Here is a 56,108-nt window from a genome sequence, read left to right as displayed (position 1 = left end):
ACACGGGCTGGTCACCAAGTGGCGGGTCATACCGCGCTGTTACGGCGCCTACAGCGTGCTCGGCGAGGAGGTGCGGGCAGCCGAGGTGGACGAGGTGTGCGTCACAGTCCCCGACATGCCGTACGAGGACTACCGGGAATGCCGGGTGATGAACCTGTTCCTGGCCTCGCTCTACAACGGTGGTGTCTTCGCCGTACTGCTGGCTCTCCTGCGAGCGCACGGCGTGTCACCCATGCGCTGGCTGGAGCTCGCACGGTCGATGGACCACGGCCCGACGCTGACGGCCGTACTGAAGGAGTTCGAGGCGGAAACCGACGAACAGCTGTGGGACGACCGCACCGCGCTGCTCACGCACGCGACCGAGCACATCGACCAGTACATCGAAGGCCACCTGGGCAACAACCTGCTCTACACCTACCGGACCCGCATCATCTCCGAGGCCCTGCAGGACACCACGGACCTGGCCGCCCGCGCCTGTCTGGCCGCCCTGCGCGAGGCGGGCGTCGGCATGGGCGGCGGCAGCCTGATCGAAGCGCTGGTGCACGAGGGTGCGGAGTACCACCGCCTGACGCTCTCCGAGATCTTCCGCGTCGACCCACCGGAGGTCCTGCGCCAGACTGCGGGCTTCAACCTCGCTCTCTTCCTCGCGGCCGCGCGCCGACGGGAGGACGTACGCGATCTTCGCCGCTTCCGACGTGCGGTAGAAGGCGTACGGGAGTTCGTCCTCACCCTCGCCCAGCAGCGCACCTTGAACACGTACCTCCGCCAATTCGGCGCTACTCCCTGGGGCGTTGGACGGCTCCTCACGAAGGTCCGCCTGCCTGATATCGTCCGGCAAGTCCGAATGTCTCCCGGCCCGGGCAGCGCCCCGGCGCCCGCCGGAACGGAACCCCCACAACGTGACCAGCGCTGACCTCGACCGCCGCCTCGCCACCCTCGGCCGACCCTTCCGGCTGATCGTCACGGGCGGCGGGACCGGCGGCCACACGTACCCCGCGCTCACCGCGATCCGCACGACCAGCGCACGGCTCGCCCGCCTGGGCATCGGCCTGGAAGTGCTGTGGGTCGGCACGGCCACGGGTCTGGAGGCGCGCGTCGCCGAGCGTGAGGGCATCCCGTTCAAGACGGTCGCGACCGGCAAGATCCGCCGCTCCAGCAACCCGCTCAAGCTGGCCTCACCGGCCAACATCAAGGACATGGGACGCGTCCCGCTCGGCGCCGCGCAGGCTCGTACGGTCGTCTCCGACTTCAAGCCGGATGTGGTGCTGTCGACCGGGGGTTACGTGGCCGTGCCGGTCGGCTTGGCCGCCAGGTTCTGCCGGCGCCCGCTGGTCATCCACGAGCAGACGGTCCGGCTGGGCCTGGCCAACCGTGCCTTGGCCCGCGCCGCCACCCGCATCGCTGTTTCCTCCGAGTCGACGCTGCCGCTACTGCCGGACTCGGTGCGCGACTCGGCGGTCGTCACTGGCAACCCCGTACGCCCCGAGGTCCTGACCGGCCAGCCGGACAAGGCGATCAGCACGCTCGGCCTTGTCGGCTTCGACCGGACACTTCCGACGGTGTACATCACGGGCGGCGCCCAGGGTTCGGTCCAGATCAACACCGTGGTCCGCGCGGTTCTCCCGTGGCTGCTCACCCAGGCCAACGTCATCCACCAGTGCGGCGCCACCTCCATCGAGGAATCCCGCAAGTACGCCGCCGAACTCCCGGACGCCGTCCGGCACCGCTACCTGGTCACCGACTTCGTCGGCCCGGAACTCCCCGACGTCCTGGCCCTCGCTGACGTCGTCATCTCGCGCAGCGGCGCGGGCACGATCGCTGAACTCACCGCACTCGGCAAGCCGTCCGTCCTCATTCCGCTCGCGACATCGGCTGGCAACGAGCAGGAGCACAACGCGCTCCACCTCCAACAGGCGGGAGCCGCGGTCGCCTTGCTGAAGGATGCGGTTACCCCGGAAGGTCTCCGCGCGGCGGTCGGTCCGATCCTCTCCTCCGCCGAGCAGCGCCAGCACATGGCCCAGCAGGCCCGCGCCCTGGGCCGTCCGGACGCAGCGGATCGCCTTACCGACGTCCTGCTCGGTGTGGCCGTCTGACGATTGCGCCTCAAGACAGGGCTGCTTCGCATTCCTGGCATCGCTTGATCGCGCGTCGCGAGGTATTGCCCTGCGTCGCGACTGCCGGACAGCTGATGCCGAGACGGTCCCAGAGTCCGGGCGCCGGATCAGGAATCCAGCCCCAGCGCGGCGGCGTCACCAACTCCTCGGTGAGGTGGCCGCACGCGCCCGGCAGGTGCGCGTACTGCGTGGGCGAGATGAGGATGGTGTCGGCCGGGAACCGCTGCCACTCCTGTCGCGTATGAGGCGCCGGTTGTGCCTTCGGTACAGCCCCAGCCGCGGGACAGGCACACCCCAGTCCGATGATGAAGTCGCACCGCTCACAACGCTCTTCCTTCGCGGCCTTGCTCATTCTCAGGCTGCTCCGACGTCGACCCGATAGATGATCTTCCCGTCGAACTCGGAGAAACCAAGTGACTTGTAGAAGGACCGAGCCACTGGGTTGTCGCGGTCGGTCATCCACTCGACGCGGCTGCACCCGGGGCGTGCGGCGGCCAGGGCGCGGAGCTTGTCCATGAGGCGGGCTCCCACGCCTTGCCGGCGGAGGGTGTCGCGGACGTAGAGCTCCTTGAGGAACAGGGAGTGTGAGGATCCCGCAGCCGGCCAGAGGAAGGAGTAGGAGGCGAGGCCGACGATGTCGCCGTCCTCGTCCTCGACCACGAGGGCGGACGCGAGAGGCTGCGAGCTGAAGAGCGCCTCCTCCACTTGCGGACGACGCTCTTCGAGCGGCTGGATCTCGGTCGATCCGTAGAACCGCTCGATCTCCTCGATCAGCTCGGCCAGGGCCGCGGTGTCCCGTTTCTCAGCGGCTCGGATCGTCACACCCATCTGCTTCTCCTGTTGCTGTTCAGCGACTTCACTTGATTGCTCCAACGCGTGGTTTCTCGTATCGGCACGGCTGTAGGCAGCTACGGTGCTGGGGCGACCGACTCGTGCAGGTTCCAGCCGTACTCGCGCAGGGACCCTTGGACGTGCCGGATCAGGTGCTGCAGGTCCGCGCAGTAGACGGAGGGATTCCGGTAGCCGCGCCCGGTGCTGAAACGGTGCGGGAGATAGCCGCCGCCGCATACCTCCAGCAGCGGGCACCTTTGACACTCCGCGGCCAGGGAATTCACCACGTCCTGGCGGTGCAGGAGCTTCGGGTGATTGAGCACCTGGTCGAAGGAGTAGCCGGCGAGGTGACGCCCGAGCGCGGACTCACCCTCTTCGACGGCCCGCAGGGTGTCGACACCTTCGATCGCGCCGTCGGATTCGATCACGACGCTGGTCGGCGGGGCCAAGCCCAGCGTTTCCACGGAACTCCGCACTCCGGAGCTGAGCGCCACGATGTCCTCGAGCATCCGAACGCTGTGCTGGTACTCGGGGTGAGCGAGCCAGGCGTCGTACACCCGGCTCATCCAGAGCCCGTACTCGGGAACGTCCGGGTCGGTGCGGTACGGCGGGTCGTCGTGCGTGCCGTGCGGGAGGTTGAAGTCGATCGCCGGTGGCTCGAACGAGGCCAGGTAGTCATGCACCTCTACCGGGTCGTTGGCCAGGTCCACGACGGCCAGCAGACCCGCGAAGAGGTGCGGCCGGGTGCGGAGGAGCTCGATGCCATGTACGGCCGATGCGGCGCTGGAGCGACCGGCGAGTGTCAGCCGGTGCCGGTCGTTCGCGGTCGGCGGACCGTCGAGACTGACGCCCACGGCTACCTCGTACTGCTCGAAGAGGTCCAGCCACGTCTCGGACAGCAGCGTGCCGTTGGTCTGAAGTTCGAAGCGGACCTCCGTGTCCGCCGGGATCCCGTCCCGGATGATGCCCAAAATGTCGGCTATATGCCGGATGCCGGCGAGCAACGGCTCACCTCCATGCAGCACGACGTGCACGGCCGACAGCCTGTGCACGCGAGCGTGCTCACCGATCCGGCGCGCGGCGACTCGGGCGACGTCAACATCCATCCGGGCGGGCAGGTGCCGCGCCACTTGGTCCTTGGAGTTGAAGACGAAGCAATAGTCGCAATCGATGTTGCAGCGGTTGGCGACCTTGAGGATGAACGTGCGGAAGGGAACGACGCCTTCGTGACGAGTCATCGAGCGTGAGCGCTCACAGCGGCCAAGGCAAGATGAGGGAGGCGGAGTGGGAGCCGTCGCCGGTGCGGCTCGCAGCGGTCTGCTCGGCCGCAAGCCGCTGCTGTACGCGGGCGGCAACTCGGTCCAGAACCGCGGTGGTTGGAGTGGTCTCCGTACTGACCGGGCTGGTGTGGTCCATGACGTGCGACGTGGGAACGGGTGTGCGTAACTGCATTCGACGCTCCTCGTGATCAACGTGCCCCAGGACCGGTTCGCGATAGTTCAAGCGAAAACCGTAGCCACAACGTAGCAGCAGTGCCACATTCCGCGACACGGCGGAATGAGCCATGCCGACTGTTCATCCCGCCCGTGACGCCAGGAGCCGTTCGACTTCGTCGGCCGAGGCGCCCGCGCCCAAACTCCGATAGACGGAGACTGCTTCCCGCAGCACCTCAGCAGCCCCTGTTGCCCCATCGACCACCCAGTCACAGCGGCCGACGCCTTCCAGCGCCCGCGCTTCTTCCAGAGGGCAGCGAACATCTCGCGCCAGCCTCAGCGCTCGCTCGAAATGGCCGCGCGCCTCCGCAGGATTGCCGGAGTTGCGCAGCAGAGCTCCCCAGTGGTTCAGGACTTCTGCCTCGGCACAGCGATCACCCAGCTCCCGAAGAATCTCCAGGCTCCGCTGGAACGCTTCGACGGCGCTGTCCTGCTCACCGGCCATTCCGCGCGCCGCGCCCAACTCGCTGAGCGTGGCGGCTTCTCCGCCGCGGCTGCCGAGATCGCGGTACGCGTCCAGGGCCTCCTGCAGGGTGCGGATCGCGTTCGGCGCGTCCCCGGACAGACGGTCCAGGGTTCCGAGGTGGCGAACGCTGTTGGCGCGGCCGAACCGGTCGCCGAGCTCGGTGTAGTACTCCAACGCCCGGTTGTGGGCATCTCGTGCACCTTCGAGATCACCGGTCAGCCGCCGTACGACGCCCAACTCGTTCAGGGCGTACGCCTGATGTACGCGATCGTCCAGCTCGACGTAGATGTCGTATGCGTCCTGGTGGTGCTGTGCGGCCAGGTCGTACGCGCCCATGAGGCAGTGCACGACGCCCAGGTCCCGGAGGGAGTTCCCCTCCCCGTATCGGTCGCCGAGCTCGCGGTAGATCGACAGGGCTTCGCTCTGTGCCTCCACGGCCGCGTCGAAGTTGCTCATCTGCCGACGCACCATGCCGAGGTCAGCGAGCGCGTTCGCCTGGCCGAGTCGGTCTCCGACCTCACGGTAGAGGGCAAGGGCTTCGGTCTGGGCGCGGGCCGCGTCTTCGTTGTCGGCGGTCAGGTACCAGACGATGCCGGCCTGGTTCAGGGCGTCCGCCTTGCCGCGACGGTCGCCGACCGCGTCGTACTGCGTCACCGCCATGTTCAGGGCCTCGGTCGCTTCGGGGTACGCGGCCATGAAACGGCGTACGACGCCCAGCTCGGCGAGAGCATCGGCCAGGGCCTGGTGGTCGCCGGTCTGGCGGGCGGCCTCGGCGGCGGTCCGATGAAGCCCGACGGCCTGGTCCCAGGGGCCGGACTGGCGCAGGAAGGGCGCCATGGCCGCGGCCAGGCGGATCACAGCGTCGTGCAGGGCGAGGCCGTTCGCACGCCGGATGCAGGCCAGAACGTTGGGCCGCTCGTTCTCTAACCAGCTGAGGGCATCCGCACGCGATTCCAGGGGAGGAGTCTCCACCTGTGCAGCACCGTCCGGTGCAGGCGGCACCGCGGCGCCGCTGCGCACGATGTGTCCATTCGCGACGGCGAGAACGGCCAGGTAGTAGGTGCACACGCGCTGGACGGCGTGTACGTGATCCATGCTGTCTCCCTCCGCAGCAAGACCGCGAGCGTAGTCGCGCAGGAGATCATGAAGCCGGTACCGGCTCCCTGGATGTTCCTCGATCAGGTGGTTGTCGTAGAGGGCGTCAAGGTGCTGGCGAGCCGCTGCAACCGAGACCGCGCCGAGGGCGGCCCCGACGTAGGCATCGAGATCGGTACCGGGGTAGAAGCCGAGATGCTGGAAGAAGCGCTGCCGTTCCGACGTGAGGTCGCGATAGGAGAGATCGAACGTCGCGGTAACAGCACGCTCCCCGGCACGCAGTTCCCCCAGGCGATCCCGGGCAGCCAACAGCCGCTCACGCAAATCCTCGGCGCTCCAGGACGGGTGGTGCCGCAGCCGCGCGGCAAGCAGCGAGACTCCCAGCGGCAGGTACCCGCACAGCCCCACCAGCTCCTGCAGCACTTCCCGGTCGAGCGTGTCCGTCGGCCGCCCACTGAGCCGTACGAACAGGTCGACCGCATGATCCGGTGGTAGTGCCTCCACGGGCAGGACCACCTCCTCGTGCGCCGCCAACCGCTTGCGACTCGTCACCAGCACCAGGCACCCGCTTCCGCCAGGAAGCAGAGGCTCCAACTGCCGGTAGCTGGCCGCATTGTCGAGTATGAGCAGTGCTTTCTTACCCGCCAGTCTGCTGCGCCAAATGGCGGCCCGGGCCTCCGCGACGGCGCTGGCGTCGTCGCCGACCGGTATCTGTTGCGTCGGCACTCCGGCAGCCGCGAGCAGCGAGGCTAACGCCTCGCTGGCCTGCACCGGGCTGCGCCCCGGCGTGTGCCCGTTGAGGTTCACGAAGAGCTGGCCGTCGGGAAACCGCTCCGAGAGCATGTGGCCGGCGTGCACGGCGAAGGCGGTCTTTCCGACGCCGGGCATCCCATCGATCACATGAACCGGCAGTGCCTCGCCACGATCCTGCGAGTCCCGCACCGACCCCACGAGCTGCTCCAGCTCCGCGGCCCGATCGGTGAACGCAGCGGTGTCCCGCGGCAACGACCGCAGCACCAGAGCCGCCTCGGGCGGCTCCGCTCCATCCTCTGACCGCCCCGGTAACAAGGGAGACCGCGCAGGAGTCCGCGTCTCGGACAGCGCGGCGAGCAAGGCCGTCAGCCCTGCCATCGTCAGGCCCAGCACGACCAACGACACCCAGGCGTGCTCCTGTAACCACCCCAGCCAGCCGGGCCACTGCGACGCATCGGAAGCAGCGTTCGTTACGAGCCCGACCAGCAGCGTGGTTACGGCGGCGCCTCCGGAAATGGCGGCGATGGCGATGCCGCGCCGGAGTCTCATGCGCGGGCGTCCGCACCGACCACCGGACCGACCACCGGCGCGAGCGCTTCCGCTCGGCTACTCCTGACGACACACCACGCACCGACAACCGACCTGGTCACGAAGCCCCCCGCGTTCGACAACTCAACTTCCTAAGCGGAACAGCCTTCATAGACCCTGGTCAAGGTCGCCTCTGCGCCATCGAGTGTCGTACGGTTCCAACCTGCCCAGGCCCTGTCAGCGAGTCGGCAGCGGACCCTTCCACGGCCTACTGATATTTGGGTGATCGCCCGGCGGGGGCGTTCAGCCCCCACTACTCTGCCACCGTCCCGACTTCGCCGGCTGCGAGGACGTCATGCAGCAGACCTGGAACAGCGAACGCCGCCTCACTGCAATCGGACGGGCTGCGCTCTCCGTCCCTGCTCGCCAGGCTCTGGCAGACAGACAGCTCGTTCCGGAACGGACGATCCTCGACTACGGCTGCGGACGAGGCCACGACGTCCGCGCACTCGAGCGGCTCGATTGTCGAATTACGGGTTGGGATCCGTACTACCGGCCAGAGACAAAGCTGGAGCCGACCGACGTCGTACTCCTCACTTACGTGCTCAATGTCATCGAAGATCCGGCAGAGCGCCGCCAAACCCTGATGCAGGCATGGGAATTGGCCAACACGGTGCTCATCGTCTCCGCACGACTCACCTGGGAGAAGTCCAAGGTTCGTGGGCAGGAGTTCGGCGATGGCCTCATCACCAGTCGGCAGACCTTCCAGCACCTCTTCGGAGCCAGCGAGCTGCGCGACTACGTCGAGGAAGTCACCGGCACGCGCTGCGTCTCAGCGTCACCCGGCATCGTTTACGCCTTCAAAGACGAATCAGCGCGGCTCGGCTACCTTGCACAGCGCATTGTCCCGGACGCTGAATGGCTGGCTTCAGAGGACACGACCTCGGCCATCGCCGCCGTCATCGATCACGCAGAGCACCGGGGGCGCCAGCCTCGCGTCGAGGAGATGCCACGACCGGTGGCGGAACTCCTGGCCCACTTGAAGCCGAACGAGCTCAAGCGGCTCGTCCGCGACTCCGCCAATCCGGAGAAGGTCTCGGAAGGGGCCAAGCGCACAACCCTCAATACCCTGCTCTTCCTCGCCGTCGAATTGTTCAACGGACGTGGCCCCTTCAGCGGTCTCCCTTTCAGCGTTCAGCTCGACGTCCGCACCTTCTTCTCGTCGTACAAAGAAGCCTGCCAGCGTTCGGACCGACTGCTACTCAAGCTCCGCGACGACGGTTACGTGCGCGGCGCGATGAATGCGTCGCAGGTCGGGAAGATGACGCCAACAGCTCTGTACGTGCACAGGCGCGCGCTCGACCAAATGCCCACCGTGCTACGGCTGTACGAACACTGCGCATCGATCGCCGCCGGCCGCCCGCAGGAATGGACGGTAGCCAAATTGAAGCACCAGGGGCGTGCCGTCTCCTGGCTCGACTACCCCGACTTCGACAAGGACCCGCACCCGCGCATCCAGTCCTCGTACATCGTGGATCTCCAGTCGTTGGAGACGTCGCACATGTCGTACGCGAACTCCACGAACCGGCCACTGCTGCACCGCAAGCACGAGTTCCTCGCACCCGACGACCCTGACGTGCCCCGCTACCGCCGCCTCACCGAGTCCGAGCTCAAAGCGGGGCTCTATGCGAATCCCCACCTCATCGGCACCGAGAAGGGCTGGGAAGCCGAGCTCGTCAGATGCGGACGCGAGCTGCGTGGGCACCGGCTGGTTCGCCGCGCAGCAGACTGACCGTCACCTCGACGTTGTCAGGAGGCAGTCGGCTGCATCCGTACGATCGTCGACACGAACTCCTCCGGGTCAAAGTCGGCGACCTGGCTGGGAAACCACGAAAAGCGCAGCCCGTTGGTGGCTACCTGCTCCGGCAGGCCCATAGCCATCAGGACGTGACTAGGCGTGTACGAGGCGCTGGTGCACGCCGAGCCCGTTGCCACGGCGACCTGCTCCTTGAGCCGTACGATCAACGCTTCTGCGTTCAGGCCATCGAAAGTCACATTCAAGATGTGGGGGACGCTGTGATCCGCGTCACCGTTGACGTGAAAACGGGTCTTACTGAGGGCGGTTAGCATGCGTTCACGCATGGCACGGGCATCTCGCGCCCAACGCTCCTGCCCCTCTTGAAAGATCTTCGCCGCCTCATAGAGCCCCATGATCAGCGGCACAGGGAGCGTGCCAGGCCGGAGCTTCCGCTCCTGGCCGCCTCCGAACATGATCGGCTCCAGCGGAACCTTGTCCCAGCCGCGGCGACGAGTGACCAGAGCACCCACCCCCTTCGGGGCTCCGACCTTGTGGCCGCTGATGCTGATCATGTCGATCGGGGCCTTGAGGTCCTGAGGGACCTTCCCGTAGCCCTGCGCAGCGTCCACGTGAAGCAAGGTAGGCGTCTTGCGTAGCTCCTCGGCGAGTTCGGCCACGGGCTGGATGACGCCGGTCTCGTTGTTCACATGCATCAAGGAGACCAAGAGCGTGTCTGGGCGCAGCTTGTCGAGCACGGCCTCCGTGGTGATCCGGCCGGACGGTCCGGGTTCCAGGAAGTCGACCTCAAAGCCCTTGCTCTGCAGGTGCACGAGGGGCTCGATGACTGCCTTGTGCTCGATGGCAGAGGTGATGATGTGCCGACGCTGGTGCTTCTCGCCATACGGTGCGATGCCAAGGAGGGCGATGTTGTTGGACTCGGTCGCTCCGCTGGTGAAGATGACCTCTTCCGTCTTCGCACCAACGCTCGCCGCCAGGAACGACCGGGCTTCCTGGACTGCCTTCTTGGCGCGCGCCCCGTACTCATGGGTACGACTGCCGGCGTTCCCGAAGTCTTCGGTCATCCAGTGGAGTACCACGTCCGCCACTCTCGGGTCGACGCGAGTCGTCGCCGCCACATCGAGGTACGCCACCACAACTGCCACCCAACCTTTGAGACGTTTCCCTGACACCGTTTACGTTAAGCAGTTAACGTACACGTGCGACGTGTTAACGCGCAGGGGGACGCCGATACGTGCGTCAACACCGATGTGCCGTACGTCATTCCGCGATGGGCAACACGGCGGAAACATCCTGAGAGGCGCGTTGCATGCCGTGCGCTGCCTTCAGCCGGGACCCGTACGTTAAGGGGGAGTCTTGTTACGTCAGGCGAGGGACGCCAGTCAGCGTGAGTACGTTAAAGTTGCCGAAGTGGAGAGCGAAGCCGTGGCACCTGCGACCGGACTCGTCGCCTCGCGTACATCCACAGGGTTCGAGTACACCTTCCCTGCGATCCGCGGTGTCCAGGCAGGTCGAGAGTTCTACGTCTCGATGTGCCCCTTGCGCCTGATCCCCAAGATCTTCATCTTCGATGAGGACGAGTTGCCTCCCGAGCTGCGGGCTCAGCGCATCCTCAACAAGGGGCGTCTCCCTGCACTCACTAAGTACATTCTGGACAATCCAGACGATTACGTCTTCAGTGCTCTTACTGCCTCTGTCGATGGCCAGATGGACTTCGACAGTCATAGTCTCGATGGCGCTGGCTTCCGGACCGGGCAACTGCGCATCTCGATGGACTCTCGGTTCTTGATCAACGATGGTCAGCACCGCCGCGCCGCCATCGAGCTAGCCCTCAAGGAGAACCCAGACCTCGGTGAGGAGACGATCGCCGTCGTCTTCTTCTATGACGCTGGTTTGGCCCGCTCGCAGCAGATGTTCGCCGATCTCAACCGGCACGCAGTCCGTCCTGCTCGCTCTATCGGTGTTCTCTATGACCATCGCGACAACACCGCTCAAATCGTGCGCGTTATGGCTGGCCGGTCGGCCGTCTTCAAGGGCTGCGTGGAGATGGAGAAAAGCAACCTCTCGGCCCGCTCCCGGATGATGTTTACCTTGAGTGCCCTCTACTACGGAACCCAGGCACTTCTCCAGGGGCTGGAGATCGATCGAGGCGAGGCGACTGACCTGGCCCAGTCGTACTGGGAGACGATCGATAAGACGCTCCCAGAGTGGGCGATGGTCCGAAACCGGACACTCTCCGCCGCCGAGATGCGCCGGGACTTCATCCATAGTCACGGGATCGCCCTGCACGCCCTGGGACGCATTGGGAACTCCCTCCTTAAAGAGTCCACCGCACCATCGAAGTGGAAGAAGCGGCTTACTCCGCTCAAGAAGGTGGACTGGAGTCGTTCCAACGTCGATTGGGAGGGGCGCGCCATCGTCGGCGGCCGCGTATCCAAAAGCCACCAAAACGTCACATTGACCGTGAACTACCTGCGTAACCACCTTGGCCTCGGACTCAGTGACGAGGAACAGCGAGTGGAAGACGCATATTTGCGAGGCGATGCATGAACACCCCTCTGCCTCTTGGCATCCCTTCTGTCCGGCGGCTGCCGTTTGACGGCCGCTCGCTGGACGAGGTTGTCACCGAGCTCACCGATGAGGTCCGCGAGCTCTACACCGCGGATGAGGTCCCCTGGGTCATCGGCTACAGCGGCGGTAAGGACTCCACCGCCGTCCTTCAACTGGTCTGGACAGCGCTCAAAGGGCTGCCAGCCGAGAAGCTCATCAAGCCGGTTCATGTCATCAGCACGGACACTCTGGTTGAGAACCCTGTTGTTGCCGCGTGGGTGACCACATCGCTGGAGACCATGGAAAAGGCCGCGGCCGAGCAAGGTCTGCCCGTTCAGCCCCACCGCCTGACTCCAGAAATCAAGGATACGTTCTGGGTCAACCTCATCGGCCGCGGCTACCCTGCTCCTCGCCCGAAATTCCGCTGGTGCACCGAGCGGCTGAAGATCAAGCCCTCGAACGCCTTTATCCGTAACGTCGTTGCCGCCCACGGCGAGGCCATCATGGTTCTCGGAATCCGCAAGACCGAGAGCCAGGCTCGCGCCCGCGCGATGGAAAAGCACGAGAAGCGACGCGTTCGCGACCGTCTCTCTCCGAACGCAAACCTCCCCAACTCTCTCGTCTACAGCCCCGTTGAGGACTGGACCAACGACGACGTGTGGGAGTACCTGATGCAAAAGCCCAACCCCTGGGGCTACAACAATCAGGATCTGCTCACCATGTACCAGGGTGCCTCCGCCGACGGTGAATGCCCGCTGGTTGTCGACTCGACCACTCCGTCGTGCGGCTCCAGCCGCTTCGGGTGCTGGACGTGCACTCTGGTCGAGCAGGACAAGTCCATGACCGCAATGATCCAGAACGATGAAGAGAAGGAGTGGATGACTCCGCTCCTGCAATTGCGGGACAAGCTCGACTCCCCATTCGGGTTTGTTGAGGACAAGGAAGATCCTGATTACCAGCCCGGCAAGAAACTGCCCCACCCTCGACCCGATAGGCCCGCTCGGGACTTCCGCCGCATGAACGGCCAGGTGAATCTCTTCACACGTCGCAGTGATGGCAAGGACGTCGCTGTTCACGGTCCCTATCTTCAGAAATACCGGCAGGAGTGGCTCGAGGAACTGCTCTCCGCGCAAACTTGGATCAGAGCTAACGCCCCCGAGCACGTCCGCAACATCGAGTTGATCACCCTCGACGAGCTGCACGAGATCCGACGTATCTGGGTCTTCGATAAGCACGAGGTCGAGGACACGCTGCCGCAGATCTACAAGAAGGTCACCGGTGAGGAATTTCCGGGCGGGCCGCTTGACGAGCAGCTCGTCATGGGCGCTGACGAGATGGACCTCCTCAAGGAGGTCTGTGACGGGGACGAGTTGCACTACGACATGGTGCGCGAGCTGCTGTCTGTGGAGCGCAGGTACCGCACAATGACGCGGCGTTCCGGTCTCTTCAAGGCACTCGAAGTCGCTGTCCAGAAGGGTTTCTACGAGGACCGTGACGACGCCGTCTCATTCGCGCAGCGCAAGAAAAAGTGGCGCGATGACGTAGTAACAAACCCGACTTTCGACGAAGAGACCAACATCGATGCTCCTGCGTAAGATCACCCTCGAAGAGTTCGGGGCCTACCGGGGTAAGCAGTCGCTGGACCTCACAGTGAAGAAGAACAAGCCGATCATCCTGATCGGCGGTCTCAATGGCTCCGGAAAGACGACCCTGCTCGATGCTATCCAGCTGGCCCTCTATGGTCCGCGTGCCAGATGCAGTGGCCGGGGTACCAAGTCGTACGAGACCTACCTGCGCGAGAGCATCAATCGGCAGCAGGACGCCAGCCGCGGCGCCTCGGTGGCCCTGGAGTTCACTGTCACCGTGGATGCCACGGAGCACTACTACAAGATCGTTCGGAGTTGGCATACCAGTGGCAAGACGCTGAAGGAGTTCCTCAACGTCTTTGTCGACGAGGAGTACGGCGACAAAACCAAGCCAGGCCGCCGTACTCAACCGAACACCAGGTTCAGCAAGCTACTCAGCGAGGGCTGGGCAGACTACGTGGAGGACCTGCTCCCGTTGGAGGTCGCCTCGCTGTCTTTCTTCGACGGCGAGAAGATCGAATCCCTCGCCGATCCCGACCGGGCTGCCTCAGTCATCGAATCCGCGGTGCACTCTTTGCTTGGTGTGAGCACCGTGCAGCAGCTCCGTACCGACCTGCTTGCACTCCAACGGCGCCAGAAGCTGTCCGACGAGGAACAGCACCTGATGGACAACATCCGCGCGCAGGAGAAGGAGCGCGACTTCGTCAAAGAGGAGTTGGAGACCGCCGGCCAGCAGCTGGATCAGCGCGAGACCGAACTGCGCGAAGTGCAACGCACGCTCAGGTCTCTTGAGCGCAAGTTCGAGAAAGAAGGCGGCGGTCTCTTCGAGCGTCGCATTGAGATCGAGCAGGAACGCAAGCGAGCAGCCGAGCGCCTCGCTGAGCTCCGCTCGTCCTTGACTCAGATCGCGGCTGGCCCGCTCCCCTTGCTGATGTTGAAGCCGCAGCTGAAAGACGTTCGCAAGCAGGCCAAACGCGAGCAATCGGCCGCCGAAGCCGATCAGGTCCTCAACGTCTTGGAAGAGCGCGACCAGTGGCTACTCGACTTTCTCCCGGAGGACGCACGAGACACGGTCATAAAGAAACTGGAGGAAGACCGGGCTAAGCGTTCCAAGTACACCACCCTGGAGGTCGACTTCGGACTTCCCCACGATGCTCTGGCCCAGCTCGCGGTGCTGGATGAAGCTCTCGTACGGGACAAGAATCGGGCTGCTGAACTCCTGACACTTGCCACAGCCGCTGCCGAGGAGCTTGATCAGCTGGACCGTCAGCTGGCTGGTGTCCCGGAGCAAAGCAAGGTGGAGGCCATTCAGATCGCGCGTGAGGAACAGCTCCAGGTATTCGCCAGTGTCCAAGCTGCGGTCTCCCGCGACGCCGAGCGAGTAAGAGAGCTGGAGCGGCGCAGCGAGTATGTGTCAGCCGCCCTCGAGCGGGCCCACAACGACTTCGTACGGACGAAGGTCAAAGCTGAAGAAGTCGAGCGGATCATCAAATACTCGGAAAAGGCCCGCCGTACGCTTGAGCGCTTCGGCGAAGCACTACTGCAGCGGCACATCAGCCGACTCGAAGTCGCCATGCTCCAAAGCTTCAAGGAGCTCATGCGAAAGCAGGGCCTGGTCCAGGACCTCCGCATCGACACCGACAACTTCGCGCTGACCTTGACCTCCTCTGAGGGCGAACCAATCGACCCGGGTCGTCTCAGCGCCGGCGAGCGCCAACTCCTGGCGGTCTCCCTCCTCTGGGGGTTGATGAAAGTCGCGGGCAACCGCTTGCCCAGCGTCATCGACACTCCGCTCGGTCGCTTGGACAGCCGCCACCGCGAACATCTCGTGGAGCGCTACTTCCCGCACGCCAGCGATCAGGTCCTCCTCCTGTCCACCGACGAGGAGATCGACGAGTACCTCCTGGGCCGCCTGAAAAAGTCCGTGGCCCGCACTTACACGCTGGTGCACGACGATGCGAACTTCACCACTAGCGTCGTTGAGGACTACTGGTGGAATGCAGGAGCCCCGAATGTCGCTTGATAGTGTCCGCCTCTCGCAGCCGGCCAAGGACCGCTTGAGCCGGTTGAAGCGCACCACAGGCATCACGCAGTGGAATGTCCTATGCCGCTGGGCCCTCGCGCTATCCCTCAAGGATCCATCGACGCCCCTCGTGAAGGACATCGTCACGGACTCCAATGTTGAGATGTCTTGGAAGACCTTCGCCGGCCAGTACCAGGACATCTACCTGGCGCTCCTCAAGCAGCGATGCGTCGCTGACGGGGAAGAGCCGACGGACGAAAACGTCGCCAAGGTGCTGACGGTGCATCTACACCGTGGCATCGGTTACCTCGGTGGGCAAAGAGAGTTGGCGACCGTCGAGGGCATGGTGGCTGCGGTCACAGCTTGAATTGTATGCACATAGGGGGTGTGGGGGACCGCCAGATCCACGGTAGTCACCTCACACCCCACTTGTGGACTGCAAGCTTGCGCAGTGCTGGAGGCGCTGCTTACCAGAGCTCAGGACCAGTCAGGGCGAGGCCGGATCATCTTCCGAATGTCGCTCGGTACCTTGCTCGTCCTGTCGCGATCAGCGACGCAGGCATCCCTCACCAAGTCGATCAGGATTTCAGCGACAGGTGAACGACTGGTGTTGAGTTCTCCCTGCAAGATTGCGAGTCCGCCGTTTGCGTACTCCTCGAAGATCCGGATCCGATCGAGTGCCCTACTATCGCTGAGGATCTCAGTATCGCCCGGTGAGACCATCACTGCCAGAGCCTCGATAAACGCGTCCGCTGTCGGCATCTTCTTGAAGACATCGAACCTGATGGGCTCACCGTACTTGTCGAGAGGAACTTTACCGTCGTTGCCTCGCGACCACCCCAATGCAGCGGCAAAGAGGAGAACTTCGGCCATCGATGAGAAGATCCCATCGTTCTCCACCAAGAGCTGCTGGATGAGCAATTCCTTGTCCTTCGGCCTGCGTACACGCAGCTCGCCTGGCGGGGCAATCTCGGTTGTCATCCCTCTACCTCCGTGAGAATGGCACCATCAAATGAGGAGTTCACGACCTGATAAGAGCGGTCAGTTCCATTCACGTTGATCGTTTCTGTCACGTCCTCGACCTTCGCCTTCCGAGTGTGAGTTGTGATCACATACTGGCGGCCAATCGCCGGAGCCAAAGTCTCCTCAGCAGCCCCTTCAGCCTGTGCCTTGCTCGTCAGAACGACGACCTGCGAAGCCATCTTCGGCAGGAAGTCAGCAACCCTACGACGGTAGTCGGTATCCATGTTGCCGAATGCAGCGTCCAGCACTACCGGAAAGTCACTCATATCGCTCATTGCATGAGTGTCCTTTTGCGCTACGCTACGGCACTCCTCGGCCAAAGCTGCCACAAAAGAGAGAGACAGCAACATGTTCTCGCCCGTTGACTTAGGGGCACGCCGTCTCTCATCCCCAGCGCCAGTCCATAGCTGGAGTTCGAACTCTGAAGTGAGCTCAGGCACGTAGTCCTTGACGGCGGATTTCTCGAAAACCTTCCGGATCCGGCTGTCGAGGCTCCTACGGGTTCGTTCTGAGATGAGGTCACGAGTCTTTGTGAGGGCTTCTTCAGCCTCTCGGAGCACGGCAATTCGCTGCTGCACCCGTTTGTTGGCAGCATTCTTGACCTCAAGTCTCTCGACCAGCGAAGACTTCTGTTTCAAGAGCGAGTCCAGTTCAGCGATACGCTCCTGCACTACCCCAAGTCGCTTGGTCTTCGTATCGATTTCAGAGAGCAGCCTATCTCGGGTAGCTTCGAGCTTTGCAGGGTCCTCACCGGGAGCCTTTTTGATCTTTGAAGAGATCTCGTCCACTTGAGCCCGGTGTTCCTGCAGCGTCTTCCTGCTCATTGCAATCTGTTCGTCCAGATTTTCAAGCTCCTGTATTGCGGACTTCCGCTGGTCCGATAGCCCGCCCATCGCTCCCTCCAGCATCATCCATGAGCGTTCTTCGGCGAGCCCTGCGCGCTCCAGCCAATTCTTAATTCTCTGCCGCTGCGGACTTCCTTCTTCGAGATGAGTGCCACAGATGCATTCCGCTTCGCGTAGTAGATCCTCTACAAACGTTCGCTTCAGCGGAGCCGGTAGTTGCCCCTGCTCATGGAGTGACTTACACACTGCGGAGATCTGCTCCGGAAGGTCGGACAGGAAGACCATGTAACCTCGTTGACGAACGAGCTGATTTCGGGATTCCAGTAGCCCCTTTAGGAGGTCTTCAGCATCATCTCGTAGGCTTTCAAAGCGGGCTCGCTCCTTCTGGAGCTCTGCGATCCCTTCCAGTGAGCGAAGACGTTCATTCACGACCTCCAATTCGGTTTTGAAGTGTGGGATCTCGGATTTCAGTAGATCGAGTTCATCATTCGCCTCCTCCTGCCGATTTTCAAGGTCATCGATTTCCTCGTTTACCCTATCGATCGCAATTTCGCCATCCTCTTCCGACTTCAGCTTGTGCCGGATTTGGTTTCGGGCCTTGGGAAGGTGCTTCAGAGCTCTCTCGAGGGGTTCGATTCCCACTACGGTCTTGATTGCGGACTGAATCTCTGAATAAGCTTCAGGCTTGGCGAGATTCTCGATTCGCTCGCCGTTGATGAAGAAGAACCCGCTGAGTCGGCTGGGGAGGATTTTCTCGATTGCACCCGAAGGGTTCGGGATCTTGTGGGAGACGCCGTCTTGACCTGTTACACGGACGTTGAACTCAACCTTACCGAGTTCTTGGTCCAGCCCCCTTTTGACAGCGGTTTGCTCCCTTGTGACGCGATAGTGCTTTCCGTCGTGTTCGAAAACCACAGTGACGGAGACCGAGAGCCTTTCGCCGGCACTTGCTGCCGACCAGGCTTCCAGATTGATCAGTGTTTCTGGATCTTCGAGATCAGGACTCAGCTTCCCATAAAGAGCCCAGGTGAAGGCATTGAGCAGCGTTGTCTTGCCTCCGCCATTCGTTCCGTAGATGAGGGTGACGTTCTTTTCGGCAAAAGTTGTGAAAACTGCCTTTTGCCTCCCTCTATAGTTGCGGAAGTCCTGCAGCTCAATCTCGGTGATCTTCACTTAACGATCCCTTCAATCTTTGCGACAATCTTCTCGACGATGCCTTCTGGCTTGTTGTAGTGGAGGTTCTCACGTTCCACCCTGAGAACGTCAGCCAAGAGCTCCTGTGCTTCATCGCTCAGGTTCTCCCAGATCTTTTCGATTTCTTTGTCTTCTTCCACGAATATCTCCTCCTAAAGATCCATCAGGTCGTAGTGCTCGCGGAGCTCCCGAAGGCAGGACAGGGCATACCCTTGATTCTCTGCATATCGGGCAAATTCAACACATCTTTCAAGTTCGCGGCGAAATAGGTTTCTCTCGGTGTCGAACAGATCTTCCGATCCTGGTGGAACAGCAACGAAATCAATGATGTCGGCACGCTTCTTTCCAGGAGCCCTGCGCAATACCCTGCCTCTGCGCTGGATGAATTGGCGGGGGTTGGCGCCACTCGCAAGCATGTAGGCGATTCGGGCATCAGGGATATCGACCCCTTCATCCAAGCAGCGCATTGATGCCAGCATTCGAATCGCCTTCCCTGATCCGAAATCTGCGAGAACTTCGCGACGGACGCTGGGGCTTTCCTTGGCGGTGTACGGGTGCGTTGGGATGCCAAGTTCTCCGCCGGATAGCGCCATGGCTTCGTCCAGTTGTCGGATCCCGGAACCACCCCTCTGGGTTGGACGTTCCCCTGGGGCGCAATAGATAAGCTGAAAGGGTTCATCTCTGCGTTGTGTCAATGCGTCTCGTAGCGCCGGGATCTTTCCTTCTGCATGCCCTAGCACGTTTGCACGCTTGCGAAGTAGATGCCCCAGCCGCTCTTCGGAAGCTGCGTCGCTGGCGGCTCGGACATACAGTCGACCGATCTGCTTAGTTAGCTGGTTGTACAGCTCAGATTCTTCATCGCTGAGAGGAACGAGTACAGGGTAATACCGGTATGGTGTCAGAGCGTCGAGGCGAATTGCGTCTTCAATTCCGAGTTCGATGAGGATGTCGCCGAAATAATCAACCAGCTTCTGGGTTCCCTCTGGATCCAAATGTCGATCAGGCGTGGCGGACAGTCCCAGCCGAAAGACAGCATTCTCCGGAAGTTGGCTCTGCAGCTTCTCAGATCCCAGATTGTGTACTTCGTCTGCTACGAGAAGCATTGGGATCGTGATTTTTGATAGCAGGCGCTGGAATCGTGGTGTGGTGAAAGTTTGGTTAGTCACCACTGCGGCGAGGTGTTTTGGATTGTCGTTCCCCATGGAAGCAAGGGCGTCACGCAACGGAGGCTCCCAGTTCTGCCAATCATCTCTGCACTGGATAGGAGTGACTCCGAATCGCTGCAGCTCTTCCGTCCATTGATCAGCAAGAGTGAGCAGGGGTACAACAATGATGGTCACCAAAGGGCTTCCAGCAGATCTCAGCTGACGTCCTAGCTGATCGGCAGCGCTCAGCCCGGTGATTGTCTTGCCGGTACCAGTTGCCATCTGGAAGATACCGTGACCGCGAGCTTCAAGCCACGCAGTCACGGCTTTCATTTGGTACTCGCGCAGGGCAATGCTCTCGGGGAGAGTGGGCCAACCGTAGGAATCCGTACTACCACCAGGGGCTTTTGCATAGCCGCGTTGGGCGGCAATCTCAATCAACTTATGTCGTGCTGCTGTTGGAAATTCTAGAACCTCCAGGTTTGGGGTCCTGCCTTCCCATAGATCGTCGAAGTCTTGCTGGATGTCTGTTGCGCGCCGAGCATCCTCTTCTTTCCAGGAAAAGAAGACCTGGATTGATTCGAAATTATCCAAGAACGCTGACGCTGTCTCGTTCAGGGATCCCGTAAAGGCTACGAAGTCACCGCGACTATCGCGGATAGTTCCGATCTTTTCGTGGTAAATGCCGGTACCGCGCTGGGATCGCATGACTGCAATCTTCACATCAAGCTGTCCGTGGGCGATGAGGCGTCCAACTCGTCCGAGCTGATCGAGTTTTTCATCTGAAAGCAACGAAATCGCTTCCACTTCTCGAACGATGGCACGTTCTACGACTTGCCGAAGCTCATATCCGCGAGCGATATCTTCGACGTCGTCTGAGCGAAGGTTCGGGCTAGCGATGAGACGCATCTTCCCACCTGTGCGCTCGAACTCATCGATTCCTTCCGAGGCTACCGCCAAAGAACCGCTCGTGAAATAACCAACCGCGCGGTCGTACCGGACTCCTGCTCTCAAGCAAGGGACGTAGAAGTCCTTAACGATGTTATTCAGACTGTTACGATACCTCCCCGCCAGGCGAAGGGTGCGTAGCTTGCTCATTTAGACATTCCTCCGCCCGCGAATCGCCGCCATAAAACCTTGCACCGTCAGAGGAACGCTCTCTTCGATGATGGGTCGATAGTTCGATAGAACTTCCTCATCGTCGATTGGCAAGTGCTCATGTATGGCGGGTGAGGTTAGGGCTACAAGGAGACTGGCGAGGATTTCTTCAACGCTCCGCGGTCCACAATTTCGCAAATCAAGAAGCTGCGAAACCGAACTTTCCAGCAATGTTCGACTGTTCCACATGCCGTTGGTAGTGAGGGCACGGCGCGCGCGTGCAGAGAGGCAGTGCGGGCGCACGTCGGATGAAGGGGGAACATCGACGCCTAGGAGAGTGGACAATTTTTCGTTGCTGTCCGCTGCGACAGAGACCAGTTGTTGAGCAAGGGCGAGAGCAGAAGATTCTCGGGCTTGCAAAGTGTTCCCACGGGCGATGGCGGCGATTGGCGATGCATTGGATCCCTCGTGCCGTCCCATGCCTAATCCCCCCTGACCGCCAGTGTGCTGACAATGCTCGTGCGCAGCACGAAGTCGTCGGCTCGCTCCCTACCCCGAACTGGCCTTCATCCTAACGGCTGGTCAGCTGTTTTGCTGAGCACCGCTTTTTGCTGGACAGTAAACGTTTCCATGATGGATCATTGGAAGTTTTTCTCGAGGTCGGGAGCCACTCGGTGTTAGCGAGCCGATCGACGGCGGAGCGGCGTTGGGGCGACGCAGGGGTGTCGGGCCTCCGTCGTTACTTCAAGGTCTGTGATTTGACGCTCTAGAGCCTTTACGTTCTCGGCGTTGTTCACCGTCGCGACCCCTTGGACCGTGATGGTCAGGGGGTCGGAGACCAAAGCAGCCTTGCGTTCGCGAAGGATCTCAATGGCTACGGCATTGACGGAACCGAGACGCTGGTGGCGGGCATTGAGGTCGCTTCGCTCGACCTCGCCGATCTGGGAGCGGAGGTAGGCATACTCGGCGTCGGTGAGGCTCACGCCGCCTCAGCCTTCCCGCGCCGGTACTGACGAGGCGGCTCCGGTGCCCAAGCGTCCGGGTGCGTGATCTGCTCGGTGATCGCTGGATCGCTCACCTCGGAACCGGGCTGGAGGAGCAGCGTCTCGCGCGTCTTCGGGTCGGTGACGAAGACCGCGGTGGCGAGCGTGCGTGTGGCGGCGGGCATCAGAGGACCTTCGCGGTGATGTGGATGTCGGGGACGTACATGACCGGCATCGCGACCGCGGCGCCCTTCGTCCAGACCTGGACCGGGTCGTCCTGGTAGTCGGCGGTGATGACGATGCCGGGGGCGTCCTGGCGGGTGATGGCCGGCTTGGTGCCGGAGGAGAGGACCAGGGACTCGGCGGTGATGCCGTACTGGGTTTCCGCCCAGGATTCGGGGTTGGGTGGGAGGAGGATCCAGCGGTCCTCGGGGATGACGCGCTGGTACTGGTCGTCGACGGAGATCTGGACGTCGTAGACCGTGATCGGCGGAAGGTTGTAGCGGGCGCGGACGACCTCGACCTCGTTGGGGGCGAGGACTGCGGTGGGGGTGGTGGAGCCGTTGACGCTGCCGTAGTACGCGGCGCGGTAGGCGTTGTTCGCGGCCAGGGTGGCGCGGGCCTTGTAGGAGGTGAGGACGCGGGCCGGGAGTGGGGCGCCGATGGAGCGGAGGTATTCGATCCAGCGGAGTTCGTCGGCGATGGGGTCGCTGGTGGGGTCGGACCAGGGCTTGGCGGCGGTGGGCATGTTGGCGGCTGGGACGCCGAAGTCGGCTTCCAGGGTGAGGCCGTTCTCGCCGTTCAGGCTGAACTTGCCGTCTACCAGGAGGTCGCCGGCGGCCAGTTCCATGCGGTTGTGGATGGACTCGACGTGGCGCTCGATGTCGTCGTAGAGCAGCTCGATGAACTCGGAGGCGTCGGCGCCGCGGGCGGTGTCGAGGAGGATCTGCTCCAGTTCACCGACGATCAGCTTCTGGCCGAGGGGCGGCAGCATGCCCTCGGTGATGATCTTCTCGGCCTGGCGGCGGGCGACGGCGGTCTGGGCGTCGTACGCGCGGAACTTGGCCGCGTTCACGCGGCGCTTGCTGCTCCTGATGCGGAACTTGACGGAGTTCAGGCGGCGTTCGGGGATGACCGTGCGGGTCAGTTCGAAGTCGGCTGGGGTGGTGATGGTGCGGGCGAAGACGTTGAGGTCGGCCGCGTCGATGTCGCGCAGCAGGGTTTCGAGCATGATGGGCGGGGCTCCTTGAGCGGATCAGCGATCGGCGATCGGCGGCGGGTCAGATGAAGTGGAGCTGCGCGGTCGAGGCGGTGATGGTGGAGACGTCGAGGCCGCCGGGGATGTGGACGGCGGCGACCACGCCGTGCCAGAACAGGGCCGCGCCGGCGCGAGGGCTGCCGGGGGTGAAGGGCACGTCGGCGAGGAGTACGCCGGTGAAGGTGGCGCGGCCGTCGGTGGCGGCCGCGTCCCAGGGGCCGTACAAGCCGGTGGTGGTGACGCGGCCGAGGGGGATGCCGGCCTGCATGACGTTGCGGGGCTGGTTCAGGGAGGGGGGTGTGTAGTGGGTGCCCTGCTTGAACAGGGCCGTGTCGAGGGTGATGGTGAGTGGGGTGTCGAGTCCGTGCGTCGACGCCAGCCAGGGGCGGTCGGCGGTGGCGGACTCGGAGTAGGTGATCGGCTGGAGGTCCATGCCGGGTGCCGGGTTCCTTCGGGCAGGCCGTGTTGGCGGCGAGTCCGTACGGTCACCGGGTGGTGCCGTCGTCCGCGGTGGTGCGGCTGTGCCAGCAGGGCGCGGTCCCTGTGGGTGAGTGCGGTGCAGGTCAGGGGTTCTTCAGGTGGCCCCGGCGTCGGGCGATGTCCAGGCCGAACTGGCCCGGCCGGGGTGGCGTGTTGCCGGAGCGGGCCGGGACGTTGGACGGGCTACCGGAAGGCGGGGGCGTCGGAGTCTGCGCGGTGCGGGCGCCGAAGAGTTCGGGGCGGCGCTGTTTCAGGTCCTCGGCTGCCTGGGTCAAGGCGGCGTCGTCGGCGTCCGGTTCGAGTTCGCGGGCGAGTAGCACGACCGCGTCTTCCAGCTCCGTACCGGTGGCTCCCAGGCCGACCAGTACGGCTCGGCGTGCCGCCTCCCTCTCGCGCGCTGTGGCTGCCGATTCCCGTTCCTGAGCTTGCCGTTCGCGTTCGGCGGCGGCCTGCTCGCGGCGCTCCACCTCGGAGAGGCGCGCCTGTTCGGCGTCCTTCTGCTGTTGTTCGGCCTGGCGCTGGCTTTCGATGTACTCCGTCAGGGCCTTCGCGGACTCGAAGCCGAGTTGGCCAAGCAGGTCGCGTACGCCGGCGCGTCGGCCCTGGTCCTTCTCGCGGGCGAAGCGGCGGGACAGTTCGTCCTGGGGGATGGTGACAGTTGCTGAGCCCGTCTCCTCGGCCGCCGTCTGGGTGTCCGACCCGGCGCCAGGGGCGTCGGAGGAGGTTCCGGGGTTCGGGTGGCCGTCGTGGCCCTGCGTTCGTACGGTCATGGGCTACTCCTCGCCCAGACGCCCCCGCGTCGGCGCGGAGCTTAACCCGAAGCGGCCCTCCTCTGCGGCTGATGGGCGCGCCCATTCAGGCGGCTGTCGTGTTGTCTCCTTCCTCGTCCTCCGCGCTGTCGGAGTCTTGCCGATCCGGTGTGGGTGATGAGGCCCGCGACTGGATGCGCTCCACCTCCAGTGCGGCGTCCTCGATCGGGAAGCCGGCATCCACTAGCAGTCGTACACCCGTCTCCAGCGAGAGCACCTCCGCCTGCACCCCGTGTGCCACCAGGTCCAGTGCGGCGGCCAGATCGGTGGGCAGGTAGGCACCGAAGGCGATCGTGGCCTGGGGGTTGTCGCCGGGAGGCAGCACGCCGCCGAGCTGGTAGAGGCGCTGGACCATCTTCAGCAGCAGCGGATATTTCGCTTCCCGGGCAAGCCGCATGGAGCGGACCATGGCGTCGAGCGGGCCGAAGCTGAGCTGCAGTGCGTACCCGGACGGCACTTCCGAGGGGCGGACCGTACCGAGCACGCTGCCCGGCAGCCGGGTCACCACCGAGAGGCGGTCGCGCAACGTCTCGACGTACGCGCGGAGTTCGGCGAGCTGCGCCGAGGTGTCGACCGTACTGAGCTGGCCGGTGTCGCCGAGCGGCCAGACCATGCCGGGCTCGACCTGGACCGGGAGCGGCTGCCCGGTCTTCCGGTCGACCGGCAGCCGCGCCCCGGACAGGCCGATGATCGGTGAGCCGGTGGTCGCCGAGGCGCGCTGGCTGTCGGTGTCGGCCGCGGCGAGGTCGTCGAGGAGTTGCGCGGCGGACAGGAGACTGGACTGGCCGTAGTGCTCAGCGCCGTTGATCGTGTTCGGGACGTGGATGACCGGGATGAAGTCCAGTTGGAGGTCGAGGCGGTTGAGGAGCTCGCCGTCGGCGTTGGTGCGGAAGCGGGCGCGGGACAGGGAGAGTGCGTCGAGGTCGCCGGTCTGGTCGAGCTGGTCCAGGTCCCATTCGGCGTCGGTCAGGTAGCAGGTGACGCTGCTCGGCTCGCGCGACCACGGGTACGTACGCCGCGTGCCGTCATCGTCAATGGGGCCCAGCTCGTACGTCACCCGGCGCAGGGTCCCCTTCCGGCCGGTGGCCGGGTCCCCCGGCACCTCCCACGCCAAGTGGACGCGCTCCGGGTACTCGTCGGCGTCGAGTGCCCCGTCCGGCAGTACGGGGAAGTAGAAGCCGGGGTCGATCGTCTTGAGCACGGGGCGGTTCTTCGCGCGGGACCAGGCGAGCAGGTAGACGGTGTCGCCGAGCAGTACGGCGGTCCGCTCGGCGTGCTGCATCCGCATCCGTAACTGCTCGGCCTGCGCCCACTCCCGTAGCAGTGCCTCCCGCTCCTGGGCGGTCGTGTTGTCCTCGGCGCCCTCGACCACGACCTGCTGGGTCTCGCCGAGCAGGTGGCTGAGTGTCTGGTCGACGATCAGGGACGCGTCACCGTACTCGCGACGGTCGTCGCCGTCTTCGCCGAGCAGGGCGGCGGCCTGGTTGCTGTCGTAGGCGGCGAGCACGGTATAGGCGGCAAGACGGCGACGCTCCGTTTCAGGCACCCAAGACGAGGCCGTTGGGCTGGGCAGCTTTGCCGACCGTCCTTCAGCTGCCGCTTGGAAAGCCGGCTTGTAGGCCAGTGCTCCCCAGGTATCGATGATCAATCTGCGCCAACGTCGCATCCGTTACTCCCCGTCAAAACTGAGCGGCGCAGTCTAAGACCTGTGGGCAGGGTTCTTGGAGCGGTGACGGCATCCTGTGTCACACTCGCTTGTTCTGCTGTCTGCTCTACACTAGAGTGGAGCGCAGACAGCAGAGTTGGCTTCAGGCCAACGAGCGGAGGAGGGGATTTACATCGCAACACTCACTATCCACTTCGACCCGGAAGTGCTGGCGCACATCGCTGCGGTTGGCGCGGAAGGGGCCGTCGAGGTCAACGTGTCGCTCGGCGGAGGCGCAGGTGCCGCCAAGGCCACTTCAGCACCTCCGATTGGGCCCCTTGCCCCGCTCATGGCGGCAGGACTGCTCAGAGCCAACGATGTGCTGACGTTCCGCCAGACCCGTGCCAAGCGGTCCGCCAAGGCGATCGTCCAGCCGGATGGGCAGCTGATCGTTGAGGGGAAGGCGACGCCTTTCCAGTCTCCTTCCAAGGCCGCCAGCGCTGTGACCGGAAGTGCCATCAACGGCTGGACGCTCTGGCGGCTGCCCGACGGGCGGACGCTGGACGATCTCCGCGACAAGCTGATGTCTGACGAGGGCTGACGCCGCCCTGGTCCCGGTTGCGCGCGTTGGCAGCCGGGACCATCGGACGCTCAGCGCCTCCCACTGAGTCGCCTGTCTGCGGTCGCTGTCGGCGCCCCGGGCACCGTGGGGTCCAGGAACAGATCGGTCAGGGCCCAGACACAGGAGTCCAGGAGGTCCGGAGACTTCTCCTCGGCTTCCGTGGCACCAACGTAGGTTGTCATCTGCTCCTCGAGGACTGCGAACGTGCGGGGCGGGCCAGCGTGGCTGATGCGGGACTGCTCGTACAGCATCGCGACCGGGGCCGCGCGGGCCCGTTTGCCGCGGGTGGCGTGTACGACACGGCTCGGCACCGTCGGGTCCACCTCTGCCAGGAGGGCGGGTAGGTAGTCGCCGCCGTTGTTGGCCTCGATGACCACGCAGTCCGCCTGGTGCTCGTGGTACAGCGCCGCGGCTCGGCGCATCGCCGCGGTGGGGGTGTAGCGGTCCTGTTCAGCGTGGAGGACGTAGCCGCGGGGGCGGCGGTCGCCGTACATCTGCTCCAGCGGGTAGGAGCGGCCGGCCACCGTGAAGGCGGTCAGGTCCGCGTCGTCCGTCGTCGTGACCGCCGGGTCGACGGCGACAACGAGGCGGTCGAGCGGCGGGACCGCGGGGTGCGCGATGCGGAAACCCTCGACCTCGAACATCCACTGCTTCCACAGGGCGCCCTCGACGTCTTCGAGGAGGACGCCGTCGAGTTCCTGGCGGCCGAGGCGGGTGCCGCCGTACTCGGAGTCGAGTTCGGCGAGGGCGGCGGCCGAGAGGTTGGCCCGGTTGTCTTCGGTGCGGCCGGTGGTCAGCACGACGGTGGAGCCGGGCCTTCGGCCGCGCTCTACGAGCCGTTTGACGTGCGGCAGTGGCTTGGGGGTGGTGGAGATGACCACCTGCGGGCTCGGTGCCTCGCGCAGGCAGAACCACAGCATGTCGTACACCGATTGGGCGGTGTGGCGGTTCCAGGCGGCGTACTCGTCGAGCCAGCCCTTGTCGAAGGCGAAGCCGCGGAGGTTGTCCGGGGTCTCCGCGCCGAAGCCGTAGATCGCCGAGCCGTTCTTCAGGCGGAGGGTGGTCAGGCCGTTGCCGGGGCTGTAGCGGCGGATGTCCTCGGGCGGGATCACCGCCAGGAGGCCGGACTTGGGGGACTCGAAGCAGATCTCCTTGACCAGCGTGGCGTTCTTCGCGACGACCGCGATCATCGTGCCGGGAGTGGCCGCCCACGCTCGTACGGCCTCCGCGGCGGACTTCGTCTTGCCCCAGCCGCGGCCGGTGAGCATCATCCACGCTGTCCAGTCCCCTTCAGGCAGGCGCTGCGTGGCGCGGGCGTGGTGGTGCAGCCAGCCCTCGTGGGGCAAGCCGTCGCAGCCGGGGCGGTCGCAGGACCAGCGGCGGGCCGATGCGGTGTCGGCTTCAAGCAGGGCGGTGATCTCAGTGTGCAGCTGGGCGTCGGACATGCCGGCCGGGTCCGGCAGAGCGGGGAAGGAGTCGGCGGTCACTGCTGGTCGCCGCCCAAGGTGCCGATGCGGGCCTCGAGTTCGCGGCGCAGCTGTTCCATGCGGGCTCGACGTTCCTCGTCCGTCAGCCCGGACACATCTGCCGCATCATCCGAGCCCCCACGGGCGGTAGAGGCAACCTCGGCCAGGTCCATCCCGTACGCCTGGCGCTCGATGCGGATCGTCACCTCCAGCCAGCGGATCACGTCCGACGGACTGAGCCGGGACGGATCGAGCTGCTGGAGCTGGGCCACGATCTTCGACTGGGCGGCGGAGGCGAGGCGGGCGTGCCGACGGGCGACCTCACGGGAGGCGTGTTGGCGTTCGGCGCGCCAGAGGCGGTCCTGTTCGCGGTCCCATGCCTCGGCGCGCAGTACCCAGCGGTGGGCTGTCGACCAACGCTCGATGAGCGTGCGGGACTTGGCCAGCCGTTCCGCGACCTTGCCGATGCTGCGGGAAAGACCGAGGTCGCGGTAGCAGGCAAACGCCTCCCAGGCGGCGGCCGATTCGCCCGGCTGCCGCTCCCATGCCTCGGCGACGTCCGCCATCCGACCGGTGTGCTCCTACCTGGTGTCTCGTGTCCTCTCGTACGCGGCCAGCTCCTCCGCCGTACCGACGAAGGCTGGACCACAGCCCGGCGGTAGCCGCTCGATGACCATCGCCACGGCGCCCTGCGCGTCGTCCGTCTCGCCGATCCGCTGCATGCGAAGCGGCCCCTCCACGTAGTACCGGCCGTCCTTCCGCGTGCCGACGTAGGGGATGTCCCAGGTGGGGCGGAACTCCGTGCACCTGCTGAAGTGCAACTCCCACATGCCTGTCCACGGGAACAGCTGCCGCAGCAGCGGCTCGGCATACGCGACCCGCACCAGCTCGGTGAACGGCTCCAAGAGCGGCACGCCCACCGGCCGAGTGGGTTCACCCGCCGTGGTCAGGATCTTGTGCCAGGCCGCTTCCACGATGTCGGTCATACCGCGATTGTGCGCAGCGCCGGGTCACGGAGTCCCAGGTGTTCCAGCAGATCGACGCAGTCGGCCGGGCCCGTCGACCGCGCCGCAACCGTGACGGCGGCCTTGCGGCGTACGGAGTCGGGCAGCGGTGTCACAGAGACGGTGCGCTCCCATGATGAGGAGTCCTTCGCCAGGTTCACGGCTCGTTCCCTTCACGTACATCATCGGGCTCCAACTCGCCCTCGAGGAGGCGGGCCAGCTGGTCGGCGAGGCGGAACGGCTCGCCCGCGAGGTGCTCGGTCAGGGCCCGGGTCATGCCGGCGGCGGTGCGGTGGATGGTGGTCAGGTGGTCGATCTCGGCGTGGAGCCGGTTCAGTTCGTCGGTGTGCGGGGCGGTCATGGGGTCGGTCTCCGGAAGTTCGGGGGGAGGGTGGCCCGTTGCCGGGCGGGGCCGAGCACCTGCAGCACGGTGGGCAGGTCGCGCGGGCGCCATACGGCGACCTCGAAGCCGCTGTCGGCCAGATGTGCCAGCCACTCGCGTTGTGCTGGGCGGATCCGGCCGGTGTCGGTCTTGAACTCGACGAAGAGCGTGCGGCGTTGGCCGAGGTGCCCGAAGACCTCGTCCGGCCAGCCGGGATCGGAACGGCGGGAGTCCGCCGTGTGGTACTGGAGCCGCCAGCCGTAGCGGGCTGCGATCTCGCGGACTTGGCGGCGCCACTGCTCCTCGTTCACCCCGGCCGCCCGTTCCACCGAGGCATGGATCGCCGGAAACCTCTCGGCCTCCAGTCGGCCCGGTGGGCCGTACCGCTCGGCGAGCAGCTTGCGGTACAGCTCCTCGTCCGCCTCCGACACCGCCGTCACTGCGCACCCGCCAAGTAGTCGGCAGCCCACAACTCCAGGGCCCGCCACCGCTGCCCGGCCTCGATGTCACCGTCCCGCTCCATGCGGTCGATGGCCCGCTGTACGACCGCCGCGGCGTCCGCCGGCATAGTGCGCGTCGCGAGCACCGTCTCGATCGGAGCACTACCCTTGCGCTTCGCCGTCTGCTCGTCCGGGTCGTACCAGCCCTCCGCCAACTCACCGAGATGCCGTTCAACAACGGCGAGGATGATCGCGAACGCGGCAGCGACGTTCCCGATGTTGTGCGCGCCCTTCGTCGTGTCGAGGGTGTCCAGCACGCTCTCGTACTGCTCGATACGCGCCACCCAACGGGCATCGGCCGAGGCCGCCTTCCGCGCGGCCTCCAGGGCCTTCTCCGCAGCCTCCTTCTCGTCCGGCAGGAACACGATCTGCACCGTCGCGAAGTCCAGGTTCGCCTCCGCGAGGCTCGGCACACTCACCTCCTCCAGCAGCTCGAGCGTCTTGTCGTCCAGCCCCGAGTACAGGCGCATGGAGACGTCCTCCAACTCCTCGTACAGCGCCTTGAGGGTGGCCGGATCGTCCTCGCCCGTGATCGCGTTGTGGGACAGCTGCAGCGCGATCTGCTTCTGGCGGGGCAGCGGGTCCGTGACCTCCAGCCAGAAGATCGAAGTCAGCCCGGCCTCGATGGCGGCCTTCGTACGGTGGTTGCCGGACAGGACGATGCGGCGCCCGGAGTCGGCGTCGTGCCACACCAACGGCGTCGACGTCAGATGCCCGTCCTCACGGATGTTCGCCACCAGGCGCTGGAACTGCTCGTGCCGCATGAAGCGGGCGTTCACGTCGAGCAGCGTCAGGTCGCGCGGGTCGCCCTCGACGATGCGGGGCTTGCTGAGCTGGGTCACCGGGCCGTGTCCTCCTGGAGTGTGTTGAGCCCTTCGGCGCGTCCGTGCTTGCGGCTCCACTCGGCGAACCCCTCGGCCAGCGACCAGCGGCCCAACTCCGAGCCGTAGTCGAGCTGGTAGCGGTAGGCGGGATCGGTGGAGTCCTTGCGGGAGTTCAGGCGCAGCAGCCCGCGGTACTTCATCGACACCGGCCGCTGCGTGAACGCCGTCGTGTTCAGCCGGGTCAGGCGGGTGTTCATGGTGCGCTGCGCCAGGAACTGGGCCTCGGTCGACAGCGCCGCGTACAGCACGAGCTTCGCCAGCCGCCCGTACGACGTCGGCGCGACCGGGAAGTCCGACAGCAGGTAGACGTTGTGCGGGTCGTACTTCGGCGTCGAGAACGCGAAGGCGCCCACCACGACCCCGTCGACCAGGACCGCGAGCGCCATCGTCGGGGTGCCCGGGCGGATGTTGTGGTTCATGTACTGCGAGCGCAGCGTCGCGAACTGGCCCATCGACAGCGGGGCCAGCGTCAACGTCCCGCCGAGCCGCTGCCCCGGTACGAGCCGCGGGGCACGCACCGGCTCCAGGCGCTGGTGGGGCCGTACGATCCGCGAACGCGGCACCGACGAGTACACGTTGATCGGCAGCCCGCGGTTGGCCGTCTGCACCTGACCGCGCAGATGCCCGGCCAGCTCCTCGACGTCGAAGTGCAGCCCGAGCACCCAGTGCGGCCGGTCGGTGATCCGCTCGATCAGCGTCTGCTTCGCCGCGTCGTCCAGCGTCGGGTACTCCGGCGCCGGCCACTCCAAGTGCTTGTCCAGCGCCGCGAACTGACCCTCGTAGTCCCCTGCATAGAACGGCGGGAAGGCGACCACCGGCGCATCGGCCGGGACCTGTTCGGCGAGCCACTGGTTCACGTCCATCGGCGCGTACGAAGCGAGCCGCAGCGGCAGCGCCTCGATCTTCGCGACCGTCTTCGCGTGCAGCTCGGGGAACTGTTGGCGGTACGCGGCCAGCATCCGCCCGTAGTACGGGTGGTTGCCGCGCCCGATCCACTGGAAGAAACGCGAGCCGAGGAGCACCACCGCGAGCGTTCCCGCCCGGCCGTCCATGTACGGGGCCAGCCAGTCGAGTTCGCCGGCTGACTCGGGGCGGATCGTGATGGGCAGCTCCTGCCCGGCCAGGTACCAGCCGATCGCCGACGAGTACAGCTGCACGTCACAGCCATGGAGCCGGAACCCGGAGTCGTGCAGAACCCGTTCGATGGTGAAGTTGCCGGAGCAGCCGACGTAGATGTCCTCGGCCTGGCCGCGCCAGGTGGCGGTGTGCTCGTGGATGACCGCGCGAAGGTCGGCGGGGATCGAGCCGTGGAACAACGCTGCCTCCCCTGCACCGAGTTGACCGAGAAGGACGCGGGCCTGGAGGGGCAGGGGGCTGGTCCTGCCGTGCCAGGCCGCCGGGGAACCAGGAGGCGCGGGGGACGCCTGGAGGGGGGATGGTTCCTTGGCTGATCGGCTCCGCACCACGTGCCTGTGCGGACGCGTCCTCGAGCGCCGGGCCCGACTCGAACGGGCTCCTCCCCACCGGGGGCGGGGCGTGCTGCCAGGTGCACCACCGACGCGCGGCGGGGCTCGATCGGAAGATCACCCCGCCACGAAAGGAACCGTATCAGACTAATGACTGCCACAACATATGTGGTGGGCACGATTCCGCGCCCACCACATGCTCAAAGCCCCGGCACCCCAGGGGCGATCGGAACTACTCGTCCACGCCCGAGAGGTCGAGCAGGCTCAACGTCCCCGCCGGGCACTCCTCGGGCGGTTTCGACTTCGCCTTCACCTTCCCCGGCCCAGGCTCGAACAGCTCCATCTGACCAGGTGGCGCCGGCTTCGGATCCGGCGGCGCCTCGAAGTCCTCACGGCTCATCTCCACCCAATTGGGCCTTTGACTCTCACTCACAGCAGCGTCCCCTGCTCGTACTCCGGTCCCAGCGGCCCGAGTTCCCGCACTTTCGCCCCCGTCTTCTCCTGCCACCAGGCGGCGAACATCCGCCGGTGACACCACTGCTCCGGCTGCGCCAGATCCTCAAAGCAGAGCAGGACCAGCCGTGGATCGCCGGCCGCCACGGCGATCTCCTGAAAGCGTGAGGCGAAGAACTCGGCCCCATGTCGGTCGAGCTGAGCAAGATACGCCGCCTCATACACCGGCCGCGCGGCCCCGAAGTACTCGCGACTCGGCGCGACCTCCCGCACCTGATGCTCCAGCGCGTACGGCAACGTCCACCGGGGCGCACCCAGAGTGATGCGCACGGGCACTCCCATCGAGGGCTCGAAACCCTGGTATCTCTGCGTGAACAGTTCGAACATGCTCCTCCTGTCGTGGCTCGCCACCCTGCACGAACATGCAAAGGTGTCGATAAAATTCTATTTCACAACGGGGTGACCCTCAAGTCCAATACATGCTTGGCTTGCTGGCGGGACGTATACCGCGGCACCCCATTCCCGCCCCACAATCACCTCACCCATCTATCGCCACCGAGGGTCCGATGCACCAGACCGGCCTGAAGTCGTACTGGAATACGAACGTCGCCCGGCATCCGGGCATCCTCCGCTCCGTTCCACAGGCGTGCGGTGACGCACTGGACGTTGGCTGCGGGGACGGCCTTCTGGCGCGGAAGCTGACCGGGCGGGCAAAGCGCGTTACCGGGATCGACAAATTGCGGCAGATGATCAGCCGCGCCCGTGAGCTCTCGGGCGGCCATCCCGGTCTGACATTCATCGAGGGCGACTTCCTCACCACCGGCCTCCCCACCGCGGGCTACGACTTCATCTGCTCCGTGGCCACGGTCCATCACATGGACTTCCAAGCGGCCCTTATCCGCATGCACGAGCTGCTGCGGCCCGGCGGCACGCTGGTGGTGGTCGGTCTGGCTCGCGAGACGACACCGGCCGAGTGGGCGGCGACGATCACGGCTGCCCCCATCGTGCGGATCGCCAAGGTGCTGCGCCGCGCGAACGACCCAGGAGGGATGCCGACCGCCGACCCGCAGATGAGCTACGGGCAGGCGCGAGCCGAGGCGCAGCGGCTGCTGCCCGGCATGCACTACCGCCGACACGTGCTCCGCCGATACTCGCTGACCTGGGAAAAGCCCGCCCCATAACGCACATGCCACCCACGACACGGAAGAGCGGCCGGGGTCCCGCTCGGACTCCCGACCGCTACCGCGCTCCCGCGCGCCGACTCAGGCCGCGGCTGCGAGCTCAACCTCCGAAGGCTCCTCCGCCGCGACCTCGGCGATCTCGGCCTCGCCGGGCCCCTCCCCGCCCTCGGGCTCGACCTCCAGCTCCGGCCGCACCGTCAGCTGCTTCGCCTCGGACATCGCCTTGGCCTTGCGCAGCTTCTTCGTCGCGTCGGCCGCCGCCTTCCGTACGCGCTCCACGGCGTCCAGGTGCTTGCCGACCTCGCCCTCGAACAGCTCGGCCAGCTCGGTGGGCGTCAGCTTCGCCAGCTCCTCGATCAGGGCACCGGCTCGCTCGACCTGGTCCACCTTGGACTTGGCCTGCTTCCGCTCCTTCGACTTCTCTTCCTTCTCCTTGTCCGACAGTTCCTTCTCGGAGAAGAAGCCCTCCTGGTTCTCCTTCATCCGCAGGGCCTGCGCGAACGTGGAAGCGTCCGTCTCCGTCTTGAAGTCGCCCTTCATGTACCGGGTGACCGCCACCTTCTGGTTCGCCGGCGAGAGCTTCGAGAGGTACCAGGCGAAGTCCGCCTTGATCTTGCCCTCGGCGACCAGCTCCGCGATGTCCGTGGTGAGGTTGAGCAGGTCCATCCGCCACCTCACGTAGTCGGTGGTCTTGCCGAACATCTCCGCGATGCGCTCCGCGCTGTACCCGAACCCGACCAGGTCCGCGTACGCCTGTGCCTCCTCCATCAGCGTCATGTCCGCGCGGCCGATGTTCTCGGAGATCCCCATGATGAAGGCGTTCTCGTCGTCGACGCTCGAGACGACCTTGGCCTCGATCGTGGTGGCGTCCTCCACCAGGTGCATCGCCCGCCAGCGGCGCTCGCCCATCACGATCTGGAACTTGTCGCCGGCCGGCCGGACCACGATCGGCTGAAGCTGGCCAACCGAGCGGAACTGAGCCGCCAGCTCCTCCAACTTGGCCTCGTCGAAGAACTTGCGGGGCTGGTCCGGGTTGGGCTCGATGTCCGCGAGCGGGATCGCGATGACCTGGATGTTCGCCTCGGTGACGTTCATGTCGCTGACTCCTTGCAGCCTTGGTCTCGCAGGAGGGGTTCCTGTGAGGTGATGACTAAATACTATGGTCAATCGATCTTGAACGTCAAGTGTTATTGATATTGATTACCGGGCCAGCAATCTTCTCCTTCGACACATGTGTGCTCCAGGAAACCTGCATCCAAGTCGACGTCCGCCCCCATGAGGACCTTCAGAATCTCCAGGTCTCTCCAGGCGCACTCCCGCGTCGGTTCGTGTTCTCGCGCCCTGGTGTGACGCACCTCGTCCGCCGTCCCCTCCATGCCCGATGAGACGTGCCCCTTCATGCCACTCCTCCGTCGCACGCAATGACCCTCTGTGTTCCAGCGCTCTCCATCCTGAACCTGTCCGGCGGCGGTATCTGCGGGGAATGCAGGCCCGACCCCCGCTCCGCGAATGCGGAGCGCGCGAGGCAGGGCAATCCGGATGACCAAACGAAAGAGTTGTCGGCGGCAGCCATCAAGAGATCCCTCTGGTGACAGACATCGTCAGTAGGGCGCCACGCGACCAGAGTGGCGCCGCGTCCCCACGTTCAGGAGGCGACCGAAGAGGCCGCACGACTCCGACCCGCTCTACACGGCGGAGCCGAACGTGAAGGATGCGTGATGATCCTGTGCGTGACAGGTGCCTCTGTCAACTATTTCCCGCATCCACTCGAAAGATCGTCCAGTTTGCGCGCTATGCACGCCTCAAGTTCCAATTTCTTGCGCCTTTTCACTCGAGGATCCTCAACTCCCCTTAAGATCCGCAGACATGTCGTCACCACAGCAGGGGCAGGGCGCGGCAGACGGCGAGGATCAGCGGGAAGACCGTGCAGTCCGCGCGGACCGCAGCGACGCAAGCGGCTCCGAAGACTTCGACGCGGCCCAGCGCTTCGGGCGGCGTTTCAAGCGCCTGAACCAGGTCATCTACCCCGCCGAGCAAGGAAGGCCCTACCGGGAGCGGGAGATCGCGGACGAGATCGGCATGTCTGTCAGTCAGGTCAGCAACCTGCTCAACGGCCGCTCCGTCCCGAGGGCAGACCGGGCCGTCGCCTTGGCGCAGCGCCTGTACGGCGTACGCGTCGAGTACTTCTTCCTGCCCGACGACGACGCCTATGTGCAAGCTGTCGAAGGCGACCTACGGGCCATCGAGCAACAGCGCCGTGGCGAACCGCTCAGCCGCAGCCACCGTACGGCCGGCACCGCCGCGGAGGCCGATGCACTGCTCCTCGGTGACGAACAGGTCCGATCCATAGCCGAGGGCGTCGCCGAACTGCCCCTGGACATGCGGGAGACAGTCGGCGCCCTGGTGGACCAACTGCGCCGGGCTGTCGGCTTCCATCCCAAGGACGGACGCGGGAGGCCCCGATGAACGAGCAAGGCAGTGCACCCATAACAACCTCATGGGAGCTGCCCGGAGAGGAGGACCCCAGCGTGGGCATGCGAAATGAGAGACGCAGAGTCAGAGCTCTGCTGAAGAAGTTCGGGTTACCCGCGCACCCGACGCTCGACCAACTGGTCACTGCCTACGAGGCTCAGACCGGCCGCGAGCTGCTGTTCATCGAGCGCGAGTTACAGCCGGGTGAGCCGTCCGGCCTGTACGAGCGGTACCTGACGCAGGACCGCATCTACTACCCACGGCACACGAGTCCCGCCCACCAGAACCTGGTGAAGTGCCATGAACTCGCCCACCTTCTGCTGGACCACCAGCCTCGGGCCACGACCATCGCCCCCGATGTCGTACGCCGCGTGCTGGGACGCTCCCACTACGACGATCCCGCCGAGCATGAGGCCGAGACGATCGGCAGGGTGCTGTACCTCGAACTGAACCTCGCACCCGACGAGGGATCCGCTCCGCACGTCGCATCCTCCCTCGTCCACCGGGAGGGGCGCCATGTCTGAGATGGAGGCGCCGTTCACAGCGACCTACCTCTCCGTCGGCACCCTCATGTACGTGCTGGCCGCGTACAAGACGCTGGCCTGGACCCGCGAGCGAATACCCGGCCTGCTACTCATGGCCAGCGCCGCCTTCGCGGTCGGGACCGGCTTCATCTCCGCAGCACCGGACATCTACCGATGGATCGGGCGGACCAGCGGCATCTCCAACCTCGCGACGCTGGTCGTCTACAGCTCGGTCATCGTCTGCTGCGCGTTCTTCCTCGTACTGGTGCTGCTCTGGTCACCAACCTCCGCAGCGGAAAACGGCGGCAGCGGAGCGGCCCCACCAGCGAGGGCCCGGGCTGCGCTACGACGCGTCATGCCTCCGTACGCCGCGGTGGTCGTCCTCATGGCGGCCCTGTTCTTCTCCGCCGACCTGCCCGACGGAGAGGTGCCGCTGACGTTCGACACCACCTTCGCCGACAGGCCCATCGTCTTCGCCTACCTGCTCGTCTACCTGGCCGGGTTCACTGTCGCCTTGTGGTCCATGGGGTACGTGTCGTGGCGACGGTCCAAGGACTACAAAGACCCGGTCGTCCATGGGAACCTGCTGCGCCTCGCGGTCGGCTGCTTTGTCTGTTCCGGATACAGCCTGTTCAAGATCATCGCTGTGAGCGGCAGAGCCCTCGGCACCTCCGCACTCGATGCGCTCAGCACCGCCGTCGGGCCCGCGTCGTCCTCCCTGGGCTGCCTGATCATCGCCAGTGGCTGGGTGGCCGGTGCCGTACGGCTACGCCGTCAGCGTCGCCGCGACTTCCGCGCGCTCGAGACGCTGTGGCGTACTGTCACGCGCGCCGATCCGGGCGTCGTCCTGACCAGTCCGCCAGCAGGATCCAGTTGGGACTTCCATGCCCTCGGGCGGGTCGGGGAGATCCGCGACGGGCAACTCGCGCTCCGCCCCTGGACCTCTCAGGATGTCGTCGACACCGCGAAGCGTCTCGGCGAGGCCGAGGGCCTTGCCCCACCCGAGCAGGATGCCGTGGCCGCGGCGGCCGCCCTGCACAGCGCGCTGCTGGCGCTGGAGTCGGGGCAGGCTCCGCAACGTCCCTGCGAGCGACCGCCCGGGATCGACGTGCCCCCGCACGCGGAGCGACAACACCTCGTCACGGTCGCCCGGCACCTGGACGGTCCGCTCGTGCGCCGGGTTCTGGCGGAGGTAACCAGCACATGACCGGCGCAGACGTAGCGCGACGTACGCCGGCCGGCCGCTCTGAGCACCCGCACGCGGCCTATCAGCGGCTGGCGTTGGCCGACTGCCCCAAAGACCTGAAGCTGGGTCTGAACCTCGGCTTCTACCGCGTGTTCGGGATTCCCAGCATCGCCCGCGTACTTGCGGGCACCGGGAAGCTGACCAGCCAGCCGGCCGTACGCGCCAAGGCCACCGGCACGCTGATGTACACGCTAATCGAGCACGGCCTGGAGGATCCGGCCGGTCGCGACGCGGTGGCCCGGCTGAACCGGCTCCACGAACGCCTCTCCGTTGGCAACGACGAGTTCGTGTACGTCCTGGGGGCGTTCTGCGTCACGCCGATGCGCTGGATCGATCACCACGGCATACGGCGCACCACCGGGCGGGAGAAGATCTCGGCCCACGCCTTCTATTTCGACTTGGCGGAGCGGATGGGCATCAAGGCCGTCCCGGCCTCCTACCTCGAGCTGGCCCGCTGGATGGACGACTTCGAGCGCCACCACATGGCGCCGAGTCCCGAAGGGGAAACGCTCATGGAGGCGACTCGGAACCTGCTCTCCGACCGATTCCCACCCGTGGTCGGCCCTTTGGTGCAAACCGCCGCCAGTGCTCTTCTCGACGACCGCCTCCGCCAGGCCGTGGGGATTTCCGCCCCGCCGCCCGTCATCCGGCTCATGGTCACCACGGCCCTACGCCTCCGGACGGAACACACGAGGAGGCGTAGGGCCGGTGGTCCATCCACTCCGCGCGCTGAATTACCTGTGCGGGAGCAGTTGCCGAAAGGGTAGGCAGCCAAGCAGAAGCGCACGCAGCCCGCTACCGCCAGAAGATCTCGAACCGAGCCTCGTCGAACTTCCGTGAACCGCGCACCGTCGCCGGACCCACCCGCACCTCCCGCACGGCCAACTGCACCAGGTTCCGGCGCTGCTCACGGCCCGCGGTCTCGTTCCACCAGGGCTCGACACCCTGCGGAGTCAACTCCGGCAGCTCCTCGAGGGACTTGCCTCGGCGCACGGCCGCCATCGCCTCACCCCGCCGCTGCTCCAGCGCGGCCTTCGCCGCCCGGAACTCGCCCAGGTTCAGCTCCTTGCCCCCGTACGCCTGCGCCAACTCCTCCTTGTGACCCCGCAGTTCCTTCTGGAACCGCTCCGCCTCCCGCGCCTCCGCAGCGAACCGGTCCCGGATCGCGGCGAGCCGCTTGAGCTGCGCCGGGCTCGCCAGCCGGGCGACGACCCGCTCGCCGATGTACTCGTCCAACGGCTCGGCGGAGATCCGTACCTTGCCGCAGCCCTCGCTCTCGCAGACGTATCCGCGCCCGCCGTTCGCCGTGGACCGGGCCACCAGCGGCTGCTTGCACAACGCGCAGGTCGCCGGTCCGCCGGACAGGTAGTGCACGTGCTTGGACTTGCTGCCCTGGCTCTTCTGGTTCTCCCGGAACAGCTCCTGCAGCGCGTCGAACGTCTCGCGGTCGATCAGCGGCTCGGCCGGGCCGGGGACCAGCTCGCCCTCGGCGTTCTCCCGGAGGCCGGTGATCGCCGGATTCCGCAGACGGCGGCGCAGGGTGGTCGGCGACCATGGCCGCCCAGATACCGTCGGTCCCGCGTTCTGCGTCATCCACGCCGTGGCCTCGGTGAGTGTCTTCTCCTCCTCGAGGAGAAGCTTGGCTACCGCCGCCAGGTAGGCGGCCTCCCCGGGGACGGCGGTGACACCGTCCGTCTCATGCCCGTACGCCCTCATGTAGTCTCCAGCCCAAAATCCCCTGCTTCCCACGCACAGGATATGCCAACACGTAGCATTGTCACCCCTACATCTGAGACTCGGTTGTGAACCGAGGTCAGCTGCTGCACGGCGGACTGTACAACGAGACGATCGGTCACTGGAGAGTTCCGGCGCGCTGGCATGTACCGAGCCGCCGCATGGGCCAGGACCTCCCACGTTGCTGGCCGACTTCCTCGCCGCGACCGGGCTGGCCCTCGACCTACTGGAGGTCACCTATTCAACTGAGTGATGTGCAGGAGCCATCCTGATCCCCACAATGATCAGCGCCTACCTGGCCGGAGGGTGCTCATGGGACTGCGCAGTTCCCTGGTGGATGCCGTGTTGGCACGCGCCATCCAGCAGGAGGACAAGCACGATTACCGCCGAGCTCTGCGTAACTACCGCTGGATCGTCAAGCACGGGCGCGGCAACGGCCTCGACGTGCGGGTGGCGGCGACCGGCGGCGTCTACCGCGTGCTGCGGGAAGTGCACCGCCACGCCCCCGCCACGACGGAGACGGACCTGGACGCCGCCCGCACTACCGCGGCGCAGTCGCTCCTGGCGAGGGCCCGCATGTCGCGCGGACATGGCCGCCTCGCCGAGGCCCAGCGTGACTTCCGGGCAGCGATCGACCAACGGGTGTGGAAGCTGTCCGGGGAAGCCGCCCACGAGCTCGCCGAGATGATCGACGACGCCCGCGGGAACCCCCGCGATGACCGCTATCCGACCACGCCGTACGACCAGGACCAGCCCCGCCGGATCCGGCCCCGGACCGTCGGGCCGGATCCGCGAGAGAACCTTCGCGCACTGGGCCATGCGACCGAGTCCGACGCCCTCGCCGCCGCGATCACCTTGTGCCGCACGGCGCTCCAACACCCCAAGGGACTCTTCGATCGCCGGGGGATCTCCGCGCTCCTTGTGCAACTGCTGGACGACTACGGCGACGCTGCCGGGGCGGCAGCCGCTCGCGCGCACCAGGAACTACCACTCAAGCTGGACGCGGCCCTGTCGGAGGTCGAACCCAACTACACCTACTACCGACCACAGGAGTTCGCGCCGTTTCTGATCGCGAGGCTGCGCCCTACCGAGATCGTGGAGCACCTTCAAGCTTCCACTCTGCAACTCCCGCAGCCTCCGGAATCACTCTGGGGCGGCTACCTGATCCTCACGGGCGAACGCCTGCTCTTCCTGGAGGACTTCTTCTATCCGCGCCAGGGGGACCCCGACCGGCCGAATCCGAAGTACGAAATGCTGGCGGTCGAGCGCACGTCCGTCACCGGCAGCACGTTCTCCCAGAACCGGTATGGGAACGCCTTGTGGCACTTCAGGTTCCCCCCGACCGCGGACGGTGAGGCGGCACACCAAGGAGAGCTACGCGTCGACGTCGGCCGCCACGTCGACCTCTGGCGGGCCGCCTTCCCCCGCTGACCCACCTCACGCCAGCGGCCAAGGCAGTCGACGGCATCAGCCCTGGGCAGCCCCCTGGTCTGGGCGTACTCCGAGGGCATCCCACAGCTCCGAAGTCAGCACCCTGCGCTTGCCCTTGCCGTACGGGTGCACCGGCACCGGGAACTCGCCGGACTTGATCAGCTCGTACGTCGTGTTCCTGCTGAAGCCGAACGCCTTGCCCGCCGTCAGGACGTCGACCGTCACCGGCAGGGCGAGGACCTCGTCCCGCGTCATGCGTCCACCGCCGGCGTCGGTGCGTTCTCGGTGGCCGGAACCTTTCGATCTCGCATGGTCAGACTCTCCTGTTCCGCCCCCGCGCCTCCCAGAAAGTGCCGACGGAGTCTAAGTTCTCTCCTGGCGGACGAGCAAGATCTCGCTCGATGGATATGAGAGCTACAGCTTGCATTTGCCACCACATATGTAAATGGCTGCAAGGGCGGGTCGCCTCGTTATCCGTTCACAGAGGCTGCGATCATCTGGAGTGTCTGGCACTGCTATGCACTCAAAGAGATGGAAGACAATCCATCTGTCTCCACATATGATCGCCCTCGCTTGGCAGCTCAGCGGCACACAGGAGGGGAACGTGTTCAAGGGCTCGGTCTACAGGCGCTGCTACTGCAAGGCCCCGGTGACCAACGAGGACGGTTCGCCCGTCCTCGACGCCAAGGGCAGACTGAAGATGCAGGAGCTCGGCTCCGCCTGCCCCGACCTCGGTAAGCGGGACCATGGCAGCTGGTACTACTACGTCGAGTTGCCACCGGGCCCGAAGGGCAAGCGGCGCCGCCCGCGCAAGGGCGGTTTCCTCACGAAGAAGAAGGCCGAGGACGCAGCCCAGGAGATCTGGGACAAGGCCCAGGACGGTATCGATGTCCTCTCGGACGAGACCTTCGAGCAGTTCCTGCTCCGCTGGTTCGCCAAGAGGGTCGACCTCAAGCGGTCCACCTGGAAGACCTATGACGACCACATCCGCCGGGTCTTCATCCCGCACCTCGGGCACATCAAGATGCGGGACCTGCGCACCCGGCACCTCCAGGAGATGTTCGAGCACATTTGGCGCGACAACGAGCAGCACGCCGCCAACGCGGACGCCGCCGAACTCGCCAGAGTGGAATGCGAAGCCGCCCATCGCGCCTGGAAGCAGGCGGCCAAGCCGCGCCCGCCCGAGCTGCGCCAGCGCTGGAACCAAGCGAAGGAGAAGTTACGGGAGGCCCGCAGGAAGCCGCGGTACATCACCGGCCCCGGCGTCCAGCTGAAGATGAAGAACGAGCTCAGCGCCGCGCTCGACTACGCCAAGAACACCGAGAAGCTGATCAGCGACAACTGGGCCCAGTACCTCGTCCTGCCGAAGTACACCCCGCCCAAGCCGCTCGTTTGGACCGACGAGCGCGTCGCCCGTTGGCAGGAGACGGGGGAGAAGCCCGGCCCGGTCATGGTCTGGACGGCCGAGCAGACCGGTTCCTTCCTCGACGCCGTCGCCGAGCACCGGCTCTACCCGATGTTCCACCTCATGGTCTTCCGGGGCACCCGCCGCGGCGAGTCCTGCGGCCTGCCCTGGCGCGAGACCGACATGACCGCCGGAACCGTCCACATCAGCGAGCAGCTCGTGGCCGCCTCCTACGACGTGTGGGAGGACACCCCCAAGAGCGACAGCGGAGCCCGCACCATCCGGCTCGACAGCCAGACCCACCAGCTCCTGAAGTTCTGGCGGCGACGGCAACAGGTCGAGCGCGCGGAGTGGGAGGAGATGCATCGCAAGGAGCCCAAGAAGTACGGGCCTTACGCCGACTCCGGCCGCGTCTTCACCTGGGAGGACGGACGCCCGTACCACCCGGAGTACCTCTCCCAGATCTTCAACAGGCTCGTCCAGAAGCTCGGCCTGCCTCCGATCCGCCTGCACGACCTGCGCCACTGTGCCGCGACGCTGTCCCTCGCCGCTGGCATCCACATGAAGACCATCCAGGTCATGCTCGGGCACTCCTCGTACAAGCTCACCGCCGACACGTACACCAGCGTCCTGCCACAGCTCGAACTCGAGGCCGCTGACGCGCCCGTGGCACTCGTCCCGCGCAAGGCGGCACAGCCGGGGGAGGAGGCCGACGGTGAGCAGCCGCAGGGGCCTCAGGCGGTCCCCGCAGCCGAGGATGCGGCTGCGGCGCCCGAGACCAGCTCCAGTACTTCGCCCAGGCCCCAGGTTCCTGGCAACGCCGCTGCTCAGGACCCCATCCGCCCGCTGGTCCACCCTGTCGACCCCGACGACCCCGCGGAGACAGCTGCGTAGCAGCGTGTCCCCGTTCTGTCCCCGTGGCCACGAAAACACCCCCTCCGGAGATCATTCCGGAGGGGGTGTTCAATTCATATTGCCTGGTCAGACCCTGTGCCCCCGGCAGGATTCGAACCTGCGACACCCGCTTTAGGAGAGCGGTGCTCTATCCCCTGAGCTACGAAGGCGGGGATCTGTCGGAAAACGTGTCTGAAATTAGTGCCCAGATGATGCGGGCGTCAGACGTGCTCCCGGCAGGGTTGTGGCGGCAGAGCTCGCGTGCAGCCGTGCCACCGCCCACAGTGTAGCGGCTGGCGCCGGGGCGGCTGGAGGGCTGGTGATGTTGGCTGCCGGGCGGCAGGTCTGATCCTGCGGTGTACGCGGTTCGGGAGGGGCGTCGGCCCCCATGGGTGGTGGCGTCAGGCTGCGAGGTCGAGCGGCTTGCGGCCCAGGGCGCGGGTGATGGAGTTGTTGACTCAGGCGTAGCCGATGTAGATCAGCAGGCCGGCGTTGGCGCCGTAGGCGGGGACTCGTTCGTGCGGGTAGGCCTGGTCGAAGCGGGAGTGGTTCGACTCGCTGTCCTGCCGGAATCCCAGAAGTCGGCGACCAGCTGGTGTGGCGGGTGGGATTTGCCGCAGATGCTCGGCCCTGTTGAAGCGTGGCTTTTTGGTGGACGGGTCGATTTCGCGGTCCTCGTTGGTTTCGTCCACGCGGATGCGGAATTCGTGATCTCCGCGCGAGCAAGGGATGACGAGGCGGTGATAGAAGCGGCTCTTATTCTGCTTTCGGCGCTCCAGCTCTTCGACGGACAGGGGTGCGTAATATGTCTCGCCGTCCACCGTGAGGTGGCGCTCGCAGACTCGTCCCTCGGCGGCATAGAGATCGTGGCTGCACTTGCCGTTTTTGTAACGATTTTCGTAACGCTGTAGGGGATGAGGTTTAAGCCCGCCATGTTGGCGCGTGAAAACGACAATCCCATCAGCGATCAAAGGGGCTCGATGGACTCCGCGGAGAGCGGTGTCGTACGTGAAAGCGCGGACCCCGGACGCTTTGCTCAGGAGGTGACGGACGAGCCGGACCACGGCGGTGCCTTCGTCGTCCTCATCGGCTACCGCCGACCAACCAACTGACACGACGTTCAATTCCCGTTTCCGGTGCTCCGGATCAGCGTAAAGCTGAGTGTCTTCACGGGTGGACAGTTCAGCAGATGACAGACGGCCGTTGCGGGACATCAAGAGATGAGTCCGCAACGACCGTCAGCCGAATGACGATACCGAGGCTACTGCGCCGAGGTGGCGGTAGTGGGTGGGCTACCTGGTCTTGAACCGGTTCGGACGCACGAAGTCCAGGCCTTCGATGGTCTGTTTGCCGAGCACCTCGTGTGCGGCGATGTGGCCATAGCCGGTGGCCATCTTGAAGCCCTTTCCGGAGAACCCGGTGGCGCAGTAGACCCTGCTGTTCTCGTCCAGCCAGCCGAGGAGGGGATGCCTGTCCTCGGTGAAGAGGTCGGGGAAGGCGTCGGAGCGCACGATGGTGGGGGTCAGACCGGGAAAGAATTCGGTGACGATATCGGTGACCTTCTCGACTTCTTCCCGGGTGAGTTCCCTGGGCACGGAGTCCGGGTCGGGGGTTTCCCTTCCGCGTCCGTCCAGCGGTCCGTCCACCGATGCCTTGACCGTCACGCCGTCGACGGCGGGTGCGCCGTACATGGAGCGATCGCCGTACAGCCGGCTGAAGACGGGGAAGTTCTCCGGCGAGAACTGCGTGCCGTCTTCGGCGATGAACCAGGTCAGGACGATCCGATGGGTTTCCGTGACGGCCTTGAGGTGGTCGGGCATGAGCCTTCGGGACCAGCCGCCCGAGGCGACGATGACCTTCTCGAACGTCCAGGTTCTGTCGCCCGAGGCGACGACCACGCCGTGTTCGGTTTCGGTGATGCTGTCCACGGGCGTGTTCTGAAGGACGGTGGCGCCGTTCGCCTGGGCCGCCGCGATGGCGGCGCTGACGGCGCGGTCGGTGCGCAGAACGCCGGCGTGGGGGTCATAGACGGCGCAGTCGTCGGGGCGGAGGTTGTGCTGGGGGTAGCGTTCGGCCATGTCCTCCCGGCTGAGGACGCTGTGCTCGGCTCCGGTGACGCGCGTGGCCTCGAGGAGGCTGGTGATGTAGCTGCCGTTCGCGGTCCCGATGGACAGACCCCCGGTAGTGGTGAGGATGTCCTGCCCGGTTTCCGCTTCGAGCTCGGCCCACAGGCCGCGGGAGCGTTCGATGATGGGGTAGTAGTCGGGCCTGCCGAGGTAGATCATGCGGAACAGGCGGGTGTCTCCGCCCACGGCACTGCGGCCGTGGGCGGGGGTGGCGGCCTCGAAGCCCACTACCGAGTCGGTCAGCCGGGAGGCCTGCCACAGGGCCATGCTTCCGATGCTGCCCAGGCCGATGACTGCGAGTTGTGCATCCATGAGAGCGGTTCCTTTTCGTTTACTCGTGAAGTCCGGCGAGTCTGCTGCCGAATCTGGCCAGCAGCGAGGTCGTGCTGGAACCCCTGCGCTCTTCCCACCGGTCGGCAATGCCGAAGAGCCGGTACATGGCGTGAACACCCAGCCAGCGGATGGGTTCTGGTTCCCACTTCCGTGCCCGGTAGCCGACCCAGGGAAGGGTGGTCCGTTCGGTTTCCTGCTCGAAGGCGAGCTCCACGAGAGTCCTGCCGCCGACATAGGCCGACGTGACACCGTGTCCCGCGTAGCCGGTGGACGACCCGATCCCGGCCGCCGGGTCCCAGTGCACGCCGCCGTTCCAGTCCCGCGTGACGCCCAGGACTCCCGACCAGGCGTGGTCCACCTCGAAAGGCAGGCCCGGGAAGAAGGAACTGAGCTTCTGCGAGATCAGGTCGATGGTGGACTGGGCGGTCGCACCGGCTCCCCCTGTGCCGGACCCGAAGCGGTAGGGGACACCGCGACCCCCCATGGCGATACGGCCGTCCGACGTCCGTTGGGCGTAGATGAACGTGTGCGCGGAGTCGTTGAGGCACTGGGGCCCGTCCCAGCCGATCTGCTGCCACGCCTCCTCCGGCAGGGGCTTGGTCACGATCATTGAGGAATTGACCGGGATCAGGGTCCGGCGGCCGAGCAGCTGTCCCGAATAGCCTTCGGTACAGATGAACGTCCTGGCAGCGGTGACGCGTCCGTCGGCCAAGGTGAGGGTCTTGCCCTCGACACTGTCCACTCGGCTGCCCTCGTAGATCCTGACCCCCATGGAGGTCAGGGTGTCGGCGAGGCCGTAGACGAGTTTCGCGGGGTGGAAGCGCGCGCAGTGCTTGTAGAAGAGCCCGCCGTGGACGGTGGAGATGTTGATCTGGGACTGGAACTCGTCCCGGTCGAGCATGTGGACTTCGTCGTCGGTCAGCCCGTACTTCAGGTCGGCATCACGTCTGGTGACAAGCCGGCCCAGCCCCGCCTCCGTGTGGGCGGCGACGAGCGCGCCCCCCTTGTGCTGATCCGCATCGATGCCCTCGGCCCGGAGGATGTCCAGGACCGCGTCGACGCCGGCGACGAACTCCTGCTGCAGCGCCCGGCTCGCCTCCAGCCCTCCCCCGGCGCGGGCGAAGGTGGCACGGTTTCCCGGAGGCATTGCCGAGAGCCAGCCGCCGTTGCGTCCTGATGCGCCGTAGCCCACCTGTTCGGCCTCGAAGACGGCGACCGAGAGAGACGGTTCGAGCTTCTTGGCGAAGTACGCCGCCCACAGGCCGGTGTAGCCGCCGCCGACAATGGCCACGTCGACGGAGTCCTGGCCGGTGAAGCGGGGGAACGAGGGCCTCTTGTCGGCCAGTTGGGCCACCCAGAAGCCGAGCTCTCCGTTTCGGGGTGGTGCCGCAAGGGCGTTCATGGTGTGTCCTTCATCTGTCTCTGCGAATCGCGTGGGCCGCTGCTGGAAGGCGGTGTGGCCGCCGTCGGCGGGGTGCGTTGCCCCGGTGATGTACGAGGACTCCGACGACGCGAGGAACAGGACGGCGTCGGCGATCTCCTCGGGAGTGGCGAGGCGCTGGAGCGGGATCTGCCCCTCACGCTCACGGCGGGTGGCCTCTGGGTCGTACCTGCGCCGGAAGGACGCCTCGATGACTCGGCCGACGCTGTCTTGCATCGCGTCGGCCAGCAGGATCTGCACCGGGGTGTCGATCGTGCTGGCCGAGGGCGTCGCGTGCGTCTTGAAGCCGGGCCACCGCCGCACTGCTCATGATTGGCCCGCCGCTACACAGCGGTGCAGATGACCTGGATCTCGACAGGGGTGTTGAGCGGCAGCCCGGCGACACCGATCGCGGTGCGGGCGTGGCGTCCGTTCTCGCCCAGTACCTCGATGAGCAGTTCACTGGCCGCGTTGGCGACCTGCGACTGCTCACCGAAGTCCGGCGTGCTGGCCACGAAGACCAGCATCTGCACGATCCGGACCCGGTCCAGGTCGCCCACCGCCTGCACGGCGGCAGCGAGGCAGTTGAGCGCGGCATGGCGCGCGAGTGACCGCGCTGTCTCCAGCTCCACGTCCCGGCCGACAACGCCCCTCCCCAGCAGCTCGCCGTCCTTGAACGGGAGTTGGCCGGAGAGGTGGATGGTGGAGCCCACCGTCCGGTGGGGCACCAGGTACGTGGTGCCGGCGAGGACGGGTAGCTTCAGTCCCAGGGCCTGGAGCCTTTCTGAAGCCGAGTCACCCTTGACGGTTTGAGGCAGGGGCTGACTCACACCGCCATCGCCTTGCTGTGGATCATTTCCTCAGTTCTCCGCTCGGGTGTCAGGGGCATCAGGGGCGCGGCAGGCCGAAGAGGACCGGGAGGTCGGCGATGTCGGTGATCCGCTCGTAGCCGAGCCAGTGCTCGTCGTGCTCCCAGCCGCGGTCCATGTACACCTTGTTCTTGATGCCCATGATGGCCGCGGAGCGGTGGTCGTACATGGGGCTCGCGGAGACGTGCACGAGCTCGTCGGGTGTCACGCCGAGCTTGTCAAACGTGTACTCGAAGGCGCGGAGTCGCGGCTTGTAGACGCCCATCTCCTCGGCGCTGATGACGTCTGCGAACGGGGCCTTGAGGTTCTCCGCGAGGCGCACGGCGTGCGCGGTGTCGCTGTTGGTGATGATGACCAGCGGGACCGCCTCGGCCAGGCGGTTCAGCGCCTCGGTTACACCGGGGTACGGGCCCCAGGTGGGGATGGTCTCGTACACCTCGCGCGCTTCGTCCTCGCGGTACTCGAGACCGACGCTGCGCGAGGCGCGTTCCATGGAACGCGCGACGACCTGGTGGAACGGCTGGTACGCGCCCGTGCACTCGTCGATCCGGTACGCCTTGCAGATCCGCAGGTACTCATCGGCGACCTCGGCCGGCAGTCGGTCGCCCAGGACCTCACGCATCGTGTCGTTGATGCTGAACTTGATCAGCGTTCCGTTCATGTCGAACGTCACGAACTTGGGCTTGACGTCGAATCCCACTGGTCCTCCTAGTGTTTCAGTGGAGCAGTCTGGCGCTCTGGTCGATTGTCGACCATCGTTTGGTCGATTGTCGACCAATTGTGTCTCGACTGTCAATAGCGTCAGAGGGATGCCTCGGACAGGCCCGGCGCTGATCCACTTCCGTATGAATGAGGTGATCCGCCGGGTCGGGCGCAATCGGCTCTCGGCCGAGGTCGCCTCCGAGTTCGTGCGGACCGGCAACCAGTACCGGATCGACGAGCGCCTCGGCAAGTGCGAGCCGTTCCACCAGGTCGTGGTCCCCACTCGCTGGAACGGACCATGCGCAGGTTCGGCGTGGAGTAACCGGAGAGCGACGGCCGGCGGTGTACGAGGAGATTCCCACGTGGGGCGCGTACCCCGGTGTCGGCGTAGGTGCTGAGGCGCTTGGCCGAGGAGTACCCGCTGGTGATCGTGACGAACGCCGACGACGCCCATGCGATCGCCGACATCGCCGACCTCCCCGTCACGTTGTCCAGGACTCGGGGACCACGGCTTGGAGTGACACCCGACCCAGAGAAGAAGGCGATCCCGTGACCCACCAGGACAGGGTGTACGAGCGCCGGGTGTTGCTCATCGAGCAGGCCGCGAGCATCGGCAACGTCAACGGCCAGCCAGATGCTCGGCTTCTCACGTAAAACCTGGTACCGACTGGACGAAGAAGGCCGAAGAGTCGGCGTCCGGAGACGCGAAGGTGCTGCGTCGTGCGTCCTGGGCCGCCGAGCCGCGGACCGCCGCGCTCCCCTTGGTCGGCTGCATCCCGCTGCAGGTCCACAAGCACTCGCGTCGCCGGACCGGCATCGGCCTGACAACCAAACGGCACCACCCGAGACACCGACCTGTTACCGCGACCCGTGAGCCGGATGGGGCACCGCTGTGAATTCAGTGAGCTCCGTGCCAGATAACCAACTTGAGGTGTGGATGCACCAGCAGAGGTATAGTCGACAAACGACCAAATGGTCGACAAGTGTCGAGGGAGGGCAACGGGGTGGACCACAAGTTCGAGTGGCAGGAGCAGCGGACGACGACGCCGGACGGCGTCTACCGCACACTGCGTGCCGCCATCCTCGATGGGACCGTACCTCCTGGTGGCCAGCTGCGCGAGGCGCACATCGCCGGGGATCTCGGGATCAGCCGGTCCCCGCTGCGCGAGGCGCTGACCAAGCTGGAGGAGGAAGGGCTCGTCGTCAAGATCCCCTACCGTGGGGCGTTCGTCGTAGAGGTGAGCGCTCGTGAGGTCGCCGAGATCGACTCGGTCCGGCTACGTGTCGAGCCGTACGCCGCCGAGCTCTCGGCCGAAGCACTGCGCGGTCCTGAGCGGCCCCAGTTGCTGCAAACCGTCGAGGATCTCCGCCGGGCAATGGAGAAGGACGACATCCCGGCCAGCATCGACGCGCACCTCCGCTTCCACAGGCTCTTCTACGATCTCTCGGGGCACGGCGTCCTGCAGAGTCTCTGGAACGGCTGGGAGACCAAGCTGCGCCTCCACCTCAGCGTCGATCACCGCACTTACAGCGACGACCCGCATCAATTGGTCGTCGAGCACGAGAGGTTGGCCGCGGTTGCCCTGGAAGGCGACACCGACGCGTTCCGCCAGGAACTGGCTGCCCATTTCCCCATGGGGCTGGGGGTCCAGACGGGAGATCCAGGGGAACGCGCGCCCCGGCATGCATGAGGCCATGCCGGCGTGCGTGAAGTGTCCAAGCCCGCTCGCCACTGTGACGTTGCAGACCTGCCGAAAAGTCAAGGATCAAGCTCGCACTGTCAACGCGATCTTGTAGCGGATCTTGAGTGCCGGTTGCCGGCCGTCGGCACGGTGGGCGGGTAGGGGGCGACGTGGGCGTTTACGGCTGCGCGGTTAGCTGCGCGGGCGGGTCCGTTCCAGGAACCGGTCTGCACAGCGCCGGCTGGTGACGACGTCGCGCCGGGGCCCCTCCATCGATTCAATCTCCCACCCGCGCGCGTATCCAGACCGCCGTCTCCCGTGCAGGAAAGGCAACCTCATTCAGCGGGGTGGACGCGAAGCGATACAACTCGGTGCGGCTGGTGCCATCCAGGCAGGTCACCGCCATCACCGGTTCTGCCCCTGGCTTCGGCCCCCTGGGCGAAGCGCCGGTATGCGGTAGGCCAGGCCGGCCAGAACCCGGAGGCAACTGCCCGCCATGGGCAGCCAGGCGAGGCCATGAAGGTGCCCGCTCCCTGGATCTTGCGGTCCCGGCCCGCCGTCGGCCACTGCCCTGAGGACGCCTCACCTCCCTCGGCGGACACCAGAACTGTCTTGCACCGCTCACGAACTCATAGGCCATGTGAGGCGAGGTCTGAGTGGCGCGTCCTGCTTGAGGGTTCGGGGTCGTTGGCGGCGGCTTTGATGCCGGCGCAGCCGGGCTCTCGGTAGGCCGGGAACGCCTCGCGGCACTGCTCCAGGGTCTCGCCGAGTCGCCTGTTCTCGGGGATCGGCCGGCGACTCGTCGGCCCTCAACGCTCCTGGCGGACGGGTCGGAGTTGCACCCCGGCGGCGCCGTCCGCACCGTGCCGGCGTTTGCTTCGCTGCATCGCCACCGGCCATACGATCACGATCGAGTCTTAGCCTTGACAAAGTCTAAACTGGAGCCTACTTTTCAAGCTCCTTGAGTAGGTGTGCGTGGCCTGGGTGGTTTTGTTCGTGCTGGTTGGCCGCCACATCCGGCCCCTGCTGAAATCGGAGTTGGACATGAGGTGCTACGACTGCCTCCAGGAGGCGCGCAGCGACACCACCGGCATCGGTGTGTGCTCGCGCTGCGGCTTGGCCACCTGCGAGAACCACGCCCGCGTACGTCAGGTACAGGTCACCCGCCAGGTCGGCATGGGCGCTGCGTCCGGCCGTATCCCGGCACGCAGGGTGGTATGCCACACCTGCGATATGGCCGAGACGGCGAACTGACCGCATGGTGCGCATGTCGCACCCGCATCACCGGTCGCCGAATGCGCGCTGTCCGTCCGAGCATGCGTTCTTGGCCTGCCCGGACGCCGCCCCTGATCACTGCCGCAGCGTCCGGGCCTCAGCCGTGGCCACGGCTGGGCGCGCCATGCAGGAGGCGCGACCGCGGACGACGAGATGTCGTAGGGGCCGTACTTGCCTATCGGCAGGAACGGCGCGATCAACCTCCGCTGTTCGTCGGTGAGTTGCCTCCGCGTCACGGTCGTCTTCCTGCCGGATCCGCCTGAAGGCCGGCGGCGTTCTTCTGGCCGTGAACGGGTCCAGTGTCGCCACGCGACGCCGTTGCCGAGCTCGTCACCACGGGCTTGCAGCCAGTCGCTGTAGGCCTTGCCGGAACAACCGGGCAGCAGGCCAAGCCGCTCTTGTGGCATGGGGATCTCGTCGGGCGTGAGGTCGACCATCCGTGTCAACCGCTCGAGAATCCCGCCGCTGTCAGCGATCGTCATGCGAACAGGTGTGCTACACATGCTCGTCCATGCCGAACCGGATGAGACCGGTGAGCCAGGTCGCGGCGTCGACTGTCGCTTCCAGCAGCGGCGGGTCCAGCCGCACGTGGTGTTCCGAGGTCGCATTCGAGGCTGAAGTTTGTATTGACAGTACTCGACGGGCACCCATATGGTCGACAAACGACAATCGGGTGGCGGCTTTAAGACACCATACGGCGTTATGTCGCCACTGTTGCTCGAGAGGAGAACCGAGTACAGATGATCAAGATTCATGCGAAGCGGGTTCTCATGGCCACCTGCAAGGGTTCGTGCCCTGTGCCGTCCGCGGCAGTGGCGCAGTGAGCCGCCCCGTGACTTCGGCAGCGGACACCGGCTCGGCTTCCGATCGGCTCCAGGTCTTGGGTATGGCCCTTCCCGAGCTCCGTGACAATCCGTACTACGTGCACCACCGGAGTGTGGGCTCCAGCATCTACATCTCAGGCCAACTGCCTTACGAGAACGGCGAGCTGCTGGGTCAGGGTGTTGTCGGCAGGGAGGTCGAGCTGGAGACGGCGCGGGAGCTCGCGCGCCATGCCGCGCTCAACGCGCTCGCCGCCGCTGTGCAGGCGGTGGGCGACCTGGACCGGGTCCGGATCGTGCAGATGCTGGTCTTCGTGGCCAGCACGCCGGACTTCGGTGAGCAGTCGACCGTCGCCAACGCGGCCAGTGAACTGCTCATCGAGGTACTGGGCGAGAACGGACGGCACGCCCGCACCGCGATCGGTGTCGCCGGGCTGCCGCTCAACACCCCGGTCGAGATCCAGATGGTCTGCACCGCGGTGTAGGGCGGACACCACGGCGGTGTACGCAAGTGCGCGCGATATCGCGGGCCGCGCGCGTTCGGCATCCAGGGGGAGTCAGCACCCGCGCCCCTCGATCATTCCAGGCAGAACCACAAGGAGGGCAGCGTGAACCGGCTGCAACGAGCACTCGACGCTCTGGTCGAGCGGATCGACACCCCCGCGCCGATCGTGCTGGTCGACGTCATGCAAGCCAACATCGACCGCGTACAGAGCTTCGCCGACCAGCGCAACCTCAAGGTCAGACCGCACATCAAGACGCACAAGTGCGTGGAGATCGGGCGACGCCAGATCGAGGCCGGCGCGGTCGGAATCACCGCGGGAAACGTCGGCGAGGCCGAAGTCTTCGCCGCGGCCGGGTTCGACGACATCTTCCTCGCCTACCCGATCTGGCCCGCGGGAACGAAACGAGCCCGGATCCGCCGGCTCGCCGAGTCGACCCGGCTGCGGGTCGGCGTCGACAACGTCGCGGCCATCGAGGCCCTCGCCGACGCGATGGGAGACGAACCGGACCGGCTGCAGGTCGTGATCGAGGTCGACTGCGGCGCCCGTCGTTCCGGGGCGCCGCCCGAGGCTGCGGGCGATCTCGCGCTCGCCGCCCGCAAGCGCGGCCTGGTGCCGGCAGGGGTCTTCACCTATCCAGGTCACGGCGGCGCCGGCCGGGACGCTCGCCGGCGCGCCGCGCAGGACCAGGAAGCCGCGCTCACCACCGCGGTACGCAGCCTCGCCGGTGTCGGGGTCACCGCTGAGGTGGTCAGCGCCGGCTCCACTCCCACCCTCGAGTTCTCCACCAGCGGCGTGATCACTGAGATCCGTCCCGGAGAGTACGTCTTCGGCGATCTGAACAACGTCCGGCTGGGCTCCTGCACGGAGGACCAGATCGCGCTGTTCGTCGCCGGCACCGTGGTCAGCGACTGGGTCCCCGGCCAGGTCATCGTCGATGTGGGCAACAAGGCCCTCAGCAAAGAAGGCAGCCCCGAGATCGGCTACGGCGGCATCGCCGGCACGAAGGCGGTCCTGTCCAAGGTCAACGAGTACCACGGATTCCTTCCGCTGCCGGACGGCGAGTTCCGCCCCAGCGTCGGCACCGTCGTACCGGTGGTGCCCAACCACGTATGCCCCGTCGTCCTCGGTTTCGAGGAACTGATCGTCACCGACAGCACGGGCACGTCGCTGCAGCGCTGGCCGGTCGACGCCCGCGGATTCCTCAACTGACCGGCCCCAGGGACAAGACCCCGTGGCCGAGCCCCCAACCCGACGACCGATCTCCCCCGTAAAGGAGTGCCTGACATGAGACTCAAGAACGTCACGGCCCTGGTGACAGGCGCCAGCAGTGGCATCGGGCAGGCGGTGAGTTCCCACTTCCGCCGCGAGGGCGCGCGGCTGCTGCTCACCGGCCGCAAGGAGCGACTCGACAGCGCTCAGCCCGACGACCTGTACGTTCCCGGAGACCTCAACGACGAGGCGTTCGTCGAGAGCCTGGCCAAGCAGGCCGCCGAGTCCCTCGGCACCGTCGACGTCGTCGTCCTCAACCACGGCCTGCAGGCCGTCAGTCCGCTCACCGAGATGGCCTGCGACGATGCGAAGAACGTGCTCGAGAGCAACCTGCTCAGCGCGTTCCTGGTGATGAAGCACTTCGCGCCTTTGATGCCCGAGACTGGTGGCTCGTTCGTCTGCGTCAGTTCACGGCTGGGCATGGTCGGCATGTCCGGGCAGGTGCTGTATTCCGCCGCCAAGGGGGGCCTCATCATGCTCGCCAAGGGCGCGGCCATCGAATGGGCCCCGCGCAACATCCGTGTCAACGTCGTCGCTCCGGGCCTGACCGCCACCCCGATTATCGAAGCGGCGTTCCAGCGCAGGCCCGACCCCGAGGGCTACCGCCGCGAGCGCGAGAGCCAGATCCCGCTCCAACGCCTGGCCACCCCTGAAGAGGTCGCTGACGCGGTGCTCTTCTTCGCCTCGTCGGAGTCGTCGTACGTGACCGGATCGGTCCTGACCGTCGACGGCGGGTACACCGCTTTCTGAACACCCCTGCTGGGCATCCCCACCAGCAATGGGCTGAACGACCTGCTCTCCGTCTCGCCTTCTGCCTCGGGCGACCGCCGATTGCGGCATGAACGATCGAACACGCGTCGAGCGCGTACCCCATTCGCCGCACTCGAACGGTGCCACCCACAGTGCGCCCGTGCCGACAACCGCATCCGAGCCACCCGGCCACCCCGGCACCAGCCGCGACGCGTCGCCGGCCTCCGCACATCGGGAACGGGCCACGCCCACGAGTGCGTGCCAGACGCCGCTCGGCAACGGCTCATCGACCGTGGCCGCGGCTACCAACTTCTCAAGCTCAAAAAGGAAAGGCGTGGCGCTCCTGAAGGTCATCGACACCAATCCCTCCTTCGCGCCGCGAGAGTCCGGCCCGCTCCCGGAACGCCTGATTTCCGGCAACCCCGCCTTCAAGACCTGGGCCCAGGACGTCGCCCGTGGGGAGTCGATCCATACGGGCACTCCGCTGGCCACCGCCTGTCACGGCTCCAGCTTCCCCATCGCTACTCACCCGGTCCTCTAGTCGGCGTCGCTCCGACGACAAGGTCGTCGAGGACTTCGATCCACGGCGAACACGCGCCCAAAGCGGCGATCGGCAACGCAAGCGGGCGATGCTCTGTCCGCGTTCGCCGCCCTGCACCATCCCACCCCCCCCGCACCCGCGAGGTAAAGCCCCGCACAGCTGGTCCACGCGTCCCCAGATGAGGAGTATTGCCATGAGTGATGCCCAGATCGGTCGTAGAGCGCTCCTGCGCGGAGCAGGCGGCCTCGCCGCCCTCGCCGCTCTTCCCTCCCTCGCCGCCTGCGGCACCGGCACCAGCCGTGTGTCGTCCGGTGGGGGCAAGGGCGGCGGCAAGACGGTGGTCGTCCGTGACAGCGGCGGTTCCTTCGGCGCGGCCCTGCAGAAGGCGATCTACACGCCGTTCACGCAGGAGACC

General features: G+C 65.7%; 57 protein-coding genes, 2 tRNA genes and 1 pseudogene (1 of these 60 running past the window's edge). 23 read left to right on the top strand and 37 right to left on the bottom strand.

Annotated elements, in window-relative coordinates; translation table 11 throughout:
- Positions 1–913, top strand: the end of a protein-coding gene (locus tag IEZ21_RS37110) for a B12-binding domain-containing radical SAM protein (protein WP_189326219.1). 1,262 nt of this gene lie to the left of the window's left edge; only the last 913 of its 2,175 coding nucleotides appear in the window; its start codon lies beyond the left edge, outside the window; its stop codon occupies positions 911–913.
- The gene (locus IEZ21_RS37105; RefSeq protein WP_189326218.1) at positions 900–2,093 is read left to right on the top strand and encodes a UDP-N-acetylglucosamine--N-acetylmuramyl-(pentapeptide) pyrophosphoryl-undecaprenol N-acetylglucosamine transferase; all 1,194 of its coding nucleotides are present in this window, start codon (positions 900–902) and stop codon (positions 2,091–2,093) included. The genes IEZ21_RS37110 and IEZ21_RS37105 overlap by 14 nt, the downstream gene beginning before the upstream one ends.
- Positions 2,094–2,103: 10 nt before the next feature.
- Here IEZ21_RS37105 and IEZ21_RS37100 read toward each other — a convergent pair whose 3' ends face one another.
- The 5 genes from IEZ21_RS37100 to haaT form a co-directional block, all read right to left on the bottom strand.
- Positions 2,104–2,466, bottom strand: a complete 363-nt coding sequence (locus tag IEZ21_RS37100; RefSeq protein ID WP_189326217.1) for a hypothetical protein — start codon at positions 2,464–2,466, stop codon at positions 2,104–2,106.
- A 2-nt stretch (positions 2,467–2,468) separates the two neighbouring features.
- Complete coding sequence (gene haaN / locus IEZ21_RS37095) at positions 2,469–2,942, bottom strand: cyclophane-containing RiPP N-acetyltransferase HaaN (RefSeq protein ID WP_189326216.1); 474 nt, start codon at positions 2,940–2,942, stop codon at positions 2,469–2,471.
- A gap of 80 nt (positions 2,943–3,022) precedes the next feature.
- The gene (locus IEZ21_RS37090) at positions 3,023–4,183 is read right to left on the bottom strand and encodes an FxsB family cyclophane-forming radical SAM/SPASM peptide maturase (protein ID WP_189326215.1); all 1,161 of its coding nucleotides are present in this window, start codon (positions 4,181–4,183) and stop codon (positions 3,023–3,025) included.
- A 13-nt stretch (positions 4,184–4,196) separates the two neighbouring features.
- Positions 4,197–4,397 carry a HaaA family cyclophane-containing RiPP peptide gene (haaA, locus tag IEZ21_RS37085; RefSeq protein WP_189326214.1) on the bottom strand — a complete coding sequence of 67 codons (201 nt, stop codon included), beginning with the start codon at positions 4,395–4,397 and terminating at the stop codon, positions 4,197–4,199.
- 123 nt (positions 4,398–4,520) lie between these two features.
- The gene (gene haaT, locus IEZ21_RS37080; protein WP_189326213.1) at positions 4,521–7,301 is read right to left on the bottom strand and encodes a cyclophane-containing RiPP biosynthesis TPR protein HaaT; all 2,781 of its coding nucleotides are present in this window, start codon (positions 7,299–7,301) and stop codon (positions 4,521–4,523) included.
- 334 nt (positions 7,302–7,635) lie between these two features.
- Between haaT and IEZ21_RS37075 the strand changes: the two genes are divergently transcribed.
- The gene (locus IEZ21_RS37075; protein WP_189326212.1) at positions 7,636–9,072 is read left to right on the top strand and encodes a DNA phosphorothioation-associated putative methyltransferase; all 1,437 of its coding nucleotides are present in this window, start codon (positions 7,636–7,638) and stop codon (positions 9,070–9,072) included.
- Between the two features lie 17 nt (positions 9,073–9,089).
- On the opposite strand, the gene dndA is transcribed toward IEZ21_RS37075, so the two are convergent.
- On the bottom strand, positions 9,090–10,241 hold the full coding sequence (gene dndA / locus IEZ21_RS37070) for a cysteine desulfurase DndA (protein ID WP_213089403.1): 1,152 nt from the start codon (positions 10,239–10,241) through the stop codon (positions 9,090–9,092).
- Between the two features lie 265 nt (positions 10,242–10,506).
- On the opposite strand from dndA, the gene dndB reads away from it, so the two are divergent.
- From dndB to dndE, 4 genes are read left to right on the top strand one after another with little or no spacing between them, the layout of a single operon-like run.
- On the top strand, positions 10,507–11,646 hold the full coding sequence (dndB, locus tag IEZ21_RS37065) for a DNA sulfur modification protein DndB (RefSeq protein ID WP_189326211.1): 1,140 nt from the start codon (positions 10,507–10,509) through the stop codon (positions 11,644–11,646).
- Complete coding sequence (gene dndC, locus IEZ21_RS37060) at positions 11,643–13,241, top strand: DNA phosphorothioation system sulfurtransferase DndC (protein WP_189326210.1); 1,599 nt, start codon at positions 11,643–11,645, stop codon at positions 13,239–13,241. Before dndB ends, dndC begins: the two co-directional genes overlap by 4 nt.
- Positions 13,228–15,255 (top strand): DNA sulfur modification protein DndD, encoded by a 2,028-nt coding sequence (gene dndD / locus IEZ21_RS37055; protein WP_189326209.1) that lies wholly within the window; start codon positions 13,228–13,230, stop codon positions 15,253–15,255. The genes dndC and dndD overlap by 14 nt, the downstream gene beginning before the upstream one ends.
- Positions 15,245–15,622: a DNA sulfur modification protein DndE gene (dndE, locus tag IEZ21_RS37050; protein WP_189326208.1), complete on the top strand. Its 378-nt coding sequence runs from the start codon at positions 15,245–15,247 to the stop codon at positions 15,620–15,622. Before dndD ends, dndE begins: the two co-directional genes overlap by 11 nt.
- Positions 15,623–15,732: 110 nt before the next feature.
- Here dndE and IEZ21_RS37045 read toward each other — a convergent pair whose 3' ends face one another.
- The 11 genes from IEZ21_RS37045 to IEZ21_RS36995 form a co-directional block, all read right to left on the bottom strand.
- Positions 15,733–16,236 carry a DNA phosphorothioation-associated protein 4 gene (locus tag IEZ21_RS37045; RefSeq protein ID WP_189326207.1) on the bottom strand — a complete coding sequence of 168 codons (504 nt, stop codon included), beginning with the start codon at positions 16,234–16,236 and terminating at the stop codon, positions 15,733–15,735.
- Positions 16,233–18,296 (bottom strand): AAA family ATPase, encoded by a 2,064-nt coding sequence (locus IEZ21_RS37040; RefSeq protein WP_189326206.1) that lies wholly within the window; start codon positions 18,294–18,296, stop codon positions 16,233–16,235. Before IEZ21_RS37040 ends, IEZ21_RS37045 begins: the two co-directional genes overlap by 4 nt.
- A complete protein-coding gene (locus tag IEZ21_RS37035) occupies positions 18,293–18,457 on the bottom strand; it encodes a hypothetical protein (protein WP_189326205.1) in 165 nt (54 codons plus the stop codon). Before IEZ21_RS37035 ends, IEZ21_RS37040 begins: the two co-directional genes overlap by 4 nt.
- Before the next feature lie 12 nt (positions 18,458–18,469).
- Positions 18,470–20,560: a DEAD/DEAH box helicase family protein gene (locus tag IEZ21_RS37030; RefSeq protein ID WP_189326204.1), complete on the bottom strand. Its 2,091-nt coding sequence runs from the start codon at positions 20,558–20,560 to the stop codon at positions 18,470–18,472.
- Positions 20,561–21,040, bottom strand: coding sequence for a DNA-directed RNA polymerase subunit alpha C-terminal domain-containing protein (locus IEZ21_RS37025; RefSeq protein ID WP_189326203.1), 480 nt, complete (start codon positions 21,038–21,040; stop codon positions 20,561–20,563).
- A 197-nt stretch (positions 21,041–21,237) separates the two neighbouring features.
- Positions 21,238–21,543: a hypothetical protein gene (locus tag IEZ21_RS37020; protein WP_189326202.1), complete on the bottom strand. Its 306-nt coding sequence runs from the start codon at positions 21,541–21,543 to the stop codon at positions 21,238–21,240.
- Positions 21,540–21,728, bottom strand: coding sequence for a hypothetical protein (locus tag IEZ21_RS37015; RefSeq protein ID WP_189326201.1), 189 nt, complete (start codon positions 21,726–21,728; stop codon positions 21,540–21,542). Before IEZ21_RS37015 ends, IEZ21_RS37020 begins: the two co-directional genes overlap by 4 nt.
- Positions 21,728–22,774: a major capsid protein gene (locus tag IEZ21_RS37010; protein WP_189326200.1), complete on the bottom strand. Its 1,047-nt coding sequence runs from the start codon at positions 22,772–22,774 to the stop codon at positions 21,728–21,730. Before IEZ21_RS37010 ends, IEZ21_RS37015 begins: the two co-directional genes overlap by 1 nt.
- 49 nt (positions 22,775–22,823) lie before the next feature.
- A complete protein-coding gene (locus tag IEZ21_RS37005; RefSeq protein ID WP_189326199.1) occupies positions 22,824–23,234 on the bottom strand; it encodes a head decoration protein in 411 nt (136 codons plus the stop codon).
- Between the two features lie 130 nt (positions 23,235–23,364).
- Positions 23,365–24,051 (bottom strand): hypothetical protein, encoded by a 687-nt coding sequence (locus IEZ21_RS37000; protein ID WP_189326198.1) that lies wholly within the window; start codon positions 24,049–24,051, stop codon positions 23,365–23,367.
- Between the two features lie 85 nt (positions 24,052–24,136).
- The gene (locus IEZ21_RS36995; RefSeq protein WP_189326197.1) at positions 24,137–25,636 is read right to left on the bottom strand and encodes a hypothetical protein; all 1,500 of its coding nucleotides are present in this window, start codon (positions 25,634–25,636) and stop codon (positions 24,137–24,139) included.
- A gap of 256 nt (positions 25,637–25,892) precedes the next feature.
- Between IEZ21_RS36995 and IEZ21_RS36990 the strand changes: the two genes are divergently transcribed.
- Positions 25,893–26,336, top strand: coding sequence for a DUF4357 domain-containing protein (locus tag IEZ21_RS36990; protein WP_246568524.1), 444 nt, complete (start codon positions 25,893–25,895; stop codon positions 26,334–26,336).
- Positions 26,337–26,386: 50 nt separating this feature from the next.
- Here IEZ21_RS36990 and IEZ21_RS36985 read toward each other — a convergent pair whose 3' ends face one another.
- The 11 genes from IEZ21_RS36985 to IEZ21_RS36935 form a co-directional block, all read right to left on the bottom strand.
- Positions 26,387–27,844 (bottom strand): terminase large subunit domain-containing protein, encoded by a 1,458-nt coding sequence (locus IEZ21_RS36985; protein WP_189326196.1) that lies wholly within the window; start codon positions 27,842–27,844, stop codon positions 26,387–26,389.
- Positions 27,841–28,389, bottom strand: coding sequence for a hypothetical protein (locus tag IEZ21_RS36980; protein ID WP_189326195.1), 549 nt, complete (start codon positions 28,387–28,389; stop codon positions 27,841–27,843). Before IEZ21_RS36980 ends, IEZ21_RS36985 begins: the two co-directional genes overlap by 4 nt.
- Before the next feature lie 15 nt (positions 28,390–28,404).
- Complete coding sequence (locus IEZ21_RS36975) at positions 28,405–28,809, bottom strand: DUF6193 family natural product biosynthesis protein (RefSeq protein WP_220450461.1); 405 nt, start codon at positions 28,807–28,809, stop codon at positions 28,405–28,407.
- Positions 28,806–28,988, bottom strand: a complete 183-nt coding sequence (locus IEZ21_RS36970; RefSeq protein WP_189326194.1) for a hypothetical protein — start codon at positions 28,986–28,988, stop codon at positions 28,806–28,808. The genes IEZ21_RS36975 and IEZ21_RS36970 overlap by 4 nt, the downstream gene beginning before the upstream one ends.
- Entirely contained in the window at positions 28,985–29,188 is a 204-nt protein-coding gene (locus IEZ21_RS36965; RefSeq protein WP_189326193.1) for a hypothetical protein, read from the bottom strand. The genes IEZ21_RS36970 and IEZ21_RS36965 overlap by 4 nt, the downstream gene beginning before the upstream one ends.
- Complete coding sequence (locus IEZ21_RS36960; RefSeq protein WP_213089402.1) at positions 29,185–29,649, bottom strand: VRR-NUC domain-containing protein; 465 nt, start codon at positions 29,647–29,649, stop codon at positions 29,185–29,187. Before IEZ21_RS36960 ends, IEZ21_RS36965 begins: the two co-directional genes overlap by 4 nt.
- Entirely contained in the window at positions 29,646–30,551 is a 906-nt protein-coding gene (locus IEZ21_RS36955) for a ParB/Srx family N-terminal domain-containing protein (protein ID WP_246568522.1), read from the bottom strand. The genes IEZ21_RS36960 and IEZ21_RS36955 overlap by 4 nt, the downstream gene beginning before the upstream one ends.
- On the bottom strand, positions 30,548–31,909 hold the full coding sequence (locus IEZ21_RS36950) for a putative antirestriction adenine methyltransferase (RefSeq protein WP_189326192.1): 1,362 nt from the start codon (positions 31,907–31,909) through the stop codon (positions 30,548–30,550). Before IEZ21_RS36950 ends, IEZ21_RS36955 begins: the two co-directional genes overlap by 4 nt.
- A 173-nt stretch (positions 31,910–32,082) precedes the next feature.
- A tRNA-Gly gene (locus IEZ21_RS36945) sits at positions 32,083–32,154 on the bottom strand.
- Between the two features lie 137 nt (positions 32,155–32,291).
- On the bottom strand, positions 32,292–32,459 hold the full coding sequence (locus tag IEZ21_RS36940) for a hypothetical protein (RefSeq protein WP_213089401.1): 168 nt from the start codon (positions 32,457–32,459) through the stop codon (positions 32,292–32,294).
- Between the two features lie 29 nt (positions 32,460–32,488).
- Positions 32,489–32,899 carry a hypothetical protein gene (locus IEZ21_RS36935; protein ID WP_189326190.1) on the bottom strand — a complete coding sequence of 137 codons (411 nt, stop codon included), beginning with the start codon at positions 32,897–32,899 and terminating at the stop codon, positions 32,489–32,491.
- 179 nt (positions 32,900–33,078) lie between these two features.
- Between IEZ21_RS36935 and IEZ21_RS36930 the strand changes: the two genes are divergently transcribed.
- Entirely contained in the window at positions 33,079–33,693 is a 615-nt protein-coding gene (locus IEZ21_RS36930; RefSeq protein ID WP_189326189.1) for a class I SAM-dependent methyltransferase, read from the top strand.
- 81 nt (positions 33,694–33,774) lie between these two features.
- Here the strand turns inward: IEZ21_RS36930 and IEZ21_RS36925 are convergent, their stop codons facing one another.
- Positions 33,775–34,788 carry a ParB/RepB/Spo0J family partition protein gene (locus tag IEZ21_RS36925; protein WP_189326188.1) on the bottom strand — a complete coding sequence of 338 codons (1,014 nt, stop codon included), beginning with the start codon at positions 34,786–34,788 and terminating at the stop codon, positions 33,775–33,777.
- A gap of 771 nt (positions 34,789–35,559) precedes the next feature.
- On the opposite strand from IEZ21_RS36925, the gene IEZ21_RS36920 reads away from it, so the two are divergent.
- From IEZ21_RS36920 to IEZ21_RS36905, 4 genes are all read left to right on the top strand, one after another.
- Complete coding sequence (locus tag IEZ21_RS36920) at positions 35,560–36,159, top strand: helix-turn-helix domain-containing protein (protein WP_189326187.1); 600 nt, start codon at positions 35,560–35,562, stop codon at positions 36,157–36,159.
- Between the two features lie 68 nt (positions 36,160–36,227).
- A complete protein-coding gene (locus IEZ21_RS36915) occupies positions 36,228–36,689 on the top strand; it encodes an ImmA/IrrE family metallo-endopeptidase (protein ID WP_189326186.1) in 462 nt (153 codons plus the stop codon).
- Complete coding sequence (locus IEZ21_RS36910) at positions 36,682–37,896, top strand: MAB_1171c family putative transporter (protein WP_189326185.1); 1,215 nt, start codon at positions 36,682–36,684, stop codon at positions 37,894–37,896. The genes IEZ21_RS36915 and IEZ21_RS36910 overlap by 8 nt, the downstream gene beginning before the upstream one ends.
- Positions 37,893–38,702 carry an oxygenase MpaB family protein gene (locus tag IEZ21_RS36905; protein ID WP_189326184.1) on the top strand — a complete coding sequence of 270 codons (810 nt, stop codon included), beginning with the start codon at positions 37,893–37,895 and terminating at the stop codon, positions 38,700–38,702. Before IEZ21_RS36910 ends, IEZ21_RS36905 begins: the two co-directional genes overlap by 4 nt.
- A 28-nt stretch (positions 38,703–38,730) precedes the next feature.
- Here the strand turns inward: IEZ21_RS36905 and IEZ21_RS48525 are convergent, their stop codons facing one another.
- Positions 38,731–39,651, bottom strand: a complete 921-nt coding sequence (locus IEZ21_RS48525; protein WP_189326183.1) for a recombinase family protein — start codon at positions 39,649–39,651, stop codon at positions 38,731–38,733.
- A gap of 330 nt (positions 39,652–39,981) precedes the next feature.
- Here IEZ21_RS48525 and IEZ21_RS36895 point away from each other — a divergent pair, with 330 nt between their 5' ends.
- Entirely contained in the window at positions 39,982–41,100 is a 1,119-nt protein-coding gene (locus tag IEZ21_RS36895; protein WP_189326182.1) for a hypothetical protein, read from the top strand.
- Positions 41,101–41,136: 36 nt separating this feature from the next.
- On the opposite strand, the gene IEZ21_RS36890 is transcribed toward IEZ21_RS36895, so the two are convergent.
- Positions 41,137–41,355, bottom strand: a complete 219-nt coding sequence (locus IEZ21_RS36890; protein ID WP_189326181.1) for a helix-turn-helix transcriptional regulator — start codon at positions 41,353–41,355, stop codon at positions 41,137–41,139.
- A gap of 304 nt (positions 41,356–41,659) precedes the next feature.
- Between IEZ21_RS36890 and IEZ21_RS36885 the strand changes: the two genes are divergently transcribed.
- Positions 41,660–43,399, top strand: a complete 1,740-nt coding sequence (locus IEZ21_RS36885; RefSeq protein ID WP_189326180.1) for a site-specific integrase — start codon at positions 41,660–41,662, stop codon at positions 43,397–43,399.
- A 97-nt stretch (positions 43,400–43,496) separates the two neighbouring features.
- On the opposite strand, the gene IEZ21_RS36880 is transcribed toward IEZ21_RS36885, so the two are convergent.
- From IEZ21_RS36880 to IEZ21_RS36855, 6 genes are all read right to left on the bottom strand, one after another.
- Positions 43,497–43,569: transfer RNA gene (locus IEZ21_RS36880), tRNA-Arg, on the bottom strand.
- 288 nt (positions 43,570–43,857) lie between these two features.
- A complete protein-coding gene (locus tag IEZ21_RS36875) occupies positions 43,858–44,613 on the bottom strand; it encodes a hypothetical protein (RefSeq protein WP_189326179.1) in 756 nt (251 codons plus the stop codon).
- 78 nt (positions 44,614–44,691) lie between these two features.
- Positions 44,692–45,837 (bottom strand): N-methyl-L-tryptophan oxidase, encoded by a 1,146-nt coding sequence (gene solA / locus IEZ21_RS36870; protein WP_189326178.1) that lies wholly within the window; start codon positions 45,835–45,837, stop codon positions 44,692–44,694.
- A gap of 19 nt (positions 45,838–45,856) precedes the next feature.
- The gene (locus IEZ21_RS36865) at positions 45,857–47,602 is read right to left on the bottom strand and encodes an FAD-dependent oxidoreductase (protein WP_189326177.1); all 1,746 of its coding nucleotides are present in this window, start codon (positions 47,600–47,602) and stop codon (positions 45,857–45,859) included.
- 20 nt (positions 47,603–47,622) lie between these two features.
- Positions 47,623–48,108: a RidA family protein gene (locus IEZ21_RS36860; protein ID WP_189326176.1), complete on the bottom strand. Its 486-nt coding sequence runs from the start codon at positions 48,106–48,108 to the stop codon at positions 47,623–47,625.
- A 58-nt stretch (positions 48,109–48,166) separates the two neighbouring features.
- Positions 48,167–48,847: a haloacid dehalogenase type II gene (locus IEZ21_RS36855; protein WP_033329569.1), complete on the bottom strand. Its 681-nt coding sequence runs from the start codon at positions 48,845–48,847 to the stop codon at positions 48,167–48,169.
- 405 nt (positions 48,848–49,252) lie between these two features.
- Between IEZ21_RS36855 and IEZ21_RS36850 the strand changes: the two genes are divergently transcribed.
- The 8 genes and pseudogenes from IEZ21_RS36850 to IEZ21_RS36815 form a co-directional block, all read left to right on the top strand.
- The gene (locus IEZ21_RS36850; RefSeq protein WP_157857536.1) at positions 49,253–49,402 is read left to right on the top strand and encodes a hypothetical protein; all 150 of its coding nucleotides are present in this window, start codon (positions 49,253–49,255) and stop codon (positions 49,400–49,402) included.
- Between the two features lie 451 nt (positions 49,403–49,853).
- Positions 49,854–50,540 carry a GntR family transcriptional regulator gene (locus tag IEZ21_RS36845; protein ID WP_189326175.1) on the top strand — a complete coding sequence of 229 codons (687 nt, stop codon included), beginning with the start codon at positions 49,854–49,856 and terminating at the stop codon, positions 50,538–50,540.
- A gap of 1,035 nt (positions 50,541–51,575) precedes the next feature.
- Positions 51,576–51,785, top strand: coding sequence for a DUF2180 family protein (locus tag IEZ21_RS48975; RefSeq protein ID WP_063742165.1), 210 nt, complete (start codon positions 51,576–51,578; stop codon positions 51,783–51,785).
- 853 nt (positions 51,786–52,638) lie between these two features.
- Complete coding sequence (locus IEZ21_RS36835) at positions 52,639–53,112, top strand: RidA family protein (protein ID WP_281399650.1); 474 nt, start codon at positions 52,639–52,641, stop codon at positions 53,110–53,112.
- Positions 53,113–53,235: 123 nt separating this feature from the next.
- Entirely contained in the window at positions 53,236–54,342 is a 1,107-nt protein-coding gene (locus IEZ21_RS36830) for an alanine racemase (RefSeq protein ID WP_189326173.1), read from the top strand.
- 75 nt (positions 54,343–54,417) lie between these two features.
- Complete coding sequence (locus IEZ21_RS36825; RefSeq protein ID WP_181661879.1) at positions 54,418–55,152, top strand: SDR family NAD(P)-dependent oxidoreductase; 735 nt, start codon at positions 54,418–54,420, stop codon at positions 55,150–55,152.
- 334 nt (positions 55,153–55,486) lie between these two features.
- Entirely contained in the window at positions 55,487–55,693 is a 207-nt protein-coding gene (locus tag IEZ21_RS36820; protein WP_246568516.1) for a hypothetical protein, read from the top strand.
- Positions 55,694–55,886: 193 nt separating this feature from the next.
- Positions 55,887–56,108: pseudogene (locus tag IEZ21_RS36815) on the top strand (ABC transporter substrate-binding protein); the annotation flags it as partial.

This window comes from Streptomyces flaveus (assembly GCF_014647675.1).
GTDB lineage: Bacteria > Actinomycetota > Actinomycetes > Streptomycetales > Streptomycetaceae > Streptomyces > Streptomyces flaveus.
The sequence above is the reverse complement of the archived record's forward strand: the minus strand, read 5'-3'. Positions and strand labels throughout refer to the sequence as shown.

What these genes read in the sequence shown, in the direction of transcription:
- IEZ21_RS37100 (WP_189326217.1), bottom strand. Translation starts at nt 2,466, where the DNA reads ATGAGCAAGGCCGCGAAGGAAGAGCGTTGTGAGCGGTGCGACTTCATC.
- haaN (WP_189326216.1), bottom strand. Translation starts at nt 2,942, where the DNA reads ATGGGTGTGACGATCCGAGCCGCTGAGAAACGGGACACCGCGGCCCTG.
- IEZ21_RS37090 (WP_189326215.1), bottom strand. Translation starts at nt 4,183, where the DNA reads ATGACTCGTCACGAAGGCGTCGTTCCCTTCCGCACGTTCATCCTCAAG.
- haaA (WP_189326214.1), bottom strand. Translation starts at nt 4,397, where the DNA reads ATGCAGTTACGCACACCCGTTCCCACGTCGCACGTCATGGACCACACC.
- haaT (WP_189326213.1), bottom strand. Translation starts at nt 7,301, where the DNA reads ATGAGACTCCGGCGCGGCATCGCCATCGCCGCCATTTCCGGAGGCGCC.
- IEZ21_RS37075 (WP_189326212.1), top strand. Translation starts at nt 7,636, where the DNA reads ATGCAGCAGACCTGGAACAGCGAACGCCGCCTCACTGCAATCGGACGG.
- dndC (WP_189326210.1), top strand. Translation starts at nt 11,643, where the DNA reads ATGAACACCCCTCTGCCTCTTGGCATCCCTTCTGTCCGGCGGCTGCCG.
- dndD (WP_189326209.1), top strand. Translation starts at nt 13,228, where the DNA reads ATGCTCCTGCGTAAGATCACCCTCGAAGAGTTCGGGGCCTACCGGGGT.
- dndE (WP_189326208.1), top strand. Translation starts at nt 15,245, where the DNA reads ATGTCGCTTGATAGTGTCCGCCTCTCGCAGCCGGCCAAGGACCGCTTG.
- IEZ21_RS37045 (WP_189326207.1), bottom strand. Translation starts at nt 16,236, where the DNA reads ATGACAACCGAGATTGCCCCGCCAGGCGAGCTGCGTGTACGCAGGCCG.
- IEZ21_RS37030 (WP_189326204.1), bottom strand. Translation starts at nt 20,560, where the DNA reads ATGAGCAAGCTACGCACCCTTCGCCTGGCGGGGAGGTATCGTAACAGT.
- IEZ21_RS37025 (WP_189326203.1), bottom strand. Translation starts at nt 21,040, where the DNA reads ATGGGACGGCACGAGGGATCCAATGCATCGCCAATCGCCGCCATCGCC.
- IEZ21_RS37015 (WP_189326201.1), bottom strand. Translation starts at nt 21,728, where the DNA reads ATGCCCGCCGCCACACGCACGCTCGCCACCGCGGTCTTCGTCACCGAC.
- IEZ21_RS37010 (WP_189326200.1), bottom strand. Translation starts at nt 22,774, where the DNA reads ATGCTCGAAACCCTGCTGCGCGACATCGACGCGGCCGACCTCAACGTC.
- IEZ21_RS37005 (WP_189326199.1), bottom strand. Translation starts at nt 23,234, where the DNA reads ATGGACCTCCAGCCGATCACCTACTCCGAGTCCGCCACCGCCGACCGC.
- IEZ21_RS37000 (WP_189326198.1), bottom strand. Translation starts at nt 24,051, where the DNA reads ATGACCGTACGAACGCAGGGCCACGACGGCCACCCGAACCCCGGAACC.
- IEZ21_RS36980 (WP_189326195.1), bottom strand. Translation starts at nt 28,389, where the DNA reads ATGGCGGACGTCGCCGAGGCATGGGAGCGGCAGCCGGGCGAATCGGCC.
- IEZ21_RS36975 (WP_220450461.1), bottom strand. Translation starts at nt 28,809, where the DNA reads ATGACCGACATCGTGGAAGCGGCCTGGCACAAGATCCTGACCACGGCG.
- IEZ21_RS36965 (WP_189326193.1), bottom strand. Translation starts at nt 29,188, where the DNA reads ATGACCGCCCCGCACACCGACGAACTGAACCGGCTCCACGCCGAGATC.
- IEZ21_RS36940 (WP_213089401.1), bottom strand. Translation starts at nt 32,459, where the DNA reads ATGAGCCGTGAGGACTTCGAGGCGCCGCCGGATCCGAAGCCGGCGCCA.
- IEZ21_RS36935 (WP_189326190.1), bottom strand. Translation starts at nt 32,899, where the DNA reads ATGTTCGAACTGTTCACGCAGAGATACCAGGGTTTCGAGCCCTCGATG.
- IEZ21_RS36930 (WP_189326189.1), top strand. Translation starts at nt 33,079, where the DNA reads ATGCACCAGACCGGCCTGAAGTCGTACTGGAATACGAACGTCGCCCGG.
- IEZ21_RS36925 (WP_189326188.1), bottom strand. Translation starts at nt 34,788, where the DNA reads ATGAACGTCACCGAGGCGAACATCCAGGTCATCGCGATCCCGCTCGCG.
- IEZ21_RS36920 (WP_189326187.1), top strand. Translation starts at nt 35,560, where the DNA reads ATGTCGTCACCACAGCAGGGGCAGGGCGCGGCAGACGGCGAGGATCAG.
- IEZ21_RS36915 (WP_189326186.1), top strand. Translation starts at nt 36,228, where the DNA reads ATGCGAAATGAGAGACGCAGAGTCAGAGCTCTGCTGAAGAAGTTCGGG.
- IEZ21_RS36910 (WP_189326185.1), top strand. Translation starts at nt 36,682, where the DNA reads ATGTCTGAGATGGAGGCGCCGTTCACAGCGACCTACCTCTCCGTCGGC.
- IEZ21_RS36905 (WP_189326184.1), top strand. Translation starts at nt 37,893, where the DNA reads ATGACCGGCGCAGACGTAGCGCGACGTACGCCGGCCGGCCGCTCTGAG.
- IEZ21_RS48525 (WP_189326183.1), bottom strand. Translation starts at nt 39,651, where the DNA reads ATGAGGGCGTACGGGCATGAGACGGACGGTGTCACCGCCGTCCCCGGG.
- IEZ21_RS36895 (WP_189326182.1), top strand. Translation starts at nt 39,982, where the DNA reads ATGGGACTGCGCAGTTCCCTGGTGGATGCCGTGTTGGCACGCGCCATC.
- IEZ21_RS36890 (WP_189326181.1), bottom strand. Translation starts at nt 41,355, where the DNA reads ATGACGCGGGACGAGGTCCTCGCCCTGCCGGTGACGGTCGACGTCCTG.
- IEZ21_RS36885 (WP_189326180.1), top strand. Translation starts at nt 41,660, where the DNA reads ATGATCGCCCTCGCTTGGCAGCTCAGCGGCACACAGGAGGGGAACGTG.
- IEZ21_RS36875 (WP_189326179.1), bottom strand. Translation starts at nt 44,613, where the DNA reads ATGTCCCGCAACGGCCGTCTGTCATCTGCTGAACTGTCCACCCGTGAA.
- solA (WP_189326178.1), bottom strand. Translation starts at nt 45,837, where the DNA reads ATGGATGCACAACTCGCAGTCATCGGCCTGGGCAGCATCGGAAGCATG.
- IEZ21_RS48975 (WP_063742165.1), top strand. Translation starts at nt 51,576, where the DNA reads ATGAGGTGCTACGACTGCCTCCAGGAGGCGCGCAGCGACACCACCGGC.
- IEZ21_RS36825 (WP_181661879.1), top strand. Translation starts at nt 54,418, where the DNA reads ATGAGACTCAAGAACGTCACGGCCCTGGTGACAGGCGCCAGCAGTGGC.